This is a genomic window from Nocardia sp. FDAARGOS_372 (assembly GCF_002554515.1).
Taxonomy (GTDB): Bacteria; Actinomycetota; Actinomycetes; order Mycobacteriales; family Mycobacteriaceae; genus Nocardia; species Nocardia farcinica.
The window spans coordinates 6008150-6065643 of record NZ_PDDW01000001.1; the positions used below are offsets into that span (position 1 = coordinate 6008150).

Here is a 57494-nt window from a genome sequence, read left to right on the forward strand (position 1 = left end):
TCGGCGCCGGCATCTCCGGCGGCGAGGAGGGCGCGCTCAACGGCCCGGCGATCATGCCGGGCGGCCCGGCCGAGTCCTATGAATCGCTCGGCCCGCTGCTGGAATCCATCGCGGCGAAGGTCGACGGCACCCCCTGCTGCACCCACATCGGCCCCGACGGTTCGGGTCATTTCGTGAAGATGGTGCACAACGGCATCGAGTACGCCGACATGCAGCTGATCGGCGAGGCCTACCACCTGTTCCGCGACGCGCTCGGCTTCGACGCCGGGCAGATCGCCGTGGTGTTCACGCAGTGGAACAGCGGCGACCTGGAGAGCTACCTGGTGGAGATCACCGCCGAGGTGCTGAACCAGGTCGACGCCAAGACCGGCCGCCCGCTGGTGGACGTGATCGTCGACGCCGCCGAGCAGAAGGGCACCGGCCGCTGGACGGTGAAGTCGGCGCTGGATCTGGGGGTTCCGGTCACCGGCATCGCCGAGGCGGTGTTCGCCAGGGCGCTGTCGGGTTCGCGCGCCCAGCGCAAGGCCGCCACGGGCCTGGCCGCGGGCACCCTCGCCGACCGCCCCACCGATGTCGAGCAGTTCACCGAGGACATCCGCCGCGCGCTCTACGCCTCCAAGGTGGTGGCCTACGCGCAGGGCTTCGATCAGATCGCCGCGGGCAGCGCCGAATACGGCTGGAACCTGCGCCCGGGCGACCTGGCGACCATCTGGCGTGGCGGCTGCATCATCCGCGCCCGGTTCCTCAACCGGATCAAGGAGGCCTACGACAAGGATCCGCAGCTGCCGAGCCTGATCCTGGACCCGTACTTCCGCGAGGCCATCGAGGCGGGTATCGACAGCTGGCGCCGCGTGGTGTCCACCGCGACCCTGCTCGGTATCCCGGTGCCCGCGTTCGGTTCCTCGCTGTCCTACTACGACGCGCTGCGCTCGCCGCGGCTGCCCGCCGCGCTCACCCAGGCCCAGCGCGACTACTTCGGCGCCCACACCTACGAACGCATCGACGCCGACGGCAAGTACCACACCCTCTGGAGCGGCGACCGCAGCGAAGTCACCGCCTGAGCGGTCAGCGGCCGGAGGCGGTAGCGGAGCGTGACCACGGAGGCCGCCCCGCTCAGGCGAATTGAGCACAGCCTGACGGGTCAAGCGGCCGGTCCTTTCGCCGGTCAGATGACGGTGCCGACGTCCTCGGCGACGAGGGTGTCGAGGGCGTGTTCGGCCACCGCGGCGATCGTCATGGACGGGTTGCAGGCCGCGGTGTTGCCGGGCATCAGCGCGCCGTCGAGTACGTACAGGCCGGGCTGGTCGTGCACCCGTCCGTACACGTCGCACACCGTGCCCATGCAGGCGCCGCCCAGGGCGTGCCAGGTGGAGGGGAAGAGCTCGTTGGTGTCGATCAGTACCGTGCCCGGTCCGGCGATGCGGTGCGCGAGCGGGCCGATGCGGGTGTTCTGGATGGTGGCGTCGCCGGTCGCGGGCCAGTGCAGCACCGCCTCTTCGGCGGCGTGGTCGTAGGCGAAGTGCCCGCGGTCGGCGCTGACGCCGTAGCCGACCATCATGGTGCTCATCGGATCCACCTGCAGTGGCGGGATGGAGGCCTGGATGAGCGTGCACGCCCGGTGTGGGTCGTCCCAGATCTTGCTGCCGTAGACCACCGGACCGCCCTGCGCGCGACCGAAGTTCGCCGCCGGGTTGAACCACGCGTAGATGCGGTCGGCGTTGGTGCCCCAGCCGTGGCCGAGCGCGTCGGGCAGGTCCGGGATGCGTCCGGTGGCGGCGGCTCGCACCAGCAGCTTGGTGGTGTTGAGGCTGCCCGCGGCCATGATCAGCGCCCCGGTGGTGATGATCTTCTGCTCGAGCACCGCGCCGGTGGTGTCGAGCCGGTCGACGTGGACCGTCCAGCGGCCGTCGGCGGCGCGCTCGACGTCGGTCACCTGGTGCAGGGTTTCCACCCGGACCAGTCCGGTGGCCTCGGCGGCGGCGATGTAGGTGACGTCGACGGAGTTCTTGCCGCCGTTGTTGACGCCCATCGCGCCGTCGCCGTTGGTGTAGGAGGGCTTCATCTCCCCGCGCAACTCGGCCAGCGCGTAGTTCCAGTCGATCGGCATGGGGATCTTGTCCAGCGGTAGGCCGGCCTTGCGGACGTGGTCGGCGAAGACCCGGGCCGCGAGATAGTTGGGGGAGTCGATCAGTTCGTCCGGGGCGACCGCGAGGCCGAGCATCCGCGCGACCCGCGGGAAATGCACCCGGTCCAGCACGTCCCAGTCGAGTTCGGCCGGGAAGTGCAGTTCGAACACCGCTCGCGCCGGTTGCAGCGACATCCCTTGGTAGACCAGCGATCCGCCGCCCAGCCCGGCGGCGCACAGCGCGGTCATGTTCGCCCCGGCGACGGCCTCGATCAGACCGGTGTAGGGCTCGAACGCCAGCGGTTGGCCGAACAGGTTGGGATTGGACCGGTACCACAGCAGCCGTTTGTCCGGCGCCGAGGCGCGCGGGAAGGTCTCGGCGTTGGGGCCGGTCGGCCAGCGCATGCCGCGCTCGAGCAGCAGCACGGGCACGCCGGCCTGGGCCAGCCGCAGCGCGCTCACGCCGCCGCCGAACCCGGAGCCGACCACGACGGCGCGGTGTTCTTCCCTGGTCAGGGGGATCTGGTTGACGCGGGCGGCCACGGGTTGCCGCCCTGTGCTGTGCGCGGCGGCGAGCAGCACGCCCGCCGCCGCGGCTCCGGTCAGCAGGGACCGGCGCGTGATCTCCGACATTCGCCACCTTGTGTCACGAGGATGACCGGACACCGTTGTCCGGTCGGTGGGAGTCTGCCGCCGAGGAGCCCTGGGCGTCAAGAGTTTCGCGGGAAGACGGGGGATGCCGGCGCCGGGTCGCCGATGGCATGCTGTCCGCTATGGCCGATATTCGCCTGGACGTCACCGACGCCATCGCCACCATCACCCTGCACCGTCCCGAGCAACTCAACGCGTTCACCCTCGCGATGAGCCGTGAGCTGATCGAGGCGTTCGACACCTGCGACAACGACGACGCGGTGCGCGCCGTCGTGATCACCGGCGCCGGGCGCGCGTTCTGCGCGGGGGCCGATCTGTCCCTGGGCGCGGAGACCTTCGCCGCGCCCGAGGACGCCGACTCCTACCGGGACGCCGGTGGTGAGGTGGTGCTGCGGATGTTCGAGTCCCGCAAGCCGATCATCGCCGCGGTGAACGGGCCCGCCGTCGGCGTCGGCATCACCATGACGCTGGCGGCCGATTTCCGCCTCGCCGTCGAGACCGCGCGCATCGGCTTCGTCTTCAACCGCCGCGGTATCGTCCCCGAATCCTGCTCGAGCTGGTTCCTGCCCCGCCTGGTGCCCATGCAGACCGCGCTGGACTGGGTGTATTCCGGGCGGCTGGTGGACGCCGACGAAGCGCACCGCGCCGGACTCTTCGCCGCCCTGCACGCGCCGGAGAAGCTGCTGGACGAGGCGTATGCCCTGGCCAAGCGGGTCACCGAGCAGTCGGCGCCGGTCTCGGTGGCGCTGTCGCGGCAGATGCTCTGGCGCGGCCTCGGCGCCGACCACCCGATGATCGCCCACCGCGTGGAATCGCGCGGCCTGCACCACCGCGGCGCCAGTGCCGATGCGCGCGAAGGGGTCACCGCCTTCCTGGAGAAGCGCCCCGCCCGGTTCCCGGACAGCGTGCGGGACCTGCCCGACATCTTCGGCGACGACCTGCCGGTGCCGCCGTTCCGGAGCTGAACCGGACCCGCCCGCAGCCGGTTCGGATCGGCACCCGACGACGAGAACCGCGGCGGCGGCGCGGTTCTCAGCGCGCGAAGCGTCCGGCGAACGCGCGCAAGGGCAGATCGGCGCTGGTGAGTATCCCCGACGGGGCCGCGACGACCGACCGGATCGCGTTGAGGGCGGGCAGGCCGGTCACGGTCATGCCGATGGACGCGAACGAGGACGGGTCGGTGAGATCGACACCGGCCCTGGGGAAGATCATGTGCTTGCTGTACACGTTCGGGTCGCCGGTGATCCGGGTGATGTAGCAGCCCTTGATCTCCCACTTCGGGTCGGTGTGCGGGGTCATCTGCCATTCCAGGTGCGATTCCACCCGCGCCACCCCGTCGACCATGCCGCGGTAGCGGATGTAACTGCCGCCGAGAGAGCCCTCGCGCAGGTGGTACCAGCCCAGGTCGACGTCCTTGGTGCACGCGCCGAGCCGGTAGTCGAAGGTGACCTCGTCGAGGGTCAGGTCGAAGCAGTCGGCCATCAGGTGCACGGAGTCGGCGAAGACGCTGGTGTACTTCTCCAGCGAGCCGGGGATCGACGGATCGTCCACCGGCAGGCCGTAACCCACCGCGCGCCAGGTCTCGGCCGAGTGGTGACACGACACGTCCACCGACTCGATGACGGTGACGTTCTCGATGTCGGCCACGTCGCAGGTGTGCACGATGCCGAGGATCTGGCACAGGCCGGGATTCATCCCGGTGCCGTAGAAGGTCGAGCCGCCCTTCCGGCACGCCTCGGCGATCACCCCGCTGGTCCGGCGGCCGGAGGGGTGCGGGTGATTGGCGTCGCGGTGGTGGCCGGTGATCCAGTCGGCGGTGGTGACCACGTCGATCCCGGCCTCGAGCACCCGCACGTAGAGGTCCTCGTCGGGGAAGACGCCGTGGAAGGTCAGCACATCGGGCCGGGCGGCGAGGATCTCGTCCACCGAACCGGTCGCCACCACCCCGATCGGGGCAAGTCCGGCCAGCTCGCCGACGTCGCGGCCGATCTTCTCCGGTGTGTAGCAGTGCACGCCGATCAGCTCCAGGTCGGGATGATTGCCGATGCGCTTGATCATCTCGGTGCCGACATTGCCGGTGGCCACCTGGAAGACGCGGATCGGTGGTCGGGTGCGCTCGGTCATCGTCGTCCGTCCTTCTGTCGAGAATGGTTGTTCGGTGCGAACATTCAGCGCACCCGGTCGGCGGGATAGAACTGCCGCGCCCAGGTGCGCAGTGCCTTGAATCCCGCGTATTCGGCGCGGGCCAGCGCGGGCGGATCGGAATAGCGCTGGTGTGACCAGATGTGGATGTCGGCGAGGAACTGATCGATCACCGCCTGTCCGAACATCAGCGCCTTGTCCGACGGGTTGTCGCGGTCCTTGCCCGGCGGGCAGCCGATCCACACCGTGAACCGCACGTCGCAGGTGGCGTCGTCGACCGGGGTCACCGCCGAGACGGTGCGGTTGTCGACCATGCCCCAGCTCTTGGTGACCGCGACGCCGAGTCCGGCATTGATCGCCTGCACGCCGCTGCGCACCTCGTCGGCGGATCGGGCGCCCTCGCCGAAATCGATGGTGAAATCCACCCGGGAGATCGGCGCGTCGAACTCCTGACGGGTGAACACCGGCACGATCGGCACCTTGTGCACGTATGTGAAATGCGCGAAGTCCACGCCGTTTTCGAGCACGTACTGCGGATGCAGTTCCAGCCGTTCGCGGAACAGGGTGCCGTGCGGGTGGGCGCGGTGGTAGTCGGCTTCGGTGCGCCCGTCGCCGAATCCGGTGAACACGTCGGGCACCTCGAAATACGGTGCCCTGCCGTGCACGTCGTGCCAGAGGTAGATCGACTCGTTGCGCTCGACGACGGGGTAGCTGCGGATGCGGCGCACCGGATTGGGGCGGTCCTCGTAGGGGATGCAGACGTTGCGGCCCTCGCGGTTCCATTCCCAGCCGTGGAACGGGCACACGATCCGCTCGCCGTCGACGGTGCCGCCGTGGCCCAGGTGGGCGCCGAGGTGCTCGCAATAGGCGTCCATCACCGCGACGGCGCCGGAGGCGCTGCGCCAGCAGATCATCTCGCGCCCGAAATAGCTCATCCGGCGGACCTCGCCGACGCCGACCTCGGCCGACCAGGCGACCTGGAACCAGCCGGTGGGATTCATCGGTAGCGGCGGTTTGGCCATCGGGAGCCCCTTCCTCGTTCGAAGGAATCGTAGTGGGCTCTGTGAAAGTTTGGCAGAGACTTCTGTGAAATCGGCCTGCCGCTACCATCCGACCCATGACCGAGGCCGACTCCAGCAATCGGCGCGCCAACCGGCGCGGCATGGCGACCCGGGAGAGCATGCTCGACGCCGCGCTGCGCTCGCTGGCCACCGGAGACCCCGGCTCGGTCTCGGGTAACCGCATCGCCAAGGACATCGGCGCGACCTGGGGTGCGCTGAAATACCAGTTCGGCGACATCGACGGCCTGTGGGCCGCCGTGCTGCGCCGCACCGCCGAGCGCCGCGGGGAACTGCCGGTCGGCCTCGCCCCGGGCGGACCGCTGCGCGAACGTGTCGCGGCCACGGTCGACACGCTCTTCCGTGGGCTCACCGGCACCGACTCGCGCGCGATCGAGACCCTGCGCGCCGCGCTGCCGCGGGAACACGCCGAACTCGAACGGCTCTACCCCCGGACCGCCGCCGAACTGGCCTCCTGGAACAAGGCGTGGGTGCGCGCGTGCCAGAAGGCCTTCGCCGATCTCGACGTCGATCCCGAGCGGGTGCGCGAGGTCGCGGCCTTCCTGCCCGGCGCCATGCGCGGCATCGTCTCCGAACAGCAGCTGGGCACCTACGTGGACCTCGACGAGGCCCGCCGCGGGCTGGCCGCCGCCATCGTTGCCTACCTCGAACACTCCCGGCCCGCACGGCGCTGACCGGCCGGGGCCGCACGGGCCCGAGGCCGCGCCGATTGATCCGTCCCGGGCGGGGTAGCTCGAAGCCGACGACGAAAGGGGCCGGCCATGACACGCGAGCGCGACGACGCGGACACACGCGACGAGGACGAACCGAAGGGCGGTAGGCCCGGGCCGACCGATCAGGGCCGCGACGGCGGAATGGCCACGCGGGAGCTCGCGCCCGAGCTCACCGAGCCGGAGGAATCCCGCGACTGAGCGGCACGGGTCGTTTGAGCAGGACGGCGCCCGGGTAGGCGGGGCGAGACCCCGTTCGACGAAGGAGCCGATCATGGCGCGTTCACTGGCCGATCAGACCGAGACGGAACTGGGCGGTGCGCGCAGCGTGCTCACCATGCAGCGCCGCGACCATCAGGACCTGGAGGCGCTGCTCGAGCGCATCGGCAGCAGCGCGGGCGACGAGCGCGCGGCGGCGCTCACCGAACTGTGCCGGCTGGTGTTCCCGCACGCCTTCGCCGAGGAGGCGGTGCTGTGGCCGCTGCTGCGCCGGGTGCTGCCCGACGGCGAGGAACTGACGCTGCGGGTCGAACAGGAGCACCAGGAGATCAACGAACTGTTCACCCGCCTGGAGACGATGGATGTCGACAGCCGGGAGCACCACCTGCTCTTCGCCCGGATCGCGCAATTGCTGCGCGAGGACGTCCGGGACGAGGAGGACGTGTTGTTGCCGAAGTTGCAGGAGGCGGTCGGCGCCGACACGCTGCGCCGGATCGGCTGGGCGTGGCTGGCGGTGCGCCGGACCGCGCCCACCCGGCCGCACCCGACGGTCGCGCGCAGGCTGCCGGGCAACGCCCTGGCGGCGGTGCCGCTGGCGCCGCTGGATCGGTCGCGGGACCGGCTCGATCAGGTGGCCCGGCGGGCGCCCGGCCGGTGGGCGACCGGATGTGTGCGCGCCAGCCGGGCGCTGGCGCAGGTCGCCGGCGCGGTGGAGCACCTGCCGCCGCTGCGCCGCGGCGAGCACCCGTCCACCCGCACCTGATCCACGGCGCGATGGAGCGGCGTGGCCCGCCGCTCCATTTTTGGGTGCGCGAAACACGGTGTCGCCCAAACAGTTCCGGAAACTGCCAGGCGGAAATTCTCAGGTTTGTGCGTGCGAGGGCGAGGTACTGCCGCCAGGGGAGGGGAAGTCCCGTTCACTTCGCTGGGAGGCGTGGATGTTCCGTCATACCGATTACCTGCAGTTCGATGTGAAACCCGAGAAGCCCGACCCCGTGTACGCGCGCAAGCTCCAAGAGCTCATCGGCGGGGCCTTCGGCGAGATGACCGTCACCATGCAGTACCTGTTCCAAGGCTGGAACTGCCGGATGCCGGGCAAGTACAAGGACATGATCATGGACGTGGCCACCGAGGAGATCGGGCACGTCGAGATGATCGCGACCATGGTCGCGCGGTTGCTCGAAGGTGCGCCCGCCACCCGCGCCACCCAGGAGGCCGCCGCCGATCCCGTGGTCGCCGCCGTGCTCGGTGGCATGGATCCGCAGCAGGCGATCGTCTCCGGCGGCGGGCCGACGTTGTCCGACGCCAACGGCGTGCCGTGGAACGGCCGCTACATCGTCGCCAGCGGCAACCTGCTCGCCGACTTCCGCGCCAACGTCACCGCCGAGTCGCAGGGCCGCATCCAGACCGCGCGCCTGTACAACATGACCGACGACCCGGGCGTGAAGAACATGCTCGAGTTCAACCTCGCCCGCGACACCTATCACCAGAACCTCTGGCTCGCGGCCATCGAGCAGTTGAAGGAGGACGGTCTCGAGGGCACCGTCACCCCGGACGCGCTGTTCGACGAGGAGTACTCCGAGCACGCCACCAGCCTGTGGCACCTGTCCGACGGCACCCAGTCCGATCAGGGCCGGTGGGCGGACGGCGTGGCGCCGGACGGCGTACACCAGAACGGCTTCCTCGCCGATCCACAGCCGCTGGGCGACAAGGCCTCCGCGCCGCCGCCGGACCCCAAGCTCTACGCCACCTACGACGGTTCGCAGGGCGAGCCGCGCTCGGCGGCCTTCGGCACCGAGGCGGGGCTGATGGGCAAGGTCAAGGACGCGCTCGATCCCAACAAGCCCTGAGCCCCGGCTCGGTCACCGCAGCACCGGTGCGCCGGGCGCTACCCGTTCGCCAGAGCGACCAGGTGCCGGCGCAGCCAGGTGAGCGAGGTGTCGCCACCGGCCACCGGGTAGGACGGGTAACTCTGATGCGCGCCGGATTCGAGGAAGTTGTCGATCTGGCGCCTGCGCTCCTCGTAGGCGGAGTTGTTGAGCTGATCGTGCAGCAGCCCGAGCCCGCCCGCGGCCAGCACGTCGCCGACCAGGTCGCCTGCGGGCAACTGGTCGAACTGGGAAGGATCGGAGGCCTGGGCGAGGATTCCGGCGATGCGGGCGGCGAAATCGCCCTCCGGAGTGGCGCAGTAGAGGTCACCGGGCGCGCAGAAGGTGTAGGTGACCGGGGTGAGCCAGCCGAAGCCGCCCACCCGCGGACCACCCGCGCCCGCGCCGGGCACCGGGGGGCCGATGAGCTGGTCGGTGGGCGAACGGCGCGGGTCGGCGATGAGCCCGACCAACCCGACCCGGTTCGGAGCGACGACGCCGAGGCCCGTACCGATCTGGGCCGCGAGATCACCGGCCGCGTCGGCGCCCTGGCTGTAGCCGAGCAGCGCGAAACGCGTCTCGGGGCACTGGGCGCCGACGTCGCGGATCAACGCGCGGGCGATGTCGGTGGCCTCGCGCTTGGAGCGACCGTAGACCTCGCCCTCCCAGGGAAAGGCCGTGGCCGGATAGGCGACGTAGTCGGTGCGGACGTCGCCCGGCAAACCGTCCGCGACCGCGGCGAGCATGCCCTTACCGGGTTCGTTCTTGGAGGTCTCCCAGGTGCCGGGGATCGCCACCACGTGGAGATCCGGGCAGGGGCCGGGGGCGGCCTGGGCGGTGGATGCGGCGCCGATGGGTAGCACGGCCGCGACCATCGCAACCGCGCATACCGTGGCGTTCGTCCATCGAGAGAGCATCGTCGTACTCCGTCTCTGCACTGCCGAGCGCGAGGCCCGGGCGGCGAAGACGCCCTTGGGTCAGGGCGCCGGTCGGGTCGGTGTCGGGGACGTGAGGGGTACTGCCGAAGCGGTCGACGGGCGGGCCCATCGCCGGGAGGGCATCGATGACCAGGGCTTCGGTGACCAGGGCACCGGTGACCTTCCCAGACGGAATGGTAGTCGGCGAGTGGCTAAGCTGCTGCGTCTATGGCTCTCAACGCGACGATGCACTCCTTCGCCATCCAACTCGCCGACGTCGACCGCGGCGTCTACACCGACATGGAGGTGCGCGTCGCCCGGCATCCGTCCGAGACCGCGGAATTCATGCTCACCCGCCTGCTGGCCTACTGCCTGGAGTACACCGAGGGCATCGCCTTCAGTGACGGCGGTGTGTCGGCCACCGACGAGCCCGCGGTCGCGGTCCGCGACGCCACCGGCCGGCTGCTGTGCTGGATCGAGATCGGCGCCCCGGATGCCGAACGCGTGCATCGCGGCAGCAAAGCCGCCGAGCGGGTCGCGATCTACACCCACCGCGATCCCGCCAAGGTGCTGGCGCAACTGCGCGGCAAGCGCATCCATCGCGCCGAGCAGATCCCGCTGTACGCCCTCGACCGCGCGTTCATCGATGCCGCGGTGGCCGCGATCGAGCGGCGCAACACCCTCACCCTGTCGGTCACCGAGCGGCGGCTCTACCTGGATGTCAACGGCACCGGATTCGAGACCGCCGTCACCGAGCACCGACTCGGCTAGCCTCCCCGGCCGCCGGGCCGGGCCTGCCAGACTTCGCACTACACACCGGGAACCGAGACGAGGAGGAGACGAATGGCCAGGCGTGAACGGGGGACCACGGGACGGGAGATCGCGAGCCTGCTGCTGCGCGGCGTCGTGGGCGGCACCATGATCGCCCACGGCGTCAAGCACGCCCGCACCCTGGACGGGACCGCCGGGTGGTTCGGTGCCATCGGGTTCCGGCGTCCTCGACTCCAGGCGCAGGCGAGCGCGGCCGTGGAGGTCGGCTCGGGCGCACTGCTGGTGGCGGGCGCGGGCACACCGGTGGCGGCCGCGGCGGTGGTCGGCACGATGGGCGTGGCGGCCAGGTCGGTGCACGCGCCCAACGGTTTCTTCATCACCGATCAGGGCTGGGAGTACGTGGCGAACCTGGCGACCGCGGCGGTCGCGCTGGCCGGCATCGGCCCCGGCCGTTTCAGCGTGGATCGCGCGACCGGCCTGGACGGCAGGATCTCCGGCGCCAAGGCCGCCGCGCTCGCCGCCGGTCTCGGCATCGCCGCGGCGGCCGCCCAGCTGGCGCTGTTCTGGACTCCGCCGAAACCGGAAGCGGACGAAACGGATTCGCCCATCGGCTGAGCGGGGACAGTGGCGCTGAAGGTCAACAGCGGCACGGCCGCGACAACGCACCGCGCCGCCGCCGTCAGCCGCGCGCCCGCCCGACGCTCGTGAGGGCGAACACGATGTCGACCGCCGCGGCCGCCAGCCGCTCGCGCGCGAGCGCCAGGCGGCCGTCGGCCCAGTCCAGGTAGAGCGCGATCAGAGCGCCGCCCAGCGCGGTCGCCTGAACGGCGAGGGCCTCCTCGTCGGCGGGCAGCAGCGCATCCGCCTCCGCGCCGAGCAGTCCCACCAGCGCGCGGATGAAGGCCGGCGCCCGCGCGGCGCTGTGCTCGTGCAGGGTGTCGTCACCCAGCGGTTCGCGCAACAGGATCCGCGCCCGCCGCGGATCCTCCTCGAAGTACCGCGCGCAGCGGTCGACCACCTCGCGCACGTCGGCGCGCAGGTCACCACTCGGCACCACGTCCTCGACCCGCGCCAGTAGTCCCGCCTCCACCCGGTCGTACACCGTGCGCAGCAGGTCTTCCCTGGTCTCGAAGCTCTCGTAGAAATAGCGCGGGCTCAGCGCGGCCTGCCGGGTCACCGCCCGCATGGTCACCGCCGCGGCGCCCGCGGTGCCCAGCAGCTGTGTGCCGACCGCGAGCAACTGCTCGCGCCGGTCGGCGCTGCGGTCGTCGAGGGTCTGGCCCCGCCACAGTTTGGGGGCGCTCACGGTGTCCGCGCGCTCCTGGTCGACCGCCCTCCTCGCCACGGTGCCTCATCCTAGGCCGGATGCGGCGGGTCGAGTGGGGCGCCGGTGCGGTCGGGCCGCGTTCGGCGGCGCGCGAGTACGGCCGGTGGGCGGTATCGTGCGCGGTGTGCGGGGGATCGACCACAAGCCGGACGCCGAGGATCCGAAGCGGATCAGGATCAGCCGCGGGCTGCCCGCCGATGTCTCCCGCGCGGAACTCACCTACCGGGTGCCCGGCGGGATCGGCGGCACCCGCGTCGTGCGCCGCTCGCAGGCCGAGTTCGCGCACCTGCGCACCGCCGTCGACGGCGTCTACGAGGGCCCGTGGAGCGAGCCTGCCCGGCTGTCGCTGTCGGAGGCCGATCACTACCTGCGCCAGGTGCGCGCCCGGATCACCGAGCGGGAGGACCGGATTCGCCGCTTACGCGAATCGATCGATCTCACCTGCCCCTGGTGTCACCGGCGGCGCACCTACCTGGGCGTGCTCGGCTTCCTCACCGGCCATCGCGGGTTCCTCACCGACCATCCGAGCGAGCTCGGGCAGCAGGTTCTCGACCAGCACGCCTATCGGTGCGACGGGTGCGGCTCGATGCAGTTCTTCGCCGACGGGTTCCTCGCGCACCCGCTGCCCGGCGGGGAGTCGGGCCCGTGAGGGCTATCCGCGCGGCGCGGCAGGCTGCCGGGTCTGGGCGATGATCGCCGAGCCCATCCAGCGGCGCAGATACCGGCGCAGCTCGTCCTCGGTGCGCGGCGGATGGCCGGGGGAGACGAAGAACGACTGCATGGTGCGCAGGATGTATTCGACGAGTTCGGGCAGTGATTCGTCGTCGTAGCCGTAGCGTTCCCAGTCCACGTCGAAGCGGCGGATCATGGTGAGGCCGAAGGCCTTGGCCTCTTCGGAGGTGATGCCGTCGCTGTGCACGTTGGCGTAGCTGCCGGTGATCAGGATGCCCAGGTGCGGTGTGCGGCGCACCTCGGTGAGGGTGAACACCACGCCCTCGGTCATCGCCTCCACCGGATCCTCCAGCCCCGCGACGTGGGCGGCGAGGCGGTCGAGGAAGCCGTCCACCGACGCGATCGCCGCGGCCTTCATCAGGGCCTCGGCGCTGGGGAAGTAGCGGTAGACGGTCTGGCGGATGACCCCGAGCGATTCGGCGACGTCGGCGATGCTGATCTCGGCTCCGGTGCGCGCGATGAGATCGACCGCGGTGGCGACGATCCGGCGCGTGGCCTCCTCGTCGCTGTCCGGCGGACTACCGCCCCACCCGCGCCTTCGTGCCACCGCCCGCTTCCTCGGCTCCGCTCGTCTCCGGATCAGCCGCTCATCTCCAGATCAAGGGCTCGACGCTATCACAGCGCCCGCGACCGCCGGTGGTGCCGAATCTCGGCAAAGTGATCATACACATGTGGCGGTCTGTGTATGGTTGTGCTGACAGTGGCTCGCCGTGGGCGCGGCCACCCGCTTCCGTCAGACGAGGTAGCCATGACCGACCTGGTAGTCCGAAAGATGAACTTCGCCTTCGAGGATCACGAAGTGCCGTTCCTGTGGAACCCGCGCAATCCAGCGTTCTCGAGCATGGCCAACGCGGTGTCGTTCCTGGCCATCGGTTTCGAGAAGATGATCGTGAACATGATCCTGCAGGCCAAGCCGCTGATCACCGATCCGGCGGTGGCCGAGGAGGCCGAGGCGTTCATGCGCCAGGAGGGCCAGCACTCCACCGCGCACCGTCAGCACGTGAAGGGCCTGATCCGGCACTACCCGGGCCTGCAGGAAACCCTCGACGAGGTGATCGGCGCCTTCGACCAGCTCACCCGCGACACCTCCCTCGAGTACCGCCTCGCCTACACCGCCGACCTCGAGGCCACCTTCACCCCCGTCTTCAAACTCATGCTCGACAACGAGGCCGCGCTGTTCCGCCCCGGCGACGACCGGGTGGCCTCGCTGTTCATCTGGCACTTCGTCGAAGAGGTCGAACACCGCAGCTCGGCGCTGATCATCTTCGACTCGGTGGTGGGCAGCGACCTGTACCGGATGCGGGTGGCGCCCTCGATCTTCAAGCACGTGCTCGACGTCATCAAGATCGCCTCGGCGGGCTTCAACAAGCATGTGCCGCTGGCCGAACGGCAGGTCGACGCGCTGGCCATGTTCGCCAGGTACCGGCGCATGCAGACGCTGCGCAAGTGGGTGCCGGGGCTGACACCGACCAACGACGGGCCGATGCTGCGCGCGTTCGACGAACTGCCGCTGCGTGAGCAGCTGATCGCGCTGGTCGGCATCGTGCGCAGCCAGCTGCCCAAGCACAATCCCGCCCACGAGAAGCTGCCCGCGCTGGCCGACGAGTGGTTCCGGCGCTACGAGGCGGGCTACGACGTGCAGCGCTGGTACACCGCCGAATCGAACAATTCGACCACCGCGTCGTAGGGAGTGGCCGCACCATGTCCGATCGCTGTTCGCCCACCTTCGCCCAACTCGCCGAGGAGCTGGGCTTCTCCTGCGCCGAAGCCGGCGGCCTCGTGGAATTCCGCAGCCCGTTCGCGCTGGAGAACTGGACCCTGCCGGTGCTGGAGCTGACCATCGTCGTCGGCGCGGTCCTGGCCCTGGTGCTGGCCGTGCTGCGGCTGCGCCGCCAGGGCGACCCCACCAACCTGGTGCTGTGGTTCGGCGCGACCGCCTACCTGTTCGTCATCGAGCCGCCGCTGTACTTCCCGGCCGCGTTCGGCATCGAGGAACACGTGGACACGATGTTCGCGCACAACGTGTTCACCGTCGATTTCCTGTGGGGCAGGCTGCCGCTCTACATCGTGGCGATCTACCCGCTCATGGCCACCATCGCCTTCGAGATCGTCCGGATGCTCGGGGTGTTCCGCCGGTACGGCCCGGTGATCGGCGCGGCCTGCGTGGGCTTCGTGCACCACGCCTTCTACGAGATCTTCGATCACCTGGGGCCGCAGCTGCGGTGGTGGGAGTGGTCGACGACCAATCCGATCAACCAGCCGATGTTCGATTCCGTGCCGTTCCCGAGCGTGGTCGTCTTCGCCGCGCTGTGGCCGATGTCGCTGGCGTTCTGCGTGCAGTGGTTCGTGGGCAGGCACGTCGACCGCGGCCGCGAGTTCGGCGGCGTCGAACTGGTCTGGCGGACCGTGGTGATCGGGCTGCTGGCCTCGGTCGGCACCTTCCTGCTGCCGCTGCCCGCGACCGTGCTCGGCCTGGCGGGCACGCCGGTGCGCGGCGTGGTGTACGGCCTGGAACTGCTGGCCGTCAGCGCGGTGGCGGTGTGGGCGCTGACCCGCCAGTGGTCGCTGCTGCGCCGCGATCCGGCACAGGGACCGGGCTTCGTCGACGACTTCGCCCGCTGGTACGCGGTGGTGTATCTGGCCGTGATGGCGCTGCTGTGGGTGACCGCGCTGCCCGCCTACTTCGGGGCGGTCGACGGCATCACCGACAACGGCGACCCGATCGGCAACCTCTGGTACACGCTGCTGTGCTTCGCGATCGCGATCGCCTGCGTGCTCGCGGTGTTCACGATCCCGCGGGTGCGGCCCACCTCGGCCACCGACACCGCCGAGGCGCAGCCGCAACCGGCGTGAGTCCGGTCAGCTGTTCCTGCCCGGCTCGGGCAGGAACAGCGGCGGCAGGTAGTGCAGCATCAACGTCGACCAGGTCAGGTGGGTCAGCAGCGACGCGGTGATGCCGCCGGTGCGGCGGCGTTGCAGGCCGAACAGCGACCCCATGACGGCCGCGGCGAGCACCAGCGCGGGGTTGCGGGTCGCCGTCGTGGTGAGCACGTACACGCCGGTCGAGACCGCGACCGGATGGGTGCCCGCCGCCGCGTAGACGGCCCCGCGGAAGAACACCTCCTCGGCGGCGCCGTTGGCGAGCGCGGTCAGCAGCACCGCCGGGGTGCGGCCGCGGTCGGCGTAGCGCAGCAGGTGCGCGATGGCCCTGCGCAGCAGCGGAATCCGCCGGGCCACCAGCGCGCAGCCGTAGAACACGCCGAAGGCGCCCACGCCGAGCAACACCGGGGGCAGCACCCGCCGATCGCCGGGCGGCCCGGGCGGGGTGGCGGCCAGCCCGCCCGCGGTGAACGTCGCGGCGGTGGCGAGCGTCAGGCCGTAGAAACGGGCGCTGTCCGGCGGCGCGGTCAACGAGACGCCGAGCAGGCCGGTGCCGAGCGCGCCCACCAGCACGACCGGGGCCCGGTCGCGGCGGTTCACGTCCCGTCCCGGAGGCCGACGCGCTCGCCGAGCGCCCGCAGCACCGCCGCGTCGTAGCCCATCGGCTCGAAGGGCAGGAACTCGCGAATGGCGGTGTCGCGCACCAGCACCTCGTTGACCATCGAATCGACCAGGGACCGGCCGGTGCGCACGTCGACATCGGTGACCAGCGCCAGCCACTGGGCCGACAACCGCGGCGACAGCAGCGGCACCGGCAGGATCAGCGCGGGCCTGCCCTCGATGCGCGCCACCCGGCGCAGCATGTCGAGGTAGGCCAGCACGTCGGGACCGCCGATGTCGAAGGTGCGTCCGGCGGTCCCGGGGATCTCGAGCACACCGACGAGATAGCGGATGACATCGTCGGCGGCGATCGGCTGGGTGCGGGTGCGCACCCAGCGCGGGGCCACCATCACCGGCAGGTGCTCCACCAGCTGGCGGGTGATCTCCCACGAGATCCCGCCGTGCCCCACGATGATTCCCGCCCGCAGCGTGGTGACCGGAACGCCGCCGTCGGCCAGCAGGCTCTCCACTTCCCGGCGGCTGCGCAGGTGCTCGGACAGGTCGTCGTTGTCGTCGCCCAGCCCGCCGAGATAGATGATCCGGTGCACGCCCGCCGCGGCCGCGGCGGTGCCGAAATTGCGGGCCGCGGTCGCGTCGCGGGCGCGGAAGTCGGTCTTCGTCAGCGAATGGACCAGGTAGTAGGCGCTGTCGCAGCCGTCGAGGGCCGCGCGCAGCGAGGCCGGGTCGGCGACGTCGGCGCCGACCGGGGTGCCCACGCCGCGATAGCTCATCGGGGCCCGCGTCATCGCCCGCACCCGATGCCCGGCCGTCACCAGCTTCGGGCACAGCCGTTGCCCGATGAATCCGGTGGCTCCCGCGACGAGCACGTCCATCGCGCATCCTCTCGGTGGGGCGGGACATGGACTCGGGGCCCGACACCGCCCCGGACTGCTCTGCGCCAGACTACCGCCGCCGCCCACCACGCGCCGTGACGGTTTGCCCCGCGCCGTCCCGGGTACCGCCTCGACCGACGCCGTCACCGACGAACGGTCTCCGGTGATGCGTCAGCCGCCGACATCCTAGGAGAAGTCCGCCCATGCGAGCACCCACGATCGATTCGACCGCCGGCGTTGTGGCCGGTTCGTCCGCCGCCGGGACGGATCGCGCGAAGGCCCTCGTCACGAAGCCGCGCGGATGAGTGGCCCGCAGGTGCGCGGGCTCGCGCTGGCCCGCGCGCACGGGGCGTTCAACCTGGTCGGCGGGCTGTGGCCGCTGGTGAGTGTCCGCAGTTTCGAGGCCGTGTTCGGCCCCAAGCAGGACCGGTGGCTGCAGTACACCGTGGGCGGCCTGCTGGCGGGCACCGGCGTGGTGCAGTTGCTGGCCGAGCCGACTCCGGCCGGTGTGCGGGCCGCGCGCCGCGCCGGGCTGGTCCCGGCGGTCTGGCTGCTCGCCATCGACCTCGTGTTCGTGCCCGCCGGGCGGATACCCCCGACCTATCTGCTGGACGCGGCGATGGAGGTGGGCTGGCTGGCGGCCTGGGCCCGCCAGATCGCGCGGGAACATTCCTGACATGCGGGTTTAGCCGCGCGGAGAACGGGTACGACGGGCCGGAACGGGGGGATCCGGTGTGGTGAGGAGGAGCCGTGACCGCAACACCCGCTCAGCGCCGTCCCGCTCTCCCGGCGACTCGTCCCTACCCGGCGCGGCACGGACCCAAGGGCTCCTACCTGCGCAAGATGGTCACCACCACCGATCCCAAGGATCTCGGTGTCCTGTATCTGGTCTCGGCCACCGGGTTCTTCCTCATCGGCGGGCTGCTGGCCCTGCTCATGCGTGGCGAGCTGGCCCGGCCGGGGCTGCAGTTCCTCTCGGCCGAGCAGTACAACCAGTTGTTCACCATGCACGGCACGATCATGCTGCTGTTCTACGCGACACCGGTGGTGTTCGGATTCGCCAACGCGGTGCTGCCGTTGCAGATCGGTGCCCCCGACGTGGCGTTCCCGCGCCTGAACGCCTTCAGCTACTGGCTGTACCTGTTCGGCGCGACGATGGCCACCGCGGGCTTCCTCACCCCCGGCGGCGCCGCCGACTTCGGCTGGACGGCCTACACCCCGCTGAGCCTGAGCGAGCACTCGCCGGGCGTGGGCGCGGATCTGTGGATTCTCGGCCTGGCGGTGTCGGGCCTGGGCACCATCCTCGGCGCGGTCAACATGATCACGACCGTGGTGTGCCTGCGCGCGCCCGGCATGACGATGTTCCGGATGCCGATCTTCACCTGGAACATCCTGATCACCAGCATCCTGGTGCTGCTGGCGTTCCCGATCCTCACCGCGGCGCTGATGGCGCTGGCCTACGACCGGCACCTCGGCGGGCACATCTACGACCCCGCCAACGGTGGGGCGATCCTCTACCAGCACCTGTTCTGGTTCTTCGGCCACCCCGAGGTGTACATCATCGCGTTGCCGTTCTTCGGGATCATCAGCGAGGTCATCCCGGTGTTCAGCCGCAAACCGATCTTCGGCTACACGGCGCTGGTCTACGCGACGCTGGCGATCGCGGCGCTGTCGATGGCGGTGTGGGCGCACCACATGTACGCCACCGGCGCGGTGCTGCTGCCGTTCTTCTCGATGATGACCTTCCTCATCGCGGTGCCCACCGGGGTGAAGTTCTTCAACTGGATCGGCACCATGTGGAAGGGTCAGATCACCTTCGAGACACCGATGCTGTTCGCGATCGGCTTCATCGTGACGTTCCTGCTCGGCGGCCTGTCCGGGGTCATCCTGGCCAGCCCGCCGCTGGACTGGCACGTCACCGACTCCTACTTCGTGGTGGCGCACTTCCACTACGTGCTCTTCGGCACCATCGTGTTCGCCACCTTCGCCGGCATCTACTTCTGGTTCCCCAAGCTCACCGGCCGCTTCATGGACGAGCGGCTGGGCAGGCTGCACTTCTGGACCACGTTCCTCGGCTTCCACCTGACGTTCCTGGTGCAGCACTGGCTCGGCAACGAGGGCATGCCGCGCCGCTACGCCGACTACCTGCCGTCCGACGGCTTCACCGGCCTGAACACGGTGTCCACCATCGGATCGTTCCTGCTGGGCATCTCGATGGTCACCTTCGTGTGGAACGGCTTCAAGAGTTTCCGCTACGGCGAGGTGGTGACGGTGGACGACCCGTGGGGTGCGGGGAATTCGCTGGAGTGGGCCACCACCTGCCCGCCGCCGCGGCACAACTTCTACGAGCTGCCCCGGATCCGTTCCGAGCGACCGGCTTTCGAGCTGCACTATCCGCACATGGCCGAGCGGATGCGCGCCGAGGCGCACGCGGGCAGGCGCGCCGGGCACGGTGCGGGCGCGGAGCTCTCCGTGCCGTCCACGGTGGCCACGAAAGACGACGACCACACCAGCTGACCTGCTGATTCCGGAATTCGTTGGGATGCAACCGGTTACCCCGACCGTAGGATGCGGTACTGTCGGGCGGTCCCGTGCACCTGGCGATCGGTTGCCCGGTGCGGCAACGGTCGTGTTCGGCGAATCGAGGCAGGTGTATGAACCACAAGCTCTGGTTGCTCGGGCGTTCCCTGACGGTCGGCACACGCATGCTGGGGGAGAAGATCACCCGGCCGAAGGCGCGCACCATCGACGACGTACCGGTCTCGGGGGAGACCATCACGCCGGAGTGGCTGACGGCCGTGCTGTGCCGGGATGTGCCCGGGGCGGAAGCGGTTTCGTTCGAGACCGACGACGGCAGCGTCGGCACCTCCACCCGGGTGGCGATCCGCGTGCAGTACAACGAGACCGGTGCGGCGGCGGGGCTGCCGACGCGACTGTTCGCCAAGACCACCACCGCCTTCTCGCAGCGCATCCTGCTCGGCGGCGGCAAGATGATCGACGGCGAGACCCGCTTCTTCCGCGACTTCCGTCCCCAGGTGGAGATGGAGGCGCCGATCGGCTACTGGGGCGCCGCCGATGCGGGGTCGTGGCGTTCGATCGCCTTGATGGAGGACATCGCCGCCACCCGGGGCGCGCAGTTCATCGAGCCCAACGCCAGGATCGGGCGCGACCAGATGGAGGATCTGGTGCGCAATCTGGCCCGGCTGCACCGCACCTTCTGGACGCATCCCGACATCGCGGTGCTCAAGACGACCACCGAGGCGTTGCAGGCGTATCTGGCCGCGATCGACATGAAGAAGCGCTGCGCGGTGGGATTGCGGCGCGCCGCCTCGGTGGTGCCGGAAGCGCTGCACGGACAGAGCGAGCGGCTGTGGGCCGGTGTCGCCCGCGCCATCGACATCGCCACCGACGAGATGCCGCAGACCCTGCTGCACGGTGACCCGCACATCGGGCAGACCTACCGGACCGACACCGGCCGGATGGGATTCGTGGACTGGCAGGTGGTGATGCGCGGCGGCTGGGCGCACGATTTCGCCTACACGGTCAACTCCGGGTGCGAGCCGGCGGACCGGCGGGAGTGGGATCGCGAGCTGCTCACCGCCTATCTCGACGAGCTCGGCGAGCTGGGGGGTAAGGCGCCCTCGTTCGACGAGGCCTGGCTGGCGTACCGGCAGCAATCGATGTTCGCCTACGCGGCATGGGCTTTCACCATCGGCCGCGCCGCCTACCAGCCGAAGATGCAGTCGGAGGAGACCTGTCTGACGCTGCTGCGCCGGATCACCACCGCCATCGACGATCACGATTCCCTGGGCGCCCTGGGCGTCTGATCGCGCCGCGTCCGGGCCGGATCGCGACCGACCGGTCTGGACGCGAAAAAGATTCTGCGCAGATGGTTTTCGGGTTGGGTACCCATCCGCGCGCGGTCGGCTATACCATTCGACGAGTTCCGGTGGAGGCCGCGTCACGCGCTTCCAGAGCAGCGTCCCGGCACAGCGTGGTGCCACACCCGCAGTACACGTGAACAGTCTGGAGTTCTTCCTTTGAGTACGCCCCAGTCCCGGGTGCCGGTCCAGTCCTGCCCGGTTGCGCACGGTTCGCCGGTCACCTTCGACGAGGCTTCGGTGCCGCTCTACACACCGGAGTTCGCCGCCGACCCGCATCGGGTCTACCGCGAGATGCGGGCCCGCTACGGCTCCCTCGCGCCGGTGGAGCTGGCGCCCGGCGTGCCCGCCACGCTGGTGATCGGCTACGGCACCGCCCTGCGCATCCTCAACGACCCCGAGCACTTTCCCGCCGATCCGCGCACCTGGCAGAAGACGGTGCCCGCCGACTGCCCGATCCTGCCGCTGCTCGAGTGGCGGCCGATGGCCAGCCGCAGCACCGGTGCGGAGTTCGTGCGCTACCGGCAGGCCATCACCGCGAGCATCGACCAGGTCGACCTGTACGCGATGCACGACATCGTGGAGGAGGTCGCCGTTCCGCTGATCAACGCGTTCTGCCAGGACGGGCACGCCGACCTCATCCGCCAGTACGTCTTCCCGCTGGTCTTCGCCGTGGTCAACGCGATGCTCGGCTGCCCGCCGGAGATCGGCCAGCAGGTCGCCGCGGGCACCGCCGCGCTGCTCGAGGGCGTGGACGCGGAGAAGGGCAACCAACTGCTCGGCGAGGCGCTGCGGAAACTGGTGACGCTCAAGCGCTCCGAGCCGCGCCGCGACATCACCTCGATGCTGCTGCAGCATCCGTCCGGGCTCGACGACGTGGAGGTCTCCCACCACGTCTCGCAGGTCTACGGCACCGGGATCGAATTCGAGCTCAATCTGATCGTCAACACGCTGCTGCTGATCCTCACCGATCACCGCTTCGGCGACAGCGTGCTCGGCGGCAATCTCAGCTCGCGCGACGCGCTCGACGAGGTGCTGTTCAACGACCCGCCGCTGGCGAACCTGCTGATCACCTACCCCCGCCAGCCCGTCCTCATCGACGACGTCTGGTTGCCCGCCCACCAGCCGGTGGTCATCAGCATGGCCGCCTGCAACAACGACCCCGCCATCCGCGGCGGCGACCTCACCGGCAACCGCTCGCACCTGGCCTGGGGCGTGGGCCAGCACGCCTGCCCGGCGCAGTCGCTGGCCTACCTCATCGCCAAGGACGCCATCGACCAGCTGCTCGACGCGCTGCCGGAGATGCGCCTGGACCTGCCCGACGGCAAGCCGAACTGGCGCCCCGGCCCGTTCCACCGCGCCCTGGCCGAGCTACCCGTCACCTTCCCCCCGATGGCACCGCTGATCCGCTAGGCCCCGCCGCGACGGATTGTGCAGTTTCCGAACACCACGGGCTTTCGTGAGCCGCGAAGGTTGTCGCACAACCGAACGTCGCGAGGAGTGCTCATGAAAACCAAGGCCGCTGTGGTCCGTCAGGCGGGCAAGCCGATCGAGATCGAGGAGCTGGAGCTCGACAAGCCGCGCGAGGGCGAAGTGCTCATCCGCTACCTCTACGGCGGGTTGTGCCATTCCGACGTGCACATCGCCCACGGTGATCTCGAGGCGCGGCTGCCGATGGTGCTCGGGCACGAGGGCGCGGGCATCATCGAGGAGGTCGGGCCCGGGGTCACCCGCGTCAAGCCCGGCGACCACGTCGTCTGTTCGTTCATCCCCAACTGCGGCACCTGCCGCTACTGCTCGAGCGGCCAGCAGTCGATCTGCGACATGGGCGCCACGATTCTGGACGGCTACCTGCCGGGCGAGCGGTTCCCGATCACCGGCCCGCTGGGCCGGTACGGCGCGATGTGCATGCTCGGCACGTTCAGCCAGTACGGCGTGATCCACCAGAACTCGTGCGTGAAGGTCGACGACGACCTGCCCCTGGACAAGGCGGTGCTGGTCGGCTGCGGTGTGCCCACCGGCTGGGGCGCGGCGGTCAACACCGCCGAGGTCAAGGCGGGCCAGACCGTCGTGGTGATGGGGATCGGCGGCATCGGCATCAACGCCGTGCAGGGCGCGGCGCTGGCCGGGGCGAAGAACGTCATCGCGATCGACCCGCTGCCGAACAAGCGGGAGAAGGCGATGGAGCTGGGCGCCACGCACGCCTTCGCCAGCGCCGACGAGGCCATGCAGACCATCACCGACCTGACCCGCGGCCAGATGGCGGACTCGGCGATCCTGACCCCCGGCCTGATGACCTCCGAGATCGTGCAGGGCGGCTTCGACGCGGTCGGCAAGGGCGGCGTGGTGGTGCTCACCGGCCTGAACAAGCTCGAGGAGACCACCGTCCAGCTGTCCGGCTCGGTGATGACGCTGTTCCGTAAGCAACTGCGCGGCAGCCTGTTCGGTGACTGCAACCCGACCGTCGACATCCCGCGCATCCTGGGCCTCTACCAGTCCGGCGACCTCAAGCTCGACGAGCTGATCACCAAGACCTACACCCTGGAACAGGTCAACGAGGGCTACGACGACCTGCTCAACGGCAAGAACGTGCGCGGCGTGCTCGTGCACGACCACTCGTGACCCTCACCGACGGGTGTGCCACGTCGGCGGGCGGCGCGCTCGCGCCCGCCGACGTCGTCGTCGACCGCGCCAGGGAGATCCAGCTCGTGGAGGCCGCCCTGGCCAGTGGCGCGCACGTCGTCCTGGAAGGCCCGCCCGGCACCGGCAAGAGCACGCTGCTGCGTGATCTGGCGGTGCGCCGCGCCAGCTCGTTCGTGCTGGTGGAGGGCAATGCGGAGCTGACCCCGGCGCGCATCGTCGGCCAGTTCGACCCCGCGCAGGTGTTGCAGCGCGGCTACGACCCGGCGATCTTCGTGGACGGACCGCTGCTCACCGCGATGCGCGAGGGCGGGCTGTTCTACGTCGAGGAGATCAACCGGGTGCCGGAGGAAACCCTCAACACCCTGATCACGGTGATGTCCGAGCGGGAGATCGCGGTGCCACGGCTCGGCACGATCGCCGCCGCGCCCGGCTTCGCGCTGGTCGCGGCGATGAACCCGTTCGACGCGGTCGGCACCGCGCGCATCTCGAGCGCGGTGCACGACCGGATGTGCCGGGTCGCGATGGACTACCAGTCGGCCGAGGCCGAGCAGACCATCGTGGCGCGGCGGGCCCCGCGCGTGTCCGACGAGTGGCGGACGCGCGCGGTGGAGTTGGTGCGGGCGACGCGGTCGCACCCCGATCTGCGGGTCGGGTCCTCGGTGCGCGGGGCGATCGATCTGGTCGGTGTCGCCCACCATCTGGCGGCGGCGCGCGGCGCGCCCACGGCGGACTGGCACGTGGGGCTGGACGCGGCGCGGGTCGCGCTGAGCGGTCGGGTGCAGGTGCACCGGTCGGCGGGCCGCACCGCCGAGGACGTGATCGAGGAGATCTACACCGCGGTCTTCGGTCCCGCGCCGGACACGCCGGAGCCCTCGGAGGCGGGTGGTCCGGGGGAACGCTGAGCCCGCCCCCGGCCGGGGCGGGCGCTTCCCGGTCACCCGAACAGGACCGCGGGCCGCGCCGGGCCCGCGGAGAACGGACGCTCCCGCGCTCGGAACTGGGCCGCGCCGAGCGTTTCGCGGAATTGTCCCCGGAGGTCGGTGAACTCGACGAGGCGGCGGTGCGCGCGGCGGTCGCCGCCGACCCGGACGCGGTGCTGCCGCTGCTCATGGCGATGCGGCGGGCCACCGACACCGGATTGCGGGACAAGATCAACGCACTGGTGCCGCGCCTGCTGCTCGAACGCGCCGCGGCCGGCCGACAGCACGGCGGCGGCAGGCCGCGGATGCGACGGCAGCGCGCCGACCACGGCGGGGATCTGGACGTCGATGCCTCCCTGGAGGCCATCACCGCCGCCCGCGCCGCGGGCAGGGAGCCCGGCCTGGCCGAACTCACCGCCGCCCGCTGGCACCGGCCGGGTGCCGCGTTGTGCCTGCTGATCGACCGGTCCGGATCGATGGAGGGCGAGCGGCTGGCCACCGCCGCGCTGGCCGCCGCGGCCTGCGCGACGCGTGCCAGGCAGACCGGCACCGAACTGGCGGTGATCGCCTTCGACGCGCGGGCGCGGGTGCTGCACGACATCGCCGCCACCGTGGACCCCGACGCCGTGGTGGACGCGGTGCTCGGTCTGCGCGGCCACGGCACCACGTCGTTGCACGCGGCATTCGGCGCGGCGGCGGGCCAACTGGCGCGGGCCCGTTCGGCGCGTTCGGTCACGGTGCTGCTCTCGGACTGCCGCGTCACCGACGACGTCGACCCGATCCCGGCCGCCCGCGGGGTGCCCGACCTCGCCGTGATCGCGCCGGGCAGCGATCCGGCCGAGGCGCAGCGGTTCGCGGCCCTCGCGGATGCCAGGGTGGCGGTGCTGGATTCGGTCGACGGGTTGCCCGAGGTGCTGGAATCGCTGCTGCGGCACTGACTCCGGGTGGCCGCCGCTAGATCTGGCCGTGGCGCGGGGGCGGCGCGCCGGTGAGGGTGTGGCGGCCGATGTGCTGCACCTTCCACCGCGTCGGATCGTGCAGGGTGTGGGTGCGGGCGTCGCGCCAGTACCGGGACAGGTTCGCCGCCGCCGTCGCGCTGCTGGTGCCGCCGAGCTCGAACAATCCGTTGGTGGCGGCCAGCGCGGCCCGGACGGCGGCCACCTTCGCCGCGGCGACGGCGATCGACGCCTCCGCGGCGCTCTCCTCGGTGGGATTCGCCGCGGCGGCGTCCACGGCGCGGGCCGCCGCTGCCAGCAGGGCCTCGGCGCCGCGCACCGTCACGGCCAGCTCACCGGCCACGGTCAGCAAGGTCGGATCGTCGACCGCCGCGGCCACCCCGGCCTCGAAATGCGGGCGGGCGCGCCGCGCCTGGCACACGCCGGCCGCCAGGGCGCCGGTGGCGATGCCGACGTCGATCGCGGTGTGCAGCAACTGGGCTCGCGCGCCGTAGACGGTCGGGCGGGTGAAGATCGGCGAGAACGGCACCACATCGCCGGCGGGCACCGCGACGTCGTCGAGGGTGACCGTGCCCGAGGCGGTGGTGCGCTGGCCCATGCCGTCCCAGTCGTCGAGCACCGTCAGGCCCGCGGCGTCGCGGGGGACGAACGCGATCGCCTTCGGCGTGGCCGCGGTCGGTGCCTCGGCGCCCTCGCTCAGCGACGCCCGCACCACCACCCAGTCGGCGAACAGCGCACCGGTGGCGTAGAACTTGCGCCCGGACAGCAGGTAGTCACCGGACGGTCGCCGCACCAGCGTGGTGGTGTCGACGTCGACGGGGTGCGGGCCGCGTTCGGATTGCGCGTTGGCCAGCAGCGCGCCCGCGCGGACCTGCTCGTAGAAGCGGGCGCGCTGCTCGTCGGTGCCCTGGAGGCGCAGCGCTTCGAGAAACACGAAGTGCGAGTGCGGGATCTGCGCCAGCGACGGATCGGCGTGCGCGAGGGTGCGGAACACCTCGGCCAGCACCGTGGCCGGGGCGGCTGGCCCGCCGTACTCGACCGGCACCGACAGCGCCAGCAGACCCGAGGTCTTCAACGCCGCCACCTGCTCGTCCGGCAACCGCCGCTGCGCGTCCCGCGCCGCCGCGCCCGCCGCGAAATCCGCGGCGAGCGCGGCCGCGACGTCGATCGCCTCCGCGGCCGCGACGATCGTCGTCATCGCGCCGCGCCGACGAACGGGATCGACGCGGGCGCCGCCGTCGTCGCCGCACCCGCGAACAGCCCGCGCTCACGCAGGATCGGCACCACCCCTTCGCCGAACCAGTACAGCTCCTCGAGGTGCGGGTAGCCGGAGAAGATGAACTCGTCGATGCCGATCGCGGCGTACTCGGCGATGCGGTCGGCCACCTCGGTGTGGCTGCCGACCAGCGCCGTCCCCGCCCCGCCGCGGACCAGACCCACCCCCGCCCACAGGTTGGGCGCCACCTCCAGGGCGCGCGCGTCGTGCCAGCTGCCCTCGCGCCGCTGCTGCTCGTGCAACGCCAGCATGCGCCGCTGGCCTTCGGACTGGCTGCGGTGCAGGCCGTGCTGGGCGCTGCGGACGGTGTCGTCGTCGAGGGCGGCGACGAGGCGGTCGGCCTGCGCCCACGCCTCGTCGGCGGTGTCCCGGGAGATGGTGTGCAACCGGATGCCGAACCGCACCTGCCTGCCCTGCCGCTCGGCGAGGCCGCGGATCCACTCGATCTTCTCGCGCACGGCCGCCGGTGGCTCGCCCCAGGTGAGGTAGACGTCGGCGTGCCGCGCGGCGACCGGGCCCGCCGCGGCCGAACTGCCGCCGAAGTAGAGCGGCGGAACCGGGTCCGGCAGCGTCGGCAGCGCGGCCTGCTCGACCCTGATGTGCTCGCCGTCCAGCGTCACCGTCTCGCCCGCCCACAGCCTGCGCACGACGTCGAGGAATTCGTCGCAGCGCCGGTAACGGGCGTCCTTGTCGAGGTGGTCGCCGAAGGCGCGCTGCTCGTGCGCCTCCCCGCCGACCACCACGTTGAGCAGGATGCGCCCTGGCGCGTGACGGGCGAAGGTGGCCGCCATCTGCGCCGAGAGCGTCGGGCTGACCAGACCGGGCCGGAACGCCACCAGGAACGCCAGCGAGGTGGTCTCGCGGGCCAGCAGCGCGGCGGTGACGAAGGCGTCCTCGCACCACGCGCCGGTCGGGATCAGCGCGCCGGTGAAGCCGAACGACTCGGCGGCCCGCACGATCGAACCCAGGTAGTCGATCGAGGCGTCCCGGTCGCCGTGCGCGGCCCCGGCGGGCATGCCGTGGCCGCCGCCGACGATCAGGCGGCTGTCGCCGTAGGTGGGCAGGAACCAGTGCAAACGGATCGTCATGTCGGGTCTCCTATCGCCCGCGCGCGGGTTGGGTCGCGGTGGACGCCGAGGACGACGGCACCGTCGACGGCCGCTCGATGATCGTCGACAGCGGCCCGCCGACCCGGTAGCGGGAGCCGCGGTGGTCGTCGGGCAGGCGGTCGCCCCGGCCGAGCAGCTTGTGCCGCAACGTGCCCGGCGTGTACGCCGACTGGTAGGCGCCGCGCGCGGTGAGCACCGGCACCACGTGCTCGATGAACTCGGCGAACGAGCCGGGCGTGATCGCGTAGGCGAGATTGAACCCGTCCACGTCGGTCTCCTCGACCCACTCCTGCAACGTGTCGGCCACGCGCACACCGGAACCCACGAACAGCGGTCCCATGCCGCCGATCTTGCCCCACTCGGCGATGTCGCGGATCGCCCACTCACCGCCCGCGGGATCGGCCGAGCGGAACGCCGCGACCGCCGAGAGGATCGCGTTGGAATCGACGTTGCCGACCGGTTCGTCGAGGCCGTAGCGCGCCAGGTCCACGCCCATCCAGCCGGACATGAAGGTCAGCGCGCCCTCGGGGTCGCCGTAGGACAGGTACTCGGCGTGCCTGGCCGCGGCCTCCTCGTCGGTGGCGGCGGTGATGACGGTGGACAGGTTGAAGATCCGCACCGAATACGGGTCGCGCCCGGCGATCTCGAGTTCCCGGCGGATCGTGCCGACCGTCTCGCGCAGGATCGCCTTGGTCGGGGCGGCGGTGAAGATCGCCTCGGCGTTCTCCGCGGCGAACCGCACCCCGCGGGGCGACGACCCGGCCTGGTAGATCACCGGCGTGCGCTGCGGGGACGGCTCGGACAGGTGTACGCCCGGCACCCGGAAGTGGGTGCCTTCGTGGCCGATGTGGTGCACCTTGGCCGGGTCGGTGAACACCCCGTTCGCGGCGTCGCGGACCACCGCGTCGTCCTCCCAGGAACCCTCCCACAGCTTGTAGAGCACCTCGAGATATTCGTCGGCGTGGTCGTAGCGGGCGTCGTGCGCCGGCTGGTCGGTCTGGCCCATGTTGCGTGCCGCCGCGGGCAGATAGCCGGTGACCACGTTCCAGCCGATGCGGCCCTTGGTGAGGTGGTCGAGGGTGGACATCCGGCGGGCGAACGGATACGGGTGCTCGAAACCGGTGCCCGTGGTGACCCCGAAGCCCAGGTGCTCGGTCACCAGCGCCATCGCCGAGACCAGCAGCATCGGATCGTTGACCGGGATCTGGGCGGCCTGCCGGATCGCGGCCTCGTCACCGGCGCCGTAGACGTCGTAGGTGCCCAGGACATCGGCGATGAACAGGCCGTCGAAGCGGCCGTGTTCGAGCAGCCGGGCCAGCTCGGTCCAGTAGTCCAGGTCCTTGTAGCGCCAGGACTGGTCCTCGGGGTGCTTCCACAGCCCGGGGGACTGGTGGGCGACGCAGTTCATGTCGAAGGCGTTGAAGCGGATCACACGAGTCACCCCGAAAGGCTGCCCGTGTTCGGCGCCCCGGTCACCGGTTACATTCAGCGCGATCGCAACTGCGCCGCGCCGGTCAGTAGGTCTGGATCCGCAGGGTGCGCATCTTCGCGTAGAGCGTGGTGCGGGAGATACCGAGCTGCTGGGCGGCGCGGACCTTGTTGCCGCCGCAGCCGCGCAGCGCGGCGACGATCGCGTCGCGCTCGGCGCGCTCCAGCCGGGCCAGATCGCGGGGCGGCCCGTCCGGGGCCAGGTGGGCGGGGAAGTCGGCCGGGGTGATGGCGCCGCCCGCGTGCGCGCGCACCGCCCGTTCCAGCACGGCGTGCAGCTCGCTGAGGTTGCCCGGCCACCAGTACCCGCCGAGCGCGCGCAGGGCGCCCGGGGTGAGGTGATGGGTCTTGTCGGCACCGAGCTCGGCGAGCATGGCCTCGGCGATGGCGGGCAGCTCGCCGAGGCGGTTGGCCAGCGGCAGCAGTTCGACCGTCGACGCGCACAGCGCGGGCAGGGCGCGCACGTGGCCGGGCAACCCGTCCAGCGGGCCGCAGGTCAGCACCAGGTGCGGCGCGGTGCCCGAGCGGGCGTGCCGGGTGACGATCTCGATCAGCTCGGGCGGCAGCAGATCCACGCCGTCGATGCACAGCGTGCCCTGCTCGGCGCGGACGATCGAGGCGAACTGCTCGGCCCAGGCCGCCGAGCCGCCGATGATCGCCTGCCCGCCGGTGAGCACGGAGTACGGGCGCTGCGGCGCGTGCTGCCTGGCCGCCGTCGTCCGGCCGGTGCCGGGCTGGCCGGAGATGCACACGTGTCCGACCGGCGCCGCGCCGGTGGTGGGTGTGCGCGGAGTGCGGCGCTCGGTGGGCTGGATGTAGATCAGCACCCCGCCGCGGCTGCCCGGCACCCGCTCGGCGGTGAGCACCGCCTGCCCGGAGCGCAGTTCGAGTTCGAGTTCGGTGCTGCCGGACAGGTCGCCGGCCAGGTTGCGCAGCAACGCCATGTCGCTGGTGTCGAGCAGATCGGAGGCGGCCATGTTGGTGACGAACATGTCGTCGCCGACGGCGACCACCGGCCTGCTGCGGCGCGAGGCGGTCTGGAAGGCGGCCAGCAGCACCCGCTCGGAGATCCGGCTGCCCTCGAGCAACTGCTGCTCGATGTCGGCCACGGCCTTGGCGACCAGCGGTGACAGCAGCGGGCTCGCCGACCGGGCCAGCACGGTGATGTCGAGGACGCCCTCGATGCGGCGGGTGGTCGGATGGAAGATCGGGTGGCCGTAACAGCTGAACGCGCGCAGCCGCTCGGCGAAGTGCTCGCCGCCGTGCACGGCGATGCCGGTGCGCATCTCCAGCGCCGTGCCCAGCGCGTTGGTGCCGATGGCCTCCTCGAGCAGCGAGGTGCCCACCCCGATCGCCAGGTCGTCGAAGATGTTCTCGGCGCGCGGGTCGCCGCACCAGCGGTGCACCACGCGGCCCTCGCGGTCGACCAGCACCGTGCACATCCCGGTCTCGGCCAGCCGGTCGTTGAGTTCCTCGATGACCGGCGCGGCGGCGGCGAGCAGATGGCTGCGCGGATCGACGTCGACCACCCGCACGTCGCGCAGCACGGTGTCGGGTGCCAGGCCCGCCAGGGCGGCCCGCCGCCAGGAGCGCGCGATGGGTTCGCGGAATCGGCGGCGCTCGATCAACTCGGTGGTGTAGATAGCACGACCTCCTCGATGTGTCCCAGATCACGGTACCGTGCCCGCGCCGGCGCGCACTGTTCAGGAACTGGACACCGGGCCGTTCGGGGCCGCCGCGCTTGTCCAGTACTTGAACAGTCGGGCGGTGCGGTGCCGGGGAATGTGGTCTGCGACATAGTTCCCTTCCGAACGGAGTGACCGTGACCGACACGCTTTCCGAGGCGTCCGCCTCGACGCTGACCCCCGTTCTGCCCCAGGTGCGCGACTGGCTCGCCCGCCCCAAGCAGTTGTTCATCGGCGGCCGGTGGGTGGACGCCGCCTCGGGCCGGAGCTTCGAGACCGTCGACCCGGCCACCGGGCAGGTGCTGACCACCGTCGCGCACGGCGGCGCCGAGGATGTCGACCGCGCGGTGCGCGCCGCCCGCACCGCGTTCGAGGGTGAATGGTCGCTGTGGACGCCCGCGCAGCGCCAGCGGCTGCTGTTCCGGATCGGCGAGGCCATCTTCGAGCACGCCGAGGAACTGGCGCAGCTGGAATCGCTGGACAACGGCAAGTCCGCCGCGGTCGCCCAGGCGGTGGACATCACCTGGGTCGCCGAACTGTTCCAGTACTACGCGGGCTGGGCCACCAAGATCGAGGGCCGGACCATTCCGGTGTCGATGCCGTGGGCGCCGGGCACCCAGTGGCACGCCTACACGCTGCGCGAGCCGGTCGGCGTCTGCGGGGCGATCACGCCGTGGAACTTCCCGCTGCTGATGGTGGCCTTCAAGCTGCCGGTGGCGCTGGCGTGCGGCAACACCATCGTCGTCAAGCCCGCCGAGCAGACCCCGCTGACCACGCTGCGCCTGGCCGAGATCATGGCCGAGGCCGGGCTGCCCGACGGCGTGCTCAACGTGGTGACCGGCTACGGCGACGCCGGTGCGGCGCTGGCCGGACACCTGGACGTGGACAAGATCGCCTTCACCGGCTCCACCGAGGTGGGCAAGCTGATCGTGGACGCGGCCAAGGGCAACCTCAAGCGCGTCACCCTGGAACTGGGCGGCAAGAGCCCGCAGGTCGTGTTCGCCGACGCGGATCTGGACCTCGCGGTGCCCGGGGTGGCCTCGGGCTTCCTGTTCAACCACGGCCAGACCTGCACCAGCGGCACCCGGATCCTGGTGGAGCGCGGCATCTTCGACGAGTTCACCCAGCGCGTCGCCGACATCGCCGCGGCCAGCAAGCTCGGCCCCGGCCTCGACCCGACCACCGAGGTGGGCCCGCTGGTCTCGCAGGAGCAGCTCGAGCGGGTGACCGGCTACATCGACCAGGGCCTGCGCGACGGCGCCCGTGCCCTGTGCGGTGGGCGCAGGCACGGCGACTCCGGGTTCTACGTGGAGCCGACGGTGCTGGTGGACGTGCAGTCCTCCTTCAGCGTGTACCGGGAGGAGATCTTCGGCCCGGTCGTGGTCGCCACCCCGTTCGACGCCGAGGACGGTGTCGCGGCCGCGGCCAACGACACCCCCTACGGCCTGGCCGCGAGCGTGTGGACCCGCGACATCTCCAAGGCGCACCGCACCGCCCGGCAGATCAAGGCGGGCACCGTGTGGGTGAACGCGCACAACGCCTTCGACGCGGCGCTGCCGTTCGGCGGCTACAAGCAGTCCGGCTGGGGCCGCGAACTCGGCGCCTCCGCCATCGACGCCTACACCGAGCAGAAGACGATCAACGCGCAGTTGTGAGCCGCGCCGACCCCGCCACCGCCCGCGCGCGGGGCGGGGTCTACCCCTTTTCGGGGGTGGAGGCGGGGGAACGCGATCGATACGGTCACCGCAGCCCTGTGATCAGGGACACATCCGAGGTCAGGGGTGGATTGTGGGTGATCGATCAACGGCCCGTCCGCCCGCGCGGGTCGCGGAACTGTCGGCCTTCGCCCGGCTGCCGTTGCCGGACGAGCGGCACGACATCGTCGGCGCGGCACTGGATTCCGTCTACGGCGAGATCGACCGGCTGCGCGAGCTCGAGCTCGGCGACACGCCGCCGGCTACCGCCTTCGACGCGCGGTGGAGGTGAGCCGTGCGGCCCTGTGATCTGACGCTGAGCGAGGCGAGCGAGGAGATCGCCGCAGGCCGGTTGTCCCCGGTCGAGCTCACCGAGTCGGTGCTCGACCAGGTGGCGCGGCACGAACCCGTCATCGGCGCGTTCTCGGTGGTCACCGCCGAGGCCGCGACCATGCAGGCCGCGCGGGCGGCCGAGGAGATCGCGGCGGGCCGGCGCCGCGGACCGCTGCACGGCATCCCGATCGGGGTCAAGGCGCTGGTGAACCGCGCCGGAGTGGAGACGACCTCGAGTTCGCGCAGCCGCGCCGGGCACGTGCCCGAGGACGACGCGGCGGTCGTCGAACGGCTCGACCGCGCGGGCGCGGTGCTCGTCGGCCAGACCCACACCCACGAATTCGCCTACGGGGTGGTGACTCCCACGACGCGCAACCCCTGGCATCCGGACCACATCCCGGGTGGATCCAGCGGCGGGTCCGGCGCGGCGCTGGCCGCGCGCATGGTGCTCGGCGCGATCGGCACCGACACCGGCGGGTCCATCCGCATCCCGTCCGCCCTCTGCGGCGTCACCGGCATCAAGCCGACCTACGGGCGGGTCTCCCGCTACGGCACCACCTCGCTGAGCTGGTCGCTGGACCACATCGGGCCGATGGGCCGCACGGTCGCCGACAACGCGCTGTTGCTGGGCGAACTCGCCGGTTTCGACCCGCGCGATCCCGCCACCGTGGACGCCGAGGTGCCCGACTACCGCGCGAGCCTGGTCGCCGACGTGCGCGGCATGACCGTCGGGGTGCCGACGAACTACTTCTTCGACCACATCGATCCCGAGGTGGAGGCCGCCTACCGCGCCGCCGTGCACGTCCTCGCCGACGCGGGCGCGCACGTGCGCGAGGTCGCGCTGCCGCTGCCGGAGCAGTACATGCCGGTCGAGTACGCCGTCTTCGTGGCCGAGGCCAGCGCCTACCACCAGGAGGCGCTGCGCGAGCGGGCCGACCGCTACGAGGCGGACGTGCGGCTGATGCTGGAGGCGGGCGAGATGGTGCTCGCCACCGACTACATCCGGGCGCTGCGGGCCAGGACGTTGTTGCAGCAGGGCTGGCGGGAGATGTTCGACGGCCTCGACGCGGTGCTGGCGCCGACCGTTCCGCGCGCGGCCGCGCCCGCCGGACAGGGTGAGTTCACCTGGCCGGACGGGATGAGCGAGCCGCTGATCAACGCCTACGTGCGCACGTGCGCGCCGGGCAATCTCACCGGCCTGCCCGCCATGTCGGTGCCGTGCGGTTTCACCGCCACCGGCCTGCCGATCGGCATGCAGATCATCGGCAAGCCGTTCGACGAAGCGACGGTCCTGCGGGTCGGCCACACCTACGAATCGGCCACCGACTGGACGCGCCGCGCGCCCGACCTGATCGCGGACGTCAGCGAAGCCGGCGTCTGACCCCGCGTTCGCGCGACCGCCGCACCGTCGTCGCCCCACGACCAGGCAGGCGTCGCACGGTCGGCCGCACCGGGTACCGCACGCGCCGAGGTGCCACTCCTGATGAGGGGGGAGTGGCACCTGCGGCTCCCGACAACCCGCATCGTCGTCGCCGTGCCGCCGCGGTCCCGGGGAACACGCCGGGTCGAACGGCTTCGGCATCGGCCGGGCGGGGCTAGCGTGGAACGAGCGCCGGCCGAGCGCGGCGGAACGCCCTTCGATCGGAGGTCGCGGTGTCTGTGGTTGTTCGGGGTATCGGGTGGATCACGCTGTATGTGGCGGTGGCGGTGGTGCCGCTGATCTTCGCCGTCGTCGGGCCGGTCGAGGGCGGGCGCGGCTTCTGGGTGGAGTTCTCGGTGGCGCTGGGATTCGTCGGCATGTCGATGCTCGGGGCGCAGTTCGCGCTGGTCGCCCGGTTCCGGTCGATGGCGGCGCCTTTCGGTGAGGACGCGCTGGTGCAGTTCCACCGCCAGATCTCCGCCGTGGCGCTGGCGTTCGTGCTGGCCCACCCGGTCCTGTTGCAGATCGGCGGCATCGACATCGTGGCGCTGCTGAACCTCGCCGAGGCGCCGTGGCGGGCCCGCTTCGCGGTCACCTCGACGGTGCTGCTGCTGATCGTGGTCGCGACCTCGGTGTGGCGGCGGCGCCTCCGTATCCGCTACGAGGTGTGGCAGGTCGTGCACGGGGTGCTGTCGGTGGCGGTGGTGGGGTTCGCGCTGGGCCACATGCTGCTGGTCGGCTACTACCTCGACGCGGTATGGAAGGTGTGGTTGTGGGTCGCGATGACGCTGGCGCTGGTCGGACTCCTGGTATGGGTGCGGGTGGTGGCGCCCGTCCGGCGGATGCGGCGGCCGTGGCGCATCGAGGCGGTCACCCCCGAACGCGGTGATGCCACCACCCTGACCCTGGCGCCGGTCGGGCACCAGGGAATCCGGTTCGCGCCGGGACAGTTCGGCTGGCTCACCGTCGACCGTTCCCCCTTCGCGATCACCGCGCATCCGTTCTCGTTCTCCTCCAGCGCCGAGGACCACGACCGGGTGGCGATCACCATCAAGGCGCTCGGCGACTTCACCGCCACCGTCGGCGACATCGCCCCCGGCACCCGCGCCTACCTCGACGGTCCGCACGGGGTGTTCACCCCGGACCGCAACGAAGGTCCCGGCTTCGTGCTGATCGCGGGCGGTGTCGGCATCACCCCGATGGTCTCCATCCTGCGGACCATGGCCGACCGCGGCGACCGGCGCCCGTTCCTGCTGCTCTACGCGGTGCGCACGGTGGCCGAGCAAACCTTCGACGCCGAGATCGACGCCCTCTCCCGGCGTCTGGACCTCACCGTCGTGCTCGTGCCGCAGGACCCGCCGCCCGGATGGCCGGGCGAGTCAGGGTTCGTCGACGCCGCGCTGCTGCGGCGGCACCTGCCCGACCGGCACGAGCGCCGGCAGTACTTCATCTGCGGCCCGGCGCCGATGGTGACCGCCGTCGAGGACGCCCTCTCCGCCCTGGACGTCCCGGCCGAACGCGTGCACACCGAACGCTTCACCTTCGTCTGACCCGGGAGGCCCCGTCATGCGCCACACCTACACCACCCGCGCCGTGTGGGTGATCACCGTGCTCCTGCTCGCGGCCTGCCTCTGGTTCGGGCTCGCCCTGGCCTGACCCGGGCACGGCCTGCCCGCCGAGCCGCACGCCGATCCGGTAGGACAGCATCGCCATGGTGAACAGGCCGAGCGCGACACCGACCAGCGCGCCGAACCCTTCGGTCGCGAAGTCGGCGAAGGCGTTGAGGACGGTGAAGATCAGCGCGGCGATGCGCAGCGCGTGCAACGGCCACAGCGGCCCGTCGGGGCGGTAGCGCACGATCGCGGGCGCGGCCACCAGGAAGGTCAGGCAGGCGCTGACGAACAGGATGGCCTCGGCGATGCCCATCCGTCCGATGTCGAGAGTGGTGTCGGCGGTGTCGAGTTCGAGGCCGCCCAGCGCGAGTTGCAGGATGCCGACCGCGATGCCCACCGCCGCGGACACCACGAGCAACCAGCCGAGCACCGGCACCCACCGCGGACTGCGGAACATCGCGGGAACCAGCCGGGGCAGACGCTGCCTGACCGCGTACAGGCGGTCGACCCGGTGCCCGGCGGAATCGAGCAGCAACCGCACCCCCCGCACGGCGCGCGGGTCGGCACCGCCCAGCTCGGCGCGGGCCAGCATCCGCTCGGCAGCCGCGCGCCGGTGCTCGGGCAGGCCGCCCGCCGCACCCGCCGCGGCGATGGCGGCGGCGTTGGCCAGGTACTCCTCGACGGTGGGCGCGCGGACCAGGCGCACCGCCCGGTTCGCCACCAGCACCACCAGCACGAGCACGTACATGATCTCGGCGGCGGGGCCGTAGAAGTAGTCGTTGTCGGCGGTGACGAATTTGCCGACCTCGTCGAGGAACAGCCCGAACCCGATGCCGCCGATCAGCACCGCGACGCCGCGGGCGGTCTCGCCGAGCACGAGCCAGCCGACCAGCAGCGCGACCATCATCGCCGCGCCGCCGTAGAGGGCGTGCGCGATGTGCAGTGACCCGCCGCCGACCTGGGGGTAGTTCGTCAAGGCCAGGTAGAGGCGGGTCACCAGGATCGTCGTGATGGCGATGATCAGAACGCTTCCGCGGCCGCGCTGCCGTAGGCGTTGCGCACGACCCTGGTGCGCCGCCGGATCGGTCGCCGGATCGCCGCCGTGTCCTCCGCCGCGATGTCGTGCGCCACAGGCTCATGGTTCCATGCCGCACCCGCGCGGCGCAGCGAAAGCGGCCGACCGGCGAACGCCGGGCAATCCGTTCAGTTGGCGACCGTGAACCGGGTCCTGCGGTGCTTCGGCTGCTCGAGCTCGTCCCACAGCGCCACCGCGTAGTCCTGCGTGGAGACCCGCTCGCCGACCAGTTCGTCGCCGCCGAGCCGGTAGTTGCCGGTGCGCTCGCCGGGGGCGATCACCGGCGCGGGCGACAGGATGGTCCAGTCGACGCCGGCGTCGGCCGCGCGGAACAGCTCGAGCACCCGCGCCGCGGAGGTCGCTTCCGGCAGGTAGTCGGCGGGGAAGTCCGGCGTCTGGAGCAGGGGAGTGCCCTCGACCAGGGTGCTGCCCGCGCCGCCGACGAGTACCAGGCGGGTGGGCAGCGGGGTGCGCGCCAGCCGCTCGTGCGCGGCGACCCACGGCTCGTGCGATTCGCCGGTGCGCGACGGTGGCACCGACACCACGATCGCGTCGACCTCCTCGGCCAGCCCGGCCACGTCCTCGAACCGGGTCAGGTCGGCGGTCACGTCGGCCGCGCCCGGCCGCGAGGAGACGGTGCGCACCTCGTGCCCGCGGCTGCGACCTTCGTCGACGATGGCGGAGCCGACCATGCCGGTGGCCCCGAAGACGGCGATCTTCATGTGCTTCCTTTCGAGTAGTCGTGAACCTGCTGCCGACATTGGTATCCGATTGATACCGATGACTTCAACGTGCCATAGTTTCCTTGTGGAAAGTGACCTGGTCTACGACGTCATGGATCCCGACTGCCCATCGCGGCCGATCCTGCAACGGCTCGGCGGCAAATGGTCGATGCTGGTCCTGCAGGCACTGGCCGACGGCCCGCTGCGCTTCACCGGCCTGCGCGCCACCGTTGCCGGAATCACCCCGAAAGTGCTCACCCAAACCCTGACCAGCCTGGAACGCGACGGCCTGCTCACCCGCACCCACTACCCCGAGATCCCGCCCCGCGTCGAATACGCGCTCACCCCGCTGGGCCGCGACGCCCTCGTCCCCCTGATCGCCATGCGCCGCTGGGCCGAGGCCAACGCCCCCGCCATCCGCGCCGCCCAGCAGGCCTACGACGCCCGCGGCGACGGCTGATCGGTCCGCACACCTCCGGGCCCGAGCAGCGCCTTCAACTCCCCCAGCAGGGCCGGGGAGATCGCCACCGGCTGCTGGGCGCCGCCCGCCGATCGGGTGCTGTTCGGGGTTCGGGACTAGGCCGGTGCGCTGTGGTGATTGCGCGGGTCCAGGTGGTCGGCGTGGCGGGTGGCGAAGTCGACGAGGGCGGCGGCGCGGTCGGTGAGGCGGACCTGGCGCGGCCACATCATCAGCACATGGCCGCTGTGGCTGGGGGATTCGATCTCGCGCAGCGCGATCGGCAGGCCCTCGTAGGAGCGGCTGATGGCGGGCCGCTGGATCAGCACCGAGTAGCCGAAGCCGCGGGCGACCAGCGCGCGGGTGAGTTCGAAATCCGAAATACGTTGTCCGATGCGGGGTTCCACGCCGGCGTCGGTGAACAGTTGCAGGGTGTGCTGCGCCGCGGGCGGTAGGTCGAGCAGGATCATCGGCTCGCGGGCCAGCTCGGCGATGGTGACCGTGTCGCGGCGGGTGAGCGGGTGGTCGGTCGGCAGGATCGCGTACGGGGGTGCGCGGTAGAGCAGCACCGAGTCGAGGCCGTCGGGCAGGCCGATGTCGTAGCCGATGGCCAGGTCGAGGCCGCCGACGAGCAGGCGTTGCGGGAGTTCGGCTTGGCTGCCGGTGACCACGGTCAGGTCGACCCGGGGGTGGTGTTCGCGCATCCACTCCATCAGCAGCGGCACCACGGTGGGGGCGATGGTGGAGTAGCAACCCAGCAGCAGCGGGCCGACCAGCTCGGTGCCGCCACCGGCCGCCGCGAGTTCGAGCTCGTCGGCCTCGCGTAACAGCCCGGCGACGCGCTGGTGCAGGTAGCTGCCGGTCGGGGTGAGGGTGATGCCGTGCGCTTTGCGCCGGACCACCAGCTGGGTGCGGAGCACGCGCTCGAGATCGGTGAGTGCCGAGGCCACCGCGGTGGGGGTGACGTGCAGCGCGGCGGCTGCGGCGGAGATCGAGCGCGCCTGCGCGACGGCGGCGAAGTACTCCAGCTGGCGCAGGGTGTAGCCAGGCATATGCGAACCATTTCTGTGGTGTTTGGAAGGTTTTTTGAACTTTACCTGTGGAGGTGACCGGGCCCACACTGTGTCCCATCGGGTATCGAGGAAGGTGAGCGAGGATGACTGTGAAAACCGCTGCGGCACGGGCGATCCCGACCGCGGAGGACGTGACGATCGCGCAACTGTACGCGGATCCGTACCCGACCTATCAGCGGTTGCGTGCCCAGGCCCCGATCCACTGGGTACCGGCCGTCAACCGCTTCCTGGTGCTCGGCTACGAGGCCTGCCACGAGATCGAGCTGGATCAGCAGCGGTTCAGCGCCGACGAGACGGGCTCGTTGATGAAGCGCTCGATGGGCCACAGCATGCTCCGCAAGGACGACCCCGAGCACGACACCGAACGCCGCGCCTACGGCGGCGTGCTGCGCCCGAAGGCGATCAAGGACCACTGGAACGCGCTGTTCGCCCGCAACTACGCCACCTACGCCGCGCGACTGCGGGCCGCCGGGCCGGGCGCCGACCTGGTCGCCGAGTTCGCCGCGCCCTACGCGGCGGAGAACCTGCGGATGATCCTGGGTTTCGCCAACGCCACCGAACAGGACCTGCAACGCTGGTCGCAGACGCTGATCGACGGCACCGGCAACTACGCCGACGACCCCGACGTGTGGGCGCGGGCCGAGCGGTCCTCGCGGGAGGTCGACGCGGCGATCGACGAGATGCTGCCCGCCCTGCGCGCCGAGCCCGACGGCAGCCTGCTCGCGGTGCTCGGCGCCTCGGGCATGCCGATCGAGTCGCTGCGGGCCAATCTCAAGATGACCATCGGCGGCGGCCTGAACGAGCCCCGCGACGCGATCGCCACCACGGTGTGGGCGCTGCTGACCCATCCGGCGCAGCTGGCGGCCGTGCGGGCGGGCGCGCGCTGGTCGGACGCGTTCGAGGAGTCGGTGCGCTGGGTCGCGCCGATCAGCATGTACCCGCGCGAGGCCACCGCCGACACCGAGGTGGCGGGCATGGCGGTGCCCGCGGGCGCCCGGCTGGGGGTGGTGGTCGCGGCGGCCAACCGGGACCCGGCGGTGTTCACCGACCCGGAGTCCTACGACATCGACCGCCCGCGCAAACCGCACCTGGCCTTCGGTGGCGGCAACCACTTCTGCGCGGGTGCGTGGGTGGCGCGCGCCTCGGTCGTCGGGGTCGCGCTGCCGCGGTTGTTCGCCGACTTCCCCGGCCTGCGCCCCGATCCCGACCGCCCCGCCACCGTCGGCGGCTGGGTCTTCCGGGGCGTGCTGAGCCTGCCCGTCCACTGGGGCTGAGCACCCCTGCCCACCCTGTGAACCCCCGACCAGCGAATCGAGGAGAGCCATGCCCAAGGTGACCTACCACCATCCCGACGGCACCGACACCGTCGTCGACGCCGACGCGGGCAGCACCGTCATGCACGCGGCGGTGCGCAACGGCGTGCCCGGCATCGTGGGGGAGTGCGGCGGCCAGGCGATGTGCGCCACCTGCCACGTCTACGTGCGCGAACCGTTCCTGTCGCGGTTCGCGCCGATCAGCGACGACGAGGAGGAGATGCTCGACTGCACCGCCGCACCCCGCGACGAGCGGCGCAGCAGGCTGGGCTGCCAGCTGTCCCTGCCCGCCGACCTCGCAGAGGTCGAGGTCGAGGTGCCCGATGCCCAGATCTGAGGCGACGCGGGTGGTGATCGTCGGGGCCGGGCACGCCGGGGTGCAGGTCGCCGACGCGCTGCGCGCGGGCGGGCACACCGGCCCGCTGACGCTCGTCGGCGACGAACCGTGCCTGCCCTACCAGCGCCCGCCGCTGTCCAAGGAACACCTGGCGGCCGAACCCGGCGCCGAGCCGTTGCCGCTGCGCGGGGCGCGCTACTTCGCCGACCACGGGATCGACCTGCGCACCGGTACCGCGGCGGTCGCGGTGGACCGGCGGGCGCGGCTCGTCGGGCTCGCGGACGGCCGCGAGATCGGCTACGACGCACTGGTTCTGGCCACCGGTTCGGTCAACCGGCCGCTGCGGGTGCCCGGCGCGGAACTGGCCGGCGTGTACGCGCTGCGCACCCTCGCCGACGCGCGGGCACTGCGGGCGGCGCTGGCCGCGGCGAGTGCGGTGCTGGTGGTGGGCGCCGGCTTCGTCGGGCTCGAATTCGCCGCCGTCGCCCGTGCCCGCGGCCTGCCCGTGACGGTGCTCGACGCCGGTTCCCGGCCGCTGGCCCGCGCGGTGTCCGAACCGATCTCGGCCCACGTCGCGGCGGCTCACCGGGCCGCGGGCATCGATCTGCGCCTGGGCGAATCGGTGGCCCGGTTCGTCGGCGCGGACGGGCGGGTGCGCGGCGCGGTCGGCACCGGCGGGACCGAGTACCGGGCCGATCTGGTGCTGGTGGGGATCGGCGCGGTGCCACGGGTCGAGCTGGCCGAGCGGGCCGGGCTGGCGGTGGCCGACGGGATCGTCGTCGACGGGCGCCTGCGCACCGCCGACCCGGCGATCTACGCCGTCGGCGACTGCGCCGCACACCCGCACCCGCACGCCGGGACCCGCATCCGGCTGGAATCGGTGCAGAACGCCACCGATCAGGCCAGGCATGTCGCCGCCGGCCTCCTCGGCGCCGAGCACGACTACGCCGACCTGCCGTGGTTCTGGAGTCACCAGGGCGCGGTGAAAGTGCAGATCGCCGGCCTGCGCAGGCCCGGTGACGACACCGTGACCCTGGGTGACCCGGCCACCGGCCGGTTCTCGGTCTGCTGCCTGCGCGAGGGCGACCTCGTCGCGGTGGAATCCGTCGGCCGCCCCGCCGACCACATGGCCGCCCGCAGGCTCCTCGCCGCAGGCCCGGTGCCCGCACCGCCCGACCTGACCGATCCGGCGTTCAGCCTGAAGCGCTGCGCCGCGGCACTCGCCCCCGCTCGCTGAGCGATCCCCAGGAGTCCCGGATGACAACGACGTCAACGCCCGCCCCGGTCGCCGACTGGCTCGACCCCGCCGAACTCGCGGCCGACCCCTACCCGTCCTATCGCCGGCTGCTCGCCGAGAGCCCGGTGGCGTGGGCGCCCGCGCTGGGCCGCTACCTGGTCACCTCGTTCGCCGGGTGCCGCGCCGTCGAGGACGACCAGCAGACCTTCAGCGCCGCGGTGTCCGGTGGCGGCGCCACCATGCGGCGCGCCCTCGGCGGGGTGCCGATGCTGCGCAAGGACGACCCGGAACACGCACGCGAACGCGGGGCGGTCAACCCGGCGCTGCGACCGAAGAACCTCCGGGAGCAGTGGGTTCCGGTCTTCGAACGCACCGCACGCCGATATCTGGACCGGCTGCGCGAGCGCGGCCCGGACGCGGCCGACCTCGATCGCGACTACGCCGCCCCCGTCGCCGCGCAGAACCTGGTGGATCTGCTCGGTATGAAAGACGTTGCGCCCGAAGACATGCGGCGCTGGTCGCACGCCTTCATCGCCGGCACCGGGAACCTGCTCGACGACCCGGAGATCTGGCGGCGCTGCGAGGCCGCGCGCGACGAGGTCGACACGCTGCTCGACGAGCTGATCCCGTACTACCGGCGTCACCCCGACGCCTCGATCACCTCGGCCATGATCGCCGCCGGACTGTCCACCGAGCAGGTGGCGGCGAACGTCAAGCTCACCGTCGCGGGCGGCATGAACGAGCCGCAACACATGGTGACCAACACCGTGTGGGCATTGAGCAGGCACCCCGACCAGCGCGCGCGGGTGCTCGCCGGTGAACTCGGGTGGGCGGCGGTGTTCGACGAGACGGTGCGCTGGCTCGCCCCGATCGGGATGTATCCGCGCGAGACCACCCGCGAAGTCGAGCTCGCCGGCGTCGTCCTGCCCGCGGGCGCGGCGCTCGGCGTCGTGGTCGGGGCCGCCAACCGCGATCCCGCCGTCTTCACCGACCCGGACCGGTTCGACATCACCCGCCCGCGCCGTCCGCATCTGGGCTTCGGCAGCGGCGTGCACCTGTGCGCGGGGCACTGGGCCGCCCGCATCGCCATCGGCGAGATCGCCGTCCCGCTGCTCTACGCCGAACTGCCCGGCCTGCGCACCGACCCCCGCCGGCAACCCGCCTTCCACGGCTGGGTGTTCCGCGGCTCCACCGCGCTGCCCGTCACCTGGGATCACTGAAAACCCTTCACCCCCCCGAGGAATCAGCATGAGTACCGCAACCTCGTCGTCGACGCCGACGACGTCCGCGCGACGGGTCGCCGCCGCGACCGTCATCGGCACCACCATCGAGTGGTACGACTTCTTCATCTACGGCACCGCCGCGGGCTTGGTGTTCTCCGAGCTGTTCTTCGCCCCGGCGGGCTCCTCGATCGGGCTGGTGCTGTCCTTCGCCACCGTCGGCATCAGCTTCGTGTTCCGCCCGCTGGGCGCCTTCCTGGCCGGGCACTTCGGCGACCGGCTCGGGCGGCGCGCCATCCTGGTCGCGACCCTGCTGACGATGGGCATCTCCACCAGCCTCATCGGTCTGCTGCCCACCTACGCCTCGGCGGGCGTGCTCGCCCCGATCCTGCTGATCCTGCTGCGCATCCTGCAGGGCATCTCGGCGGGCGGCGAATGGGGCGGCGCGGTGCTGATGGCGGTCGAGCACGCCCCCGCGGACCGGCGCGGCCGGGCAGGCGCGTTCCCGCAACTCGGCGTGCCGTTCGGCATGGTGCTCGCCTCGGGGGTGACCGCGCTGATGACCGGTGTCGTCGCACCCGGGCAGGCCTACCTGGACTGGGGCTGGCGGGTGCCGTTCCTGCTGAGCGTGGTGTTGATCGGCGTGGGCTACGTGGTGCGCCGCACCGTGGACGAGAGCCCGGTCTTCGCGGAACTGGCGGCGGGCAGGCAGCGCGCGAAGGTGCCGGTGCTGACGCTGTTCCGGCGGCACGGCCTGCTGGTGCTGCTGGCCGCGCTGGTCTTCGCGGGCAACAACGCCGCGGGCTACATGACCACCGGCGGCTTCATCACCAGCTATGCCACCGACCCCGACGGACCGGTCGCCCTGGACCGGACGCCGGTGCTGGTGGCCATCACCGCAGCGGCGGCGCTGTGGGCGTGCACCACCTACCTGTCCGGATATCTGGCCGACCGCTACGGCCGCAAGCGCACCTACCTCGTCGGCTACGGCAGCCTGATCGTCACCGTGTTCCCGATGTTCCTGCTCGTCGACACCGGTGAGATCGGCCTGCTGTTCCTCGGCCTCGCGCTGTTCACCGTCGGACTCGGACTGGCCTACGGGCCGCAGGCCGCCTGGTACGCCGAGCTGTTCCCGGCCTCGATCCGCTTCTCCGGCGTCGCCATCTCCTACGCCCTCGGCGCGATCCTCGGCGGGGCCTTCGCCCCGATGATCGCCGCCGCCCTGGTGCGCACCACCGGCAGCGTGCTCGCCGTCGGCGGCTACCTGCTGGTCATGTTCGTCCTGGCCGTCGCCGCGGTGCTCGCCCTGCGCGACCGCCCCGGCCTCGACCTGAGCCCCGCCGGCGAACTCGACGGCGAACCGGCAGTGCCGGGTGCGCGGATGCCGGACCGGGTGCGGGCGGTCTGACCGCGCGTCGTGGCGACCCGGCCTGCCGCGGCCGGAGCTGCCCGAGACGGGACCTACACTGCCACTACCCTCACCGACGCGGGAGTTCGAGATGAGCGCAGGCGCGGGGCAGTTGCCCGCCCGGATGACCAGCTTCATCGGCCGCGACGACGAGCTGACGGCGGTCCGGGATGCGCTGGCGCGGTTCCGGCTGGTGTCGTTGGTGGGTCCCGGCGGCGTGGGCAAGACGCGGCTGGGGATCGAGGCGGCGCGCCCGCTGGCCGCCGAGGTTCCCGGTGGGGCGTGGTTCGTGCCGCTGGCCCATCTGACCGACCCGGCCGACGTCGCCCAGGCCGTCGCGAGCGCGCTGGGGGCGAAGTTCTCCTCCCCCGACGTGGTCGATCATCTGATCGCCGCGCTGGCCGACCGCGAGATCCTGATCGTGCTGGACAATTGCGAGCACGTGGTCTCCGGTTGCCAGGTCTTCGTCGGCCGGGTGCTGCGCGCGGCCCCCGGGGTGCGGTTCCTGGTGACGAGCAGGCAGGCACTGGGCATCACCGGCGAGCGGGTGCTGGCGGTGCGGACCTTGGGGGCGCCCGCGTCGGGCACGGTGCTGCGGGTCGAGGACGCCGCCGCGTATCCGGCGATCCGGCTGCTCGACGAGCGCGCGGGCGCCGTGAGCGCACACCACCGGATCACCGAGGAGAACGTCGAACTCGCGGCCCAGCTCGTCCGGCGGCTGGACGGCCTGCCGCTGGCCATCGAACTGGCCGCCGCGCGGCTGCGTTCGCTGTCGCTCGCCGAGCTGCTGGCGCGGATCACCGATCGGTTCCGCGTGCTCGCCGGCGGCGACCCGACCGACCTGCCACAGCATCGCACCCTGTGGGCGCTGGTGGAGTGGAGTCACGGGCTGTGCCTGCCGGAGGAACAGCAGCTGTGGGCACGGATGTCGGTCTTCGTCGGCAGTGCCGACCTGGCCGCCGTGGAGGCGGTCTGCGCGGACGACGACGCGGTCGAGGTGGTGAACGCGCTGGACGGCCTGGTGGCCAAGTCGATCCTGGTCACCGAGACGACGCCGTGCGGCCTGCGGTACCGGATGCTGGAATCGATCGCCGAGTACGGCAGGCACCGGCTGCGCGAGTCCGGTGCCGAGGAGCAACTGCGCCGCAGGCACCGCGAGCACTACCGCCGGGTGGCCGAACAGGTCGGCACCGCCTTCTGGGGTCCCGACCAGGCCCGGATGCTGGCCTGCCTCACCACCGAACTGCCCAACTTCGCCGCCGCCTTCGACTCCTTCCTCGGCGACGAGGACGAGCGGGCACGTCGGCACGCGCTCACCCTGGCCGCCCGGCTTCGCATCCTGTGGGTGATGGGCGGACACCTCCAGGAGGGCAGACGCAGGCTCGACCGCGCGATGGCCGCGCATCCGGCGGCCTGTGCCGAACGAGTCGAGGCGCTGTGGTCGTGCGCGTGGGTGGCGCTGCTGCAGGGTGATCACCAGGGCGCCCGCGAGCGGTTGGCCGAATGCGGCGCGCTCGACGCCGTGGCCGGCCCGCACACCCGCAGTTTCGTCGCGACCTGGCAGGGGTCGCTCGCGCTGTTCGGCGGCGACCTCGAGACCGCCGCCGCACGCTTCTCCGAGGCGGCCGCGGGCCACCGCGCGGACGGCTCGGTGGAGGGCCTGCTGATGTCGCTGTTCCAGCTCGCCCTCACCCGCACCCTGCTCGGTGACCACGCCGAGGCCGCGCGGTGTTGTGCCGAGGCGATGACCGCCGGTACCACCACCGGGGACCGGTGGGCCCGCGGCTACGCGCTGTGGGTGCGCGCCCACCTGGCGGTCGCCGAGGACCGCGTCGACGAGGCGATCACCGCCGCGGCGCAGAGCCTGGAGTCGAGCTTGCCGCTGGACAACCACATCGCCGTGGTGCTGGTGCTCGAGGTGCTGGCCACCGCCTCGGTGGCGGCGGCGCGTCATCGCGAGGGTGCCACTCTGCTCGGCATCGCCGATGCGTTCTGGCGTCGCATCGGTACCGCGCTGTCCGCGTTCGGTCCACAGCTCGCCCGCGCGCACGAGGACGCCGCCCACCGGGCCGTGGCCGCGTTGGGCGCGGACGCCTTCGACGAGGCCTACCGCGAGGGTTCCGGCTTCGGCGACGAACAGGTGCGGGCATACCTCGCCGCCCTCACCCGCACCCACGGCACCGAGCGCGACCGATCGGCCACGCCGACCGGCGCGCACGCGCTGACCCGCCGGGAACGGCAGGTCGCCGCGCTGGTCGGCAAGGGACTCAGCAACCGTGACATCGCCGGCGAGCTGGTGCTGTCCCATCGCACCGTCGAGGGGCACGTCGAGCACGTGCTGGCCAAGTTGGGCTTCCGCTCGCGCACCGAAATCGCCGTCTGGGCGGCCACCCGCGACCTCGACGCCTGACCCGTGGTGAAAACCGCGTGGTGGAACCACGTGGTTCCCCCGGTCCGCGATCATGATCTGCGTCACATCCTTGGATGCGGTCGCGGCTGCCGCCGCGCCGCACAGCGACAAGGAGGTAGACGTGCGTTCCATCGCCATCATCGGTGCCGGCCAGGGCGGGTTGCAGCTCGCGTTCGGGCTGCTGCGAGACGGCTACGACGTCACGGTGTATTCCGAGCGGACGCCGGAGCAGATCGCCTGCAGCCGATTCCCGTCCAGCGCGGGCATCTTCGCTCATGCGCTCGATCACGAGCGCGCTCTCGACATCTGCTTCTGGGACGGCGAGCGCCCGCTCATCGATCACACCTTCGCCACGGTCACCGACCCCGAGGGCACGGTGGCCATCCAGTTCCAGGCCCGTTTCGCCAAGCACGGTCAGTCGGTCGACCAGCGGCTGAAGTTCAGCACCTGGCTGGAGGCATTCGCCGATCGCGGCGGCAAAGTCGTGTACGGCGCCGTCGACCCGGATCGCCTCGACGACATCGCCGCCATCCACGACCTCACCGTCGTGGCCGCGGGCAAGGGCGACATCGCGCGGATCTTCCCGATCGACCGCACCCGGACCGTCCATGACCGGCCACAGCGCTCCATCGGCCTGATCGCCCTCGTCGGCACCGAGCACCCCGACTCCGACGGGGTCTGCTACAACATCCGCCCCGGAGTCGGCGAGGCCTTCGGCATCCCGATGCTCACGGCGGCGGGCCCGGGGGTCGCCTGGGTGATGGAAGCGCTGCCGGGCGGACCGATGGACCGGTGGGCTCAGGCCACGACCGCCCAGGAGATGCTCGACCTCACCCGCCGCACGTTCGCCGACTTCTTCCCGTGGGAGTCGGCCCGCTACGCCGACGCCGAGATCAGCGACCCCAACGGCTGGCTGTGCGGGGCGGTACCGCCGCTGGTGCGCGAGCCGATCGCGACGCTGCCCTCGGGACGCAAGGTGCTCGGCATGGCCGATGTCGTGGTGCTCAACGACCCGGCCTGTGGCCAGGGCGCCAACAACGCCAGTCACCATGCCGCCGTAGTGCACCGGATGATCCTCGACCAGGGGTCCGGGCCGTTCGACGATCGGTGGATGCGCGCGACCTTCGACCAGGCGTGGGAGCGAGCCGAGTACGCGACGAACTTCACCAACGCGATGCTCGCCTTCAACACTCCCGGTGCGGCGCCGCCCGCGCACGCGGTCGACCTGCTCACCACCGCCGCCCGGGTGCCGGAGGTGGCCAACCGGTTCTGCAACGCCTTCAGCGATCCCACCGACCTGCGCAACTACTTCTTCGACCCAGAACTCACCGCGCGTTTCCTGGCCGAGGCGACCGCACGCCACGAGCTGCGGATGCGGCGTCGCCATGACGGGGTCGTGGGGGCGCCGGCATGACCACCGTCGAACCGCGCCCGCTGCTGCCGGCCGACGACCTGCGCGCCTACCGCCGCTCGCTCGGCTGCTTCCCGACCGGCATCACCGTGATGACCGCCGCGCACGCGGGCGTCCGAGTCGGGGTCACCGCGAACTCGTTCGCCTCGGTCTCCCTGGAGCCGCCGCTGGTGCTGTGGGCGTTGCGCACCGACTCGCCGAGCTTGCCGGTGTTCCGCGATTCCGGGCACTTCGCCGTGAACGTGCTGGCCTGGCACCAGGAGGAACTCTCCCGCCGCTTCGCGACTCCGGCCGAGGACAAATTCGCCGGGCTCGACGTCGGCGAAGGTCTGGGCGGAGCCCCGCTGCTCGGCGGGTGCGCGGCGCGTTTCGAGACCAGGATCGCGCACCGGATCACCAGCGGCGACCACGTCCTGCTGGTGGGTGAGGTGGTGCGCTACAACAACTTCCATCGCGAGCCGTTGATCTTCCTGCGTGGCGATCATCGCTGGCTCGGTCAGCCGCTCGTCGACTGACCGCGAGAGGACCATCATGCGAAACCAGCTCTTCATCGACGGCGAGTGGCGCCCGGGCCGGGCGGGTACCTTCGCCACCGTCGACCCGGCGACCGGCAAGGTCATCACCGACGTGGCCCAGGCGAGTACCGCCGACGTCGACGACGCGGTCGAGGCCGCGGCCCGCGCCTACACCGCACCGTCGTGGGCGGCGATGCTGCCCGCCACCCGTGCCCGCCTGTTGAACCGGCTCGCCGATCTGGTGGAAGCCCACGCCGACGAACTCGCCCTGCTCGAGACCACCGATCAGGGGCAACCCCTGGGGGTGGCCGCGGGCATCTCGGTACCCAACGCCGTCGAGCACCTGCGCTACTACGCCGGCTGGGCGACCAAGATCACCGGGATCACCGCGCCGTTGTCGATCCCGGATGTCGACTACCGGACGCGGCGCGAACCGCTCGGCGTCTGCGCGCTCATCACGCCGTGGAACTTCCCGCTCACCATTCTCACCTGGAAGTTGGCGCCCGCCCTGGCCGCGGGCAACACCGTGGTCGTCAAACCCGCGGAGCAGACGCCGCTGAGCACGCTGCGCCTGGCCGAACTGTCCGCCGAGGCCGGCTTTCCGCCCGGCGTGATCAACGTCGTGCCCGGCGGGCCGGACACCGGCCGGGCGCTGGTGGCGCATCCCGGTATCGCCAAGATCTCGTTCACCGGCTCGACCGAGGTGGGCCGGGAGATCGGCGCCGCGGCGGGGCGCGCGCTCACCCGGGTCTCGCTGGAACTGGGTGGCAAGACACCGAGCATCGTCACCGCCGACGCCGACATCGACGCCGCAGTGCGGGGCAACATCGCCGGCGGGACGCTCAATTCCGGCCAGGTCTGCGCCGCCTATTCCCGGATCTATGTCGACCGGCGGCGCGAGGCGGAGTTCGTCGACAAGCTCGTCGCGGCGGCCCGCGCGATCAAGGTCGGGCCAGGCCGTGCCGCGGACACCCAGATGGGGCCGCTCGTCTCGGCCGAACATCTCGACCGGGTGCACACCCTGGTGCGGACCGGGGTGGCCGAGGGCGCCGAACTCGTCACCGGCGGTGCGCGGGCCGAGGGCGACCTCGCCGACGGCTACTTCTACGAGCCGACCGTGTTCACCGGGGTGCGCCAGGACATGCGGATCGCCCGCGAGGAGATCTTCGGCCCGGTGCTGTCGGTGCTGTCCTACGACGATCCCGAGGAGATCGCCGGGCAGGCCAACGACTCCGACTTCGGGCTGGCCGCGGTCGTGTGGTCGCGCGATCTCGCCACCGCCAACCGGCTGGCGGCAGCGGTGCGTGCCGGCACCGTCTACCTGAACCTGCCGCCCATGCTCGATGCCGCGGCGGCCTGGGGCGGCATGAAGGCCTCCGGCATCGGGCGCGAGATGGGCTGGGAGGCGATCGCCGCCTATACCGAGGTCAAGAGTATCTGGACCGCGTTGGCCTGACAGCGCACCGCGACGCCCCCGGCGCACCGAACCACCTGGTGCGCCGGGGGCCTTGTCGTATCGGCAGCCGTCGGATCAGTAGCCGCGGGCGATCCACTCGGCCAGGTGCGGCGCCTCGGTGCCCACCGTGGTGGCGTCGCCGTGACCGGTGTGCACGCGGGTCTCCTCCGGCAGGGTCAGCACGCGGTCCCGGATCGAATCGATGATCGTGGGGAAATCCGAGAACGAGCGCCCGGTGGCGCCGGGGCCGCCGGCGAACAGGGTGTCGCCGGAGAACAGCGCACCCGCTTCCGGCAGGTACAGGCAGACCGAGCCGGGGGAGTGGCCGGGGGTGTGGATGACCTGGATGTCGGTGCCCGCCACGGCGATCCGCTGGTCGTCGGCGAGCGAACTGTACGACCGGCCCGGGTGGGTCAGCTGCCACAGCGGCTCGTCGCCGGGATGCAGCAGCAGCGGCGCGTCGAGGTCGGCCGACAGCTGCGGCGCGTGCGTGACGTGGTCGTTGTGGCCGTGCGTGCACACGATCGCGACCACGTTCCGTCCGCCGATACCGGCGAGGATGGGCGCCGCCTCGTGCGCGGCGTCCACCACGACGACCTCGTCGTCGTCGCCGATCAGCCACACGTTGTTGTCCACGTTCCAGGAGCCGCCGTCGAGTTCGAAGACCCCGGAGGTGACCACCCGGTCGATGCGCAACGCGCCACTCACAGGATCACCACCGAGCGCAGCACCTCGCCGGCGTGCATGGTGTGGAAGGCCTTCTCGACGTCCTCGAGCCCGATCCGTTCGGTGACGAACTTCTCCAGCGGCAGCCGCCCCTGCAGGTACAGGTCCACCAGGTAGGGGAAGTCGCGCTCGGGCAGGCAGTCGCCGTACCAGGACGACTTGAGCGCACCGCCGCGGGAGAAGAAGTCGATCAGCGGCATCTCCAGGCGCATGTCCGGGGTGGGGACGCCGACCAGCACCACGGTGCCCGCCAGGTCGCGGGCGTAGAAGGCCTGCTTCCAGGTCTCCGGACGGCCCACCGCGTCGATCACCACGTCGGCGCCGAATCCGCCGGTGAGGTCCTGGATCGCCGCGACCGCGTCGACCTGGCTCGCGTCCACGGTGTGTGTGGCGCCGAGGTCGGTGGCCCAGGCCAGCTTTCGCGGGTCGCGGTCGACGGCGATGATGGTGGCGGCGCCGGCCAGGCGCGCACCGGCGATGGCCGCGTCACCGACGCCGCCGCAGCCGATCACCGCGACGCTGTCGCCGCGGCTCACCCCGCCGGTGTTGACCGCCGCGCCGAGCCCGGCCATCACACCGCAGCCCAGCAGCCCGGCCACGGCCGGGTCGGCGGCGGGGTCGACCTTGGTGCACTGCCCGGCGTGCACGAGGGTCTTCTCGGCGAAGGCGCCGATGCCCAGGGCGGGGGTGAGTTCGGTGCCGTCGAGCAGGGTCATCTTCTGCTCGGCATTGAAGGTGTCGAAACAGTACTGCGGCCGTCCGCGGCGACAGGCCCGGCAGCGCCCGCACACCGCCCGCCAGTTGAGCACGACGAAGTCGCCGGGCTGCACGGAATCCACACCGGGACCGACGGATTCGACCGTGCCCGCGGCCTCGTGGCCGAGCAGGAAGGGGAACTCGTCGTTGATGCCGCCCTCGCGGTAGGTCAGGTCGGTGTGGCAGACCCCGCACGCCGCGACGGCGACGACGACCTCACCCGGCCCGGGATCCGGGATGACGATGTCGGTGATCTCCACCGGCGCGCCCGTGGACCTGGCGATGACGCCGCGTACCTGCTGTGGCATGGGTGTTCGTACCTCCGAGACGTAGCGGATCCATGCGCGTTCGCGCATAGCCACCCACGACGCTACTGCCGCCCGCCCCGATCGCGACCTGGTCGGAAGGCGGGCATCGGCTCGACCTTCGGCTAGTCCCGGTCGCTAGACTCCGGCCATGACCCGATCAGCGCACCCGGCGTGCGACCACGCGCGCGACCAGCTGGCGGCCGTGCGCGCGGTGATCGAGGGGCCGCTCGGCGAGATCGCCCGCAGGCTCTCCCGGCACCTGGCCGAGGGCTGGCCGCACCGGGCCCTGGTGGTGTTCACCCGCGAGTGCACCGGTCGACCGCGCAAGGTGGCCGGCCCGCCGGACCTGGTCGACGTGGTGACCATCGACGAGCTCGACGCCCTGAAAGACACTGTGCCACCCGGTGGCTGGGCGAGCACCGTCGGGCGGTTCGCGGGCGCGCCGCGCCCGCTGTGGCTGGTGCGCGACGCGATCGGCACGTTGCTGGTGCTGGTGCCGCGCGCGGAGCGGGAACTGCCGAGCCCGCACCAGCTGGCGGCGATCTTCGGCCTGGTCGCGGTGTCCATCCGGCAGCAGGTGACCCAGGCCGGGCCGGACTACCTGGCCGAGTCGCGCGCCGCCTCCAGCGAACGCGCCCGCGCCACCGCCGAACTCACCGCCGCGCACGAGGCGGCGCTGGCCGGGATCCTGGCCACCCTGCGCGCCCCGAACCTCGACGACGGCCGGGCCCGCGGCATCGCCGCCGCCGCCGCGTCGGAGGCGCTGCTCGCCGTGCGCGCGGCCCAGTCGGCCGACCGCAGCCTGGCCGAGGAGTCACCGGCGGCGGCTTTCGCCCGGCTGCGGGAGGAGATCGTGCCGCTGCTGCGCGACCGCGACCTGGCGGTGGAGTTCGTCGCGCCGCCGCCGACCAGCAGGCCGATCCCCGGCGAGGTGGCCTCCGGCGCCAGAGCGATGGCGCACGCGGTGGTGCTCGCCTTCCTCAACCGGTGCGGCTCCCGGCTGCGCATCGCCTGGGAGTGCGACGACGACGCCCTGGTCATGGACCTCCGCGACCAGGGGGAGGGCCTCGACGACCTGGACGGGCTGCGCAGGCGCCTGCACGGGCGGGTCGCCGCCCTGGCCGCGCGCGCCGATTACGAGTCGGTGCCGGGCTGGGGCTCGCGGGTCACCGTCCGGATCCCGCTCGAGCCGCCCGCGGCGCCGGGCGATCAGAGCCTGCTCGCCGGTCTCAACCGGCGCCAGCGCGAAGTCCTCGCGCTGGTCTGCGCGGGCATGCGCAACAAGGCCATCGCGCGCGAGCTCGGGCTGGCCGAGAGCACGGTGAAGTTCCACGTGGCGGGCGTGTTGAAGAAGCTGGGTGTGGCCACCCGGGGTGAGGCCGCCGCGCTCGGGCTGCGGGCGGCGGCCGCCGGGAGCCGCCCCGCCGTGGCGGTCGCCGAGAGCGGCTAGCTGGGTCCGAAGCTGCCTTCCAGCCTGCTGCGCGAGCCGGGATGGATCAGCCGGGCCGCGCTCACCAGTCCGGTCGCCGACCAGGTGCGGCGCCGGATCAGCAGGCACGGCTCCGAGCGCGGGACACCGAGCAGGCGGCACTCCTCCGGCGCGGCGAGCACCGCCTCGACCACGTGCTCGCCGCGTTCCAGCGGCGCGACCGCGCTGAGATAGGTGTTGGGGGTGGTCGTGGTGAAATCCTGCTCGAGGTAGTGCGGCGCCTCGGCCGGGTTGACGTAGCGGTCCTCCACCTGGATCGGCACATCGTCCTCGAAATGCACGATCAGCGAATGGAAGACGTTGCCGCCCAAGGCGTCCCCGAGCACCGGATGCCCGATCTCGGCGTGCTCGGACCGCACGAACACCACTTCGGTGCGGTGCCGGTGGCCGCGCTGCTGGATCTCGTCGGCGATGTTCTTCACCTCGAACAGCGGCGAGGCCGCCTTGGTGGGGGCGACGAAGGTGCCCACCCCCATCACCCGGTTCAGCACGCCCTCGGCGGTGAGGTCGCGCAGCGCGCGGTTGATCGTCATCCTGGACAGCCCCAGCGCGCTGACGAGCTGGTTCTCCGAGGGGATCTGGTCGCCCGCACGCCACCGGCCGCCCTTGATCTGCGAGACGATGAGCTGCTTGACGCGCTCGTACGCGGCGAACTCGCTCCCCAGTGCGTCGTACACCGCGGCCAGTTCCGCGTCGACTACTTCGATCGCCACACCGACATCCGTTCCCTTGTCTCACCGGGCTGCTGTGCCACGGGCTGCGCGCCGAGGTGAATCATCGCGCCAGCGCCCGAAGCTGGCGCGTCGCCACCGACAACGCCGCCAGATCCCGGTCGCCCGATTCCGAGATTGCCTCGAGGATACGTTGCGTGCGGTCGAGCTTGGCCGCACAGCGCTGCGCCCAGTCGTCGATCACGCGTTCGGCGGACTCGCCGGGCTCGCCGTCGGTGAGCACGTCCCGGCACAGTGCCCGGATGGTGTCGTAGAGCTCGTCGCGCAGGGCCACCCGTGCCAGCGCGTTCCACTTGGTGCCGCGCTCGAGCCGCGAGACCGCCATCAGCTGCGGCACCACGCCCAGCCGTTCGCCGAGCAGGTAGTACACCGGCGCCACCGCCGCCGCCGGGCGCCCGGTGGCCGCGGCGACCTCGATGATGTCGAGCAGGGCGAAGCGGTCCAGCAGCAGCGCCACCCGCTCGGCCAGCTCCGCGGGCACCCCGCGATCGGTCAACGCGGCGGTGCGGGTGCGCAGCGCGGCGGCGTCGCGGCCGGACAGCCACCCGGCCACCCGCGGGGTGAGTTCGGCGATCCCGCCGCGGAACCGCGCGATCTCCTCGGCCACCGCCAGCGGCTGCGGGCGTTGGGTCAGCATCCAGCGCGCGGCGCGGTCGAGCAGGCGGCGGCTGAGCACGATCAGCTCGTCGGTGAGGTCCGCGCTCAGTCCCGCGCCGCGGAGGTCGCGCCACAGTCCGGGCAGGTCGAACACCGCGGTGACGATCGCGAACGCGCGCACGGCGTCGGCGTTGTCGGCGCCGGACTCCTCGGTGAGCCGGTAGGCGTAGGTGATGCCGCCGTTGTCCACCACGTCGTTGGTCAGCACCGTCGGCACGATCTCGCGGCGCAGCGGATGCGCGGCGATCGCCTCGGCGTACTCGGTGCGCAGGCGCTGCGGGAAGTAGCCGGCCAGGTGCTCGGCGAAGGCCGGGTCGTCGGGCAGCGGACCGGCCAGCAGATCGGCCCGCAGGGCGAGCTTGACGTGCGCGAGCAGCGTGGCCAGCTCCGGTGAGGTGAGGCCATGCCCGGCGCGGCGGCGCGCGGCGATCTCCTGCTTCGACGGCAGCACCTCCAGGTCGCGGTCGAGGCCGTACTCGCGCTCGAGGTGGTCGATGAGCCGGCCGTGCACGGCCAGCGAGGCGACCGCGCGGGCGCGGGCGGTACCCATCAGCTGGTTCTGGGACTCGTTGTCGGCCAACACCAGCCGGCAGACCTCGGCGGCCATCTCGGCCAGCAGCGCGTTGCGTTCGGCGGTGCTCAGCCGTCCGGCGCCCACCAGTCCGTCGAGCAGGATCTTGATGTTGACCTCGTGGTCGGAGCAGTCCACCCCGGCCGAGTTGTCGAGGGCATCGGTGTTGATCCGGCCGCCCGCGCGGGCGTATTCGATACGGCCGCGCTGGGTGAAGCCGAGATTGCCGCCCTCGCCGACCACCCGGGCGCGCACCTCGGCGCCGTCGACGCGGACCGCGTCGTTGTTCTTGTCGCCGACGTCCAGCGCCGTCTCGGTGGCCGCCTTGACGTAGGTGCCGATGCCGCCGTTCCACAGCAGATCCACCGGCGCGCGGAGAATGGCCCGGATCAGTTCCGGCGGGGTCAGCCTGGTCACCTCGGCGGGCAGGCCGAGCGCCGCGCGCGCCTGCGGGCTGATCGGCACCGATTTCACCGTCCGCTCCCACACCCCGCCGCCCGCGCTGATCAGCTCGGGCGAGTAGTCCGCCCACGACGAGCGGGGCGTGTCGAACAGGCGCGCGCGTTCGGCGTAGGAGGTGGCCGCGTCGGGGTCGGGGTCGAGGAAGATGTGGCGGTGGTCGAAGGCCGCGACCAGTCGGATGTGCCTGCTGGCCAGCATCCCGTTGCCGAACACGTCACCGCTCATGTCGCCGATGCCGACCACGGTGAAGTCGTCGTGCCGCGGGTCGAGACCCAGTTCGCGGAAGTGCCGCTTCACGCTCTCCCAGGCGCCGCGGGCGGTGATGCCCAGCGCCTTGTGGTCGTAGCCGACCGAGCCGCCGGAGGCGAAGGCGTCGCCGAGCCAGAAGCCGTGCGTGGCGGCCACCTCGTTGGCGATGTCGGAGAACGCCGCGGTGCCCTTGTCGGCGGCGACCACGAGGTAGGTGTCGTCGCCGTCGTGGCGACGCACCCGTGCGGGCGGCCGCACGGCGCCGGTCGCGCGGTCCACCGAGTCGGTGATGTCGAGCAGCCCGCCGATGAAGGTGCGGTAGCAGCGCACCCCTTCGGCGCGGTGGGCCTCGCGGTCGGCGGCGGGGTCGCCGGTGCTCGCGGGCGGGCGCTTGACCACGAATCCGCCCTTGGCGCCCGCGGGCACGATGACGGCGTTCTTCACCGCCTGGGCCTTGGCCAGGCCGAGCACTTCGGTGCGGAAGTCCTCCTTGCGGTCCGACCACCGCAACCCGCCGCGGGCCACCGCACCGAAGCGCATGTGCACCCCCTCCACGCGGGGCGAGTACACGTAGATCTCGAAGTGCGGGCGCGGCAGCGGCAGTTCCGGAATCCGGCGCGGGTCGAATTTCAGTGCCAGGCACTCGGGTTCGTGGCCGGGACCGCCGAGGTAGTGATTGGTCCGCAGCGTCGCCAGGACGGCGCCGAGGTAGCCGCGCAGGATGCGGTCGGTGTCGAGTCCCGGCACCTCGGCGATGGTGCGCTCGAGCCGCTCGCGCAGTGCGTCGGCGTCACCCGCGGTGCCGTCGGGGTCGAAGCGGGCTTCGAACAGCCGCACCAGCGCGCGGGTCGGGCCCGGGTGTGCGCCGAGCACGGTGGCGATGTGGTCGGCGCTGTAGGGGAAGCCGCCCTGGCGCAGATAGTTGGCGTAGGCGCGCAGCACGGTGACCTGGCGGTGGTCCAGGCCCGCCCGGGCGACC

General features: G+C 71.7%; 51 protein-coding genes and 1 pseudogene (2 of these 52 running past the window's edge). 33 read left to right on the forward strand and 19 right to left on the reverse strand.

Annotated elements, in window-relative coordinates; translation table 11 throughout:
• Positions 1-1061 carry the 3' portion of an NADP-dependent phosphogluconate dehydrogenase gene (gene gndA, locus CRM89_RS27920; protein WP_172964588.1) on the forward strand. Its footprint begins 382 nt before the window's first position, so the window shows 1061 of its 1443 coding nt (coding positions 383-1443); its start codon lies off the left edge, out of view; its stop codon occupies positions 1059-1061.
• A 104-nt stretch (positions 1062-1165) separates the two neighbouring features.
• Here the strand turns inward: gndA and CRM89_RS27925 are convergent, their stop codons facing one another.
• The gene (locus tag CRM89_RS27925; RefSeq protein WP_082668667.1) at positions 1166-2758 is read right to left on the reverse strand and encodes a GMC oxidoreductase; all 1593 of its coding nucleotides are present in this window, start codon (positions 2756-2758) and stop codon (positions 1166-1168) included.
• 140 nt (positions 2759-2898) lie between these two features.
• On the opposite strand from CRM89_RS27925, the gene CRM89_RS27930 reads away from it, so the two are divergent.
• Positions 2899-3741, forward strand: coding sequence for a crotonase/enoyl-CoA hydratase family protein (locus CRM89_RS27930; protein WP_167547513.1), 843 nt, complete (start codon positions 2899-2901; stop codon positions 3739-3741).
• 67 nt (positions 3742-3808) lie between these two features.
• Here CRM89_RS27930 and CRM89_RS27935 read toward each other — a convergent pair whose 3' ends face one another.
• Together CRM89_RS27935 and CRM89_RS27940 are read right to left on the reverse strand one after the other, a co-directional pair.
• A complete protein-coding gene (locus CRM89_RS27935) occupies positions 3809-4900 on the reverse strand; it encodes a dihydrodipicolinate reductase (RefSeq protein WP_098086669.1) in 1092 nt (363 codons plus the stop codon).
• Positions 4901-4944: 44 nt separating this feature from the next.
• Complete coding sequence (locus CRM89_RS27940; protein WP_098086670.1) at positions 4945-5940, reverse strand: Rieske 2Fe-2S domain-containing protein; 996 nt, start codon at positions 5938-5940, stop codon at positions 4945-4947.
• Between the two features lie 95 nt (positions 5941-6035).
• Here CRM89_RS27940 and CRM89_RS27945 point away from each other — a divergent pair, with 95 nt between their 5' ends.
• From CRM89_RS27945 to CRM89_RS27955, 4 genes are all read left to right on the forward strand, one after another.
• Positions 6036-6671, forward strand: a complete 636-nt coding sequence (locus CRM89_RS27945; protein WP_011207710.1) for a TetR/AcrR family transcriptional regulator — start codon at positions 6036-6038, stop codon at positions 6669-6671.
• Between the two features lie 87 nt (positions 6672-6758).
• The gene (locus tag CRM89_RS31210; RefSeq protein ID WP_167547512.1) at positions 6759-6908 is read left to right on the forward strand and encodes a hypothetical protein; all 150 of its coding nucleotides are present in this window, start codon (positions 6759-6761) and stop codon (positions 6906-6908) included.
• A gap of 73 nt (positions 6909-6981) precedes the next feature.
• The gene (locus CRM89_RS27950) at positions 6982-7689 is read left to right on the forward strand and encodes a hemerythrin domain-containing protein (RefSeq protein ID WP_060592930.1); all 708 of its coding nucleotides are present in this window, start codon (positions 6982-6984) and stop codon (positions 7687-7689) included.
• A 175-nt stretch (positions 7690-7864) separates the two neighbouring features.
• Complete coding sequence (locus CRM89_RS27955) at positions 7865-8776, forward strand: manganese catalase family protein (RefSeq protein WP_098086671.1); 912 nt, start codon at positions 7865-7867, stop codon at positions 8774-8776.
• 38 nt (positions 8777-8814) lie between these two features.
• Here the strand turns inward: CRM89_RS27955 and CRM89_RS27960 are convergent, their stop codons facing one another.
• Positions 8815-9711: a cutinase family protein gene (locus CRM89_RS27960; RefSeq protein WP_011207713.1), complete on the reverse strand. Its 897-nt coding sequence runs from the start codon at positions 9709-9711 to the stop codon at positions 8815-8817.
• 228 nt (positions 9712-9939) lie between these two features.
• Here CRM89_RS27960 and CRM89_RS27965 point away from each other — a divergent pair, with 228 nt between their 5' ends.
• Both CRM89_RS27965 and CRM89_RS27970 read left to right on the forward strand, forming a co-directional pair.
• On the forward strand, positions 9940-10482 hold the full coding sequence (locus CRM89_RS27965; RefSeq protein ID WP_060592928.1) for a YaeQ family protein: 543 nt from the start codon (positions 9940-9942) through the stop codon (positions 10480-10482).
• Between the two features lie 72 nt (positions 10483-10554).
• Complete coding sequence (locus CRM89_RS27970) at positions 10555-11097, forward strand: DoxX family protein (protein ID WP_011207716.1); 543 nt, start codon at positions 10555-10557, stop codon at positions 11095-11097.
• Positions 11098-11161: 64 nt separating this feature from the next.
• Here the strand turns inward: CRM89_RS27970 and CRM89_RS27975 are convergent, their stop codons facing one another.
• The gene (locus CRM89_RS27975; RefSeq protein ID WP_082668666.1) at positions 11162-11827 is read right to left on the reverse strand and encodes a TetR/AcrR family transcriptional regulator; all 666 of its coding nucleotides are present in this window, start codon (positions 11825-11827) and stop codon (positions 11162-11164) included.
• 106 nt (positions 11828-11933) lie between these two features.
• On the opposite strand from CRM89_RS27975, the gene CRM89_RS27980 reads away from it, so the two are divergent.
• The gene (locus tag CRM89_RS27980) at positions 11934-12458 is read left to right on the forward strand and encodes a hypothetical protein (protein ID WP_127516339.1); all 525 of its coding nucleotides are present in this window, start codon (positions 11934-11936) and stop codon (positions 12456-12458) included.
• 3 nt (positions 12459-12461) lie between these two features.
• Here CRM89_RS27980 and CRM89_RS27985 read toward each other — a convergent pair whose 3' ends face one another.
• Positions 12462-13088, reverse strand: a complete 627-nt coding sequence (locus tag CRM89_RS27985) for a TetR/AcrR family transcriptional regulator (protein WP_060592926.1) — start codon at positions 13086-13088, stop codon at positions 12462-12464.
• A gap of 201 nt (positions 13089-13289) precedes the next feature.
• Between CRM89_RS27985 and CRM89_RS27990 the strand changes: the two genes are divergently transcribed.
• Both CRM89_RS27990 and CRM89_RS27995 read left to right on the forward strand, forming a co-directional pair.
• Entirely contained in the window at positions 13290-14228 is a 939-nt protein-coding gene (locus CRM89_RS27990; protein WP_060592925.1) for a metal-dependent hydrolase, read from the forward strand.
• 14 nt (positions 14229-14242) lie between these two features.
• Positions 14243-15394 (forward strand): hypothetical protein, encoded by a 1152-nt coding sequence (locus CRM89_RS27995; RefSeq protein ID WP_098086673.1) that lies wholly within the window; start codon positions 14243-14245, stop codon positions 15392-15394.
• 6 nt (positions 15395-15400) lie between these two features.
• On the opposite strand, the gene CRM89_RS28000 is transcribed toward CRM89_RS27995, so the two are convergent.
• Together CRM89_RS28000 and CRM89_RS28005 are read right to left on the reverse strand one after the other, a co-directional pair.
• Positions 15401-16021, reverse strand: a complete 621-nt coding sequence (locus CRM89_RS28000) for a CPBP family intramembrane glutamic endopeptidase (protein WP_082668665.1) — start codon at positions 16019-16021, stop codon at positions 15401-15403.
• Positions 16018-16914, reverse strand: coding sequence for an NAD(P)H-binding protein (locus CRM89_RS28005; RefSeq protein ID WP_011207723.1), 897 nt, complete (start codon positions 16912-16914; stop codon positions 16018-16020). The genes CRM89_RS28000 and CRM89_RS28005 overlap by 4 nt, the downstream gene beginning before the upstream one ends.
• Positions 16915-17215: 301 nt before the next feature.
• Between CRM89_RS28005 and CRM89_RS28010 the strand changes: the two genes are divergently transcribed.
• The 7 genes from CRM89_RS28010 (at position 17216) to CRM89_RS28040 (ending at position 25296) form a co-directional block, all read left to right on the forward strand.
• On the forward strand, positions 17216-17590 hold the full coding sequence (locus CRM89_RS28010) for a hypothetical protein (RefSeq protein WP_060592922.1): 375 nt from the start codon (positions 17216-17218) through the stop codon (positions 17588-17590).
• Between the two features lie 74 nt (positions 17591-17664).
• Positions 17665-19431: a cytochrome c oxidase subunit I gene (ctaD, locus tag CRM89_RS28015; protein WP_011207724.1), complete on the forward strand. Its 1767-nt coding sequence runs from the start codon at positions 17665-17667 to the stop codon at positions 19429-19431.
• A 137-nt stretch (positions 19432-19568) separates the two neighbouring features.
• On the forward strand, positions 19569-20741 hold the full coding sequence (locus CRM89_RS28020; RefSeq protein WP_098086674.1) for an aminoglycoside phosphotransferase family protein: 1173 nt from the start codon (positions 19569-19571) through the stop codon (positions 20739-20741).
• Positions 20742-20954: 213 nt separating this feature from the next.
• Complete coding sequence (locus CRM89_RS28025) at positions 20955-22208, forward strand: cytochrome P450 (RefSeq protein ID WP_060592920.1); 1254 nt, start codon at positions 20955-20957, stop codon at positions 22206-22208.
• 93 nt (positions 22209-22301) lie between these two features.
• Positions 22302-23417, forward strand: coding sequence for an NDMA-dependent alcohol dehydrogenase (locus CRM89_RS28030; RefSeq protein WP_011207727.1), 1116 nt, complete (start codon positions 22302-22304; stop codon positions 23415-23417).
• Positions 23414-24340, forward strand: coding sequence for a MoxR family ATPase (locus CRM89_RS28035; protein ID WP_098086675.1), 927 nt, complete (start codon positions 23414-23416; stop codon positions 24338-24340). Before CRM89_RS28030 ends, CRM89_RS28035 begins: the two co-directional genes overlap by 4 nt.
• 122 nt (positions 24341-24462) lie before the next feature.
• Positions 24463-25296 (forward strand): VWA domain-containing protein, encoded by an 834-nt coding sequence (locus tag CRM89_RS28040; protein ID WP_216641989.1) that lies wholly within the window; start codon positions 24463-24465, stop codon positions 25294-25296.
• A gap of 16 nt (positions 25297-25312) precedes the next feature.
• Here the strand turns inward: CRM89_RS28040 and CRM89_RS28045 are convergent, their stop codons facing one another.
• The 4 genes from CRM89_RS28045 to CRM89_RS28060 all read right to left on the reverse strand — a co-directional run bounded on the left by CRM89_RS28045 (position 25313) and on the right by CRM89_RS28060 (position 30815).
• Positions 25313-26512 (reverse strand): SfnB family sulfur acquisition oxidoreductase, encoded by a 1200-nt coding sequence (locus CRM89_RS28045; RefSeq protein ID WP_098086676.1) that lies wholly within the window; start codon positions 26510-26512, stop codon positions 25313-25315.
• On the reverse strand, positions 26509-27678 hold the full coding sequence (locus tag CRM89_RS28050) for an LLM class flavin-dependent oxidoreductase (protein ID WP_170986874.1): 1170 nt from the start codon (positions 27676-27678) through the stop codon (positions 26509-26511). Before CRM89_RS28050 ends, CRM89_RS28045 begins: the two co-directional genes overlap by 4 nt.
• A gap of 10 nt (positions 27679-27688) precedes the next feature.
• Complete coding sequence (locus CRM89_RS28055) at positions 27689-29140, reverse strand: LLM class flavin-dependent oxidoreductase (protein WP_098086677.1); 1452 nt, start codon at positions 29138-29140, stop codon at positions 27689-27691.
• Between the two features lie 73 nt (positions 29141-29213).
• Entirely contained in the window at positions 29214-30815 is a 1602-nt protein-coding gene (locus tag CRM89_RS28060) for a sigma-54-dependent Fis family transcriptional regulator (RefSeq protein WP_011207733.1), read from the reverse strand.
• Positions 30816-31045: 230 nt separating this feature from the next.
• Here CRM89_RS28060 and CRM89_RS28065 point away from each other — a divergent pair, with 230 nt between their 5' ends.
• From CRM89_RS28065 to CRM89_RS28080, 4 genes are all read left to right on the forward strand, one after another.
• Entirely contained in the window at positions 31046-32527 is a 1482-nt protein-coding gene (locus CRM89_RS28065) for an aldehyde dehydrogenase family protein (protein WP_060593491.1), read from the forward strand.
• Positions 32528-32660: 133 nt separating this feature from the next.
• Positions 32661-32858 (forward strand): hypothetical protein, encoded by a 198-nt coding sequence (locus CRM89_RS28070; protein ID WP_011207735.1) that lies wholly within the window; start codon positions 32661-32663, stop codon positions 32856-32858.
• Positions 32859-32861: 3 nt separating this feature from the next.
• Positions 32862-34280: an amidase gene (locus CRM89_RS28075; RefSeq protein ID WP_098086678.1), complete on the forward strand. Its 1419-nt coding sequence runs from the start codon at positions 32862-32864 to the stop codon at positions 34278-34280.
• A 272-nt stretch (positions 34281-34552) separates the two neighbouring features.
• On the forward strand, positions 34553-35869 hold the full coding sequence (locus CRM89_RS28080) for a ferric reductase-like transmembrane domain-containing protein (RefSeq protein WP_098086679.1): 1317 nt from the start codon (positions 34553-34555) through the stop codon (positions 35867-35869).
• Here CRM89_RS28080 and CRM89_RS28085 read toward each other — a convergent pair.
• Both CRM89_RS28085 and CRM89_RS28090 read right to left on the reverse strand, forming a co-directional pair.
• Positions 35856-37027: pseudogene (locus tag CRM89_RS28085) on the reverse strand (hypothetical protein). The gene CRM89_RS28080 and the pseudogene CRM89_RS28085 overlap by 14 nt on opposite strands.
• A gap of 108 nt (positions 37028-37135) precedes the next feature.
• Complete coding sequence (locus CRM89_RS28090) at positions 37136-37729, reverse strand: NAD(P)-dependent oxidoreductase (RefSeq protein ID WP_098086680.1); 594 nt, start codon at positions 37727-37729, stop codon at positions 37136-37138.
• Positions 37730-37814: 85 nt separating this feature from the next.
• Here CRM89_RS28090 and CRM89_RS28095 point away from each other — a divergent pair, with 85 nt between their 5' ends.
• Positions 37815-38189: a helix-turn-helix domain-containing protein gene (locus tag CRM89_RS28095; RefSeq protein ID WP_240327520.1), complete on the forward strand. Its 375-nt coding sequence runs from the start codon at positions 37815-37817 to the stop codon at positions 38187-38189.
• Positions 38190-38305: 116 nt separating this feature from the next.
• Here CRM89_RS28095 and CRM89_RS28100 read toward each other — a convergent pair whose 3' ends face one another.
• Entirely contained in the window at positions 38306-39238 is a 933-nt protein-coding gene (locus CRM89_RS28100) for a LysR substrate-binding domain-containing protein (protein ID WP_098086681.1), read from the reverse strand.
• A gap of 104 nt (positions 39239-39342) precedes the next feature.
• Between CRM89_RS28100 and CRM89_RS28105 the strand changes: the two genes are divergently transcribed.
• From CRM89_RS28105 to CRM89_RS28145, 9 genes are all read left to right on the forward strand, one after another.
• Positions 39343-40533 (forward strand): cytochrome P450, encoded by a 1191-nt coding sequence (locus CRM89_RS28105; RefSeq protein ID WP_098086682.1) that lies wholly within the window; start codon positions 39343-39345, stop codon positions 40531-40533.
• Between the two features lie 49 nt (positions 40534-40582).
• The gene (locus CRM89_RS28110; protein ID WP_011207744.1) at positions 40583-40909 is read left to right on the forward strand and encodes a 2Fe-2S iron-sulfur cluster-binding protein; all 327 of its coding nucleotides are present in this window, start codon (positions 40583-40585) and stop codon (positions 40907-40909) included.
• A complete protein-coding gene (locus CRM89_RS28115; protein ID WP_228792347.1) occupies positions 40896-42146 on the forward strand; it encodes an NAD(P)/FAD-dependent oxidoreductase in 1251 nt (416 codons plus the stop codon). The genes CRM89_RS28110 and CRM89_RS28115 overlap by 14 nt, the downstream gene beginning before the upstream one ends.
• Before the next feature lie 20 nt (positions 42147-42166).
• Complete coding sequence (locus CRM89_RS28120) at positions 42167-43366, forward strand: cytochrome P450 (RefSeq protein ID WP_098086684.1); 1200 nt, start codon at positions 42167-42169, stop codon at positions 43364-43366.
• Between the two features lie 28 nt (positions 43367-43394).
• Positions 43395-44774, forward strand: a complete 1380-nt coding sequence (locus tag CRM89_RS28125; protein ID WP_060592908.1) for an MFS transporter — start codon at positions 43395-43397, stop codon at positions 44772-44774.
• A 91-nt stretch (positions 44775-44865) separates the two neighbouring features.
• Positions 44866-47184 carry a LuxR C-terminal-related transcriptional regulator gene (locus CRM89_RS28130; RefSeq protein WP_098086685.1) on the forward strand — a complete coding sequence of 773 codons (2319 nt, stop codon included), beginning with the start codon at positions 44866-44868 and terminating at the stop codon, positions 47182-47184.
• Positions 47185-47305: 121 nt separating this feature from the next.
• Positions 47306-48598, forward strand: coding sequence for a styrene monooxygenase/indole monooxygenase family protein (locus CRM89_RS28135; RefSeq protein ID WP_098087154.1), 1293 nt, complete (start codon positions 47306-47308; stop codon positions 48596-48598).
• Positions 48595-49110 carry a flavin reductase family protein gene (locus CRM89_RS28140; protein ID WP_060592906.1) on the forward strand — a complete coding sequence of 172 codons (516 nt, stop codon included), beginning with the start codon at positions 48595-48597 and terminating at the stop codon, positions 49108-49110. The genes CRM89_RS28135 and CRM89_RS28140 overlap by 4 nt, the downstream gene beginning before the upstream one ends.
• A 16-nt stretch (positions 49111-49126) precedes the next feature.
• A complete protein-coding gene (locus tag CRM89_RS28145) occupies positions 49127-50566 on the forward strand; it encodes an aldehyde dehydrogenase (protein WP_098086686.1) in 1440 nt (479 codons plus the stop codon).
• 75 nt (positions 50567-50641) lie between these two features.
• Here the strand turns inward: CRM89_RS28145 and CRM89_RS28150 are convergent, their stop codons facing one another.
• Positions 50642-51274, reverse strand: coding sequence for an MBL fold metallo-hydrolase (locus tag CRM89_RS28150; protein ID WP_060592904.1), 633 nt, complete (start codon positions 51272-51274; stop codon positions 50642-50644).
• Positions 51271-52356: an S-(hydroxymethyl)mycothiol dehydrogenase gene (locus CRM89_RS28155; RefSeq protein ID WP_098086687.1), complete on the reverse strand. Its 1086-nt coding sequence runs from the start codon at positions 52354-52356 to the stop codon at positions 51271-51273. The genes CRM89_RS28150 and CRM89_RS28155 overlap by 4 nt, the downstream gene beginning before the upstream one ends.
• A gap of 148 nt (positions 52357-52504) precedes the next feature.
• Here CRM89_RS28155 and CRM89_RS28160 point away from each other — a divergent pair, with 148 nt between their 5' ends.
• A complete protein-coding gene (locus CRM89_RS28160) occupies positions 52505-53806 on the forward strand; it encodes a LuxR C-terminal-related transcriptional regulator (RefSeq protein WP_086846842.1) in 1302 nt (433 codons plus the stop codon).
• On the opposite strand, the gene hutC is transcribed toward CRM89_RS28160, so the two are convergent.
• Positions 53803-54558, reverse strand: coding sequence for a histidine utilization repressor (hutC, locus tag CRM89_RS28165; protein WP_060592901.1), 756 nt, complete (start codon positions 54556-54558; stop codon positions 53803-53805). The two genes, CRM89_RS28160 and hutC, sit on opposite strands and share 4 nt — an antisense overlap.
• A gap of 61 nt (positions 54559-54619) precedes the next feature.
• Positions 54620-57494 carry the 3' portion of an NAD-glutamate dehydrogenase domain-containing protein gene (locus CRM89_RS28170; RefSeq protein ID WP_098086688.1) on the reverse strand. Its footprint extends 530 nt past the window's final position, so the window shows 2875 of its 3405 coding nt (coding positions 531-3405); its start codon lies off the right edge, out of view — the gene reads right to left on this strand; its stop codon occupies positions 54620-54622.

Excerpts from the sequence above, each read along its gene's own strand:
- CRM89_RS28110 (WP_011207744.1), top strand. The coding sequence starts at position 40,583 with ATGCCCAAGGTGACCTACCACCATCCCGACGGCACCGACACCGTCGTC.
- CRM89_RS28120 (WP_098086684.1), top strand. The coding sequence starts at position 42,167 with ATGACAACGACGTCAACGCCCGCCCCGGTCGCCGACTGGCTCGACCCC.
- CRM89_RS28010 (WP_060592922.1), top strand. The coding sequence starts at position 17,216 with ATGAGTGGCCCGCAGGTGCGCGGGCTCGCGCTGGCCCGCGCGCACGGG.
- CRM89_RS27950 (WP_060592930.1), top strand. The coding sequence starts at position 6,982 with ATGGCGCGTTCACTGGCCGATCAGACCGAGACGGAACTGGGCGGTGCG.
- CRM89_RS28160 (WP_086846842.1), top strand. The coding sequence starts at position 52,505 with ATGACCCGATCAGCGCACCCGGCGTGCGACCACGCGCGCGACCAGCTG.
- CRM89_RS28140 (WP_060592906.1), top strand. The coding sequence starts at position 48,595 with ATGACCACCGTCGAACCGCGCCCGCTGCTGCCGGCCGACGACCTGCGC.
- CRM89_RS28030 (WP_011207727.1), top strand. The coding sequence starts at position 22,302 with ATGAAAACCAAGGCCGCTGTGGTCCGTCAGGCGGGCAAGCCGATCGAG.
- CRM89_RS28045 (WP_098086676.1), bottom strand. The coding sequence starts at position 26,512 with ATGACGACGATCGTCGCGGCCGCGGAGGCGATCGACGTCGCGGCCGCG.
- CRM89_RS27945 (WP_011207710.1), top strand. The coding sequence starts at position 6,036 with ATGACCGAGGCCGACTCCAGCAATCGGCGCGCCAACCGGCGCGGCATG.
- CRM89_RS27940 (WP_098086670.1), bottom strand. The coding sequence starts at position 5,940 with ATGGCCAAACCGCCGCTACCGATGAATCCCACCGGCTGGTTCCAGGTC.
- CRM89_RS27965 (WP_060592928.1), top strand. The coding sequence starts at position 9,940 with ATGGCTCTCAACGCGACGATGCACTCCTTCGCCATCCAACTCGCCGAC.
- CRM89_RS27930 (WP_167547513.1), top strand. The coding sequence starts at position 2,899 with ATGGCCGATATTCGCCTGGACGTCACCGACGCCATCGCCACCATCACC.
- CRM89_RS28105 (WP_098086682.1), top strand. The coding sequence starts at position 39,343 with ATGACTGTGAAAACCGCTGCGGCACGGGCGATCCCGACCGCGGAGGAC.
- CRM89_RS27995 (WP_098086673.1), top strand. The coding sequence starts at position 14,243 with ATGTCCGATCGCTGTTCGCCCACCTTCGCCCAACTCGCCGAGGAGCTG.
- CRM89_RS27935 (WP_098086669.1), bottom strand. The coding sequence starts at position 4,900 with ATGACCGAGCGCACCCGACCACCGATCCGCGTCTTCCAGGTGGCCACC.
- CRM89_RS28100 (WP_098086681.1), bottom strand. The coding sequence starts at position 39,238 with ATGCCTGGCTACACCCTGCGCCAGCTGGAGTACTTCGCCGCCGTCGCG.
- CRM89_RS27960 (WP_011207713.1), bottom strand. The coding sequence starts at position 9,711 with ATGCTCTCTCGATGGACGAACGCCACGGTATGCGCGGTTGCGATGGTC.
- CRM89_RS28145 (WP_098086686.1), top strand. The coding sequence starts at position 49,127 with ATGCGAAACCAGCTCTTCATCGACGGCGAGTGGCGCCCGGGCCGGGCG.
- CRM89_RS28130 (WP_098086685.1), top strand. The coding sequence starts at position 44,866 with ATGAGCGCAGGCGCGGGGCAGTTGCCCGCCCGGATGACCAGCTTCATC.
- CRM89_RS28050 (WP_170986874.1), bottom strand. The coding sequence starts at position 27,678 with ATGACGATCCGTTTGCACTGGTTCCTGCCCACCTACGGCGACAGCCGC.
- CRM89_RS28125 (WP_060592908.1), top strand. The coding sequence starts at position 43,395 with ATGAGTACCGCAACCTCGTCGTCGACGCCGACGACGTCCGCGCGACGG.
- CRM89_RS27970 (WP_011207716.1), top strand. The coding sequence starts at position 10,555 with ATGGCCAGGCGTGAACGGGGGACCACGGGACGGGAGATCGCGAGCCTG.
- CRM89_RS28090 (WP_098086680.1), bottom strand. The coding sequence starts at position 37,729 with ATGAAGATCGCCGTCTTCGGGGCCACCGGCATGGTCGGCTCCGCCATC.
- CRM89_RS27925 (WP_082668667.1), bottom strand. The coding sequence starts at position 2,758 with ATGTCGGAGATCACGCGCCGGTCCCTGCTGACCGGAGCCGCGGCGGCG.
- CRM89_RS28155 (WP_098086687.1), bottom strand. The coding sequence starts at position 52,356 with ATGCCACAGCAGGTACGCGGCGTCATCGCCAGGTCCACGGGCGCGCCG.
- CRM89_RS28115 (WP_228792347.1), top strand. The coding sequence starts at position 40,896 with ATGCCCAGATCTGAGGCGACGCGGGTGGTGATCGTCGGGGCCGGGCAC.
- CRM89_RS27990 (WP_060592925.1), top strand. The coding sequence starts at position 13,290 with ATGACCGACCTGGTAGTCCGAAAGATGAACTTCGCCTTCGAGGATCAC.
- CRM89_RS28020 (WP_098086674.1), top strand. The coding sequence starts at position 19,569 with ATGAACCACAAGCTCTGGTTGCTCGGGCGTTCCCTGACGGTCGGCACA.
- CRM89_RS27955 (WP_098086671.1), top strand. The coding sequence starts at position 7,865 with ATGTTCCGTCATACCGATTACCTGCAGTTCGATGTGAAACCCGAGAAG.
- CRM89_RS31210 (WP_167547512.1), top strand. The coding sequence starts at position 6,759 with ATGACACGCGAGCGCGACGACGCGGACACACGCGACGAGGACGAACCG.
- CRM89_RS28005 (WP_011207723.1), bottom strand. The coding sequence starts at position 16,914 with ATGGACGTGCTCGTCGCGGGAGCCACCGGATTCATCGGGCAACGGCTG.